A 53646-nucleotide genomic window follows, 5' to 3' on the forward strand; every position below is an offset into this window, starting at 1 on the left:
CTTCTTCCAGAAGCACGGCTACCGCACCGACGTCGAGGACGAGCGCTGGATCGCCAAGGTCTGGAAGGACGAGAAACACTTCTTCGACGTCATCTTCGCCATGTCGAACGGCACGATCGCCGTGTCCGACAGCTGGTTCAGCGAGGATCGGATCACCGTCTATGGCCATCAGGTCCAGATCACCCCGCCCACGGCCCTGATCCTGTCCAAGGTCTTCATCCAGGACCGCTATCGCTATGACGGCGCCGACGTGAACCACGTCATCCTGAAACAGTCCGACGCCATCGACTGGAAGAGCCTGCTGGATCAGATGGACCTCTATTGGGAGGTTCTGGCCGCCCATCTGCTGAACTTCCGCTTCGCCTATCCGACCGAGCGTGACCGGGTCCCGCGCTGGCTGATGGAAGAGCTGGTCGAACGGCTGACGGCCCAGATCGACCTGCCGGCGCCGCGCGTGAAGGTCTGTCGCGGTCGCCTGTTCAGCCCGCGCGACTATGTCGCCGATGTCGCCGAATGGGGCTTTGGCGACGTGGTCGGCAAGGGGCTGGAAGAGCGCCACGACCCCGTCAACCTGGGCCACTGAAAGGGAGAGCCGCCATGACTGATGCTGCGCCGGACCCGCAGACCACCCAGCCCGGCCTGGAGCCCGGCCCCGCCAGGAAGATGCGCGTCGCCGCCGTCGGCGACCTGCATGTGGGCGAAGCCACCGAGCACAGCTATCGCGACCTGTTCGAACGGGTGTCGGACGACGCGGACGTGCTGTGCCTGTGCGGCGACCTGACCAACTACGGCAAGACGCCCGAGGTCGAGCGGCTGCTGGAAGACCTGAAGCTGTGCAAGATTCCGATGGTCGGGGTGCTGGGCAATCACGAACACGAGTGCGGCCAGCCTGAGCATGTGACCAGGATGCTGACCGACGCCGGGGTCAGGATGCTGACCGGCGAAGCCTATGAGATCGACGGCGTCGGCTTTGCGGGCGGCAAGGGGTTCGTCGGCGGTTTCGGTCGCTACATGCTCAGCTCGTTCGGCGAGGCCTCGGTCAAGCGGTTCGTGCAAGAGGCGGTCGAGGACGCCAACCAGATCGAGAATTCGATCCGCATGCTGCGCACCGAACGCTCGGTGGTGCTGCTTCACTATGCCCCCGTCGTCGAGACGGTGATGGGCGAACCGCCCGAAATCCACGCCTTCCTGGGCTCGTCGCGCTTGGCCGAGACCATCGACCGCTATGACAACGTCAGCCTGGTCGTGCACGGCCACGCCCATCGCGGCGGGCCGGAGGGGCGCACCAACAAGGGGGTGCCGGTCTATAATGTCGCCCTACCGGTGCTGCGGACCTTGGGCGACACCCCTTATCGGGTCTTTGAAATCTGATCCGGGTGTAGGAGTGTGCCGTCCAAGGCGGATACTTGAGCCTTATCTCTGGTCGCGCAGCGGCCTGTTTCGGAGTTTCCCATGCGTCTTCTGTCTTCCGTCGCGGCCGTCGCCGCCCTGGCCCTGACCACCCCGGCCTTCGCCGCCGGCCAGACGCCTGCGCCCCAGGCGGCGCCCGCTCCCGCCGCCACCCCTGCGCCGACCGAAGAGACGGAGAGCCCGGAAGCGGCCGCCTTCGAAGCCAAGGGCGAAGCCTTCGGCGAGAAGATGGAGGCCATGTCCAACGAAATGCAGGCCGCGGCCGCCCAAACGGACAAGGCCAAGGCCAAGACGGATCTCGACGCTCTCCAGGTGCGCTATCAGCCTGAAGCCGACGCCTTCGCCCAAGAGCTTCAGGCCTTCGCCGTGACCCAGGGCGCGCCCGCCGATCAGATGGCCGCCGTTGCGGCGCAGATCCAGGGCATCCCCGCCAAGGTTCGCACCCAAGTCGAGCAGGCCGCCGCCGCGCCGGCCGCCCCAGCCCCAGCCCCCGCCCAACCGCAGTAAGCCGCGCCTTACCGCGATTTCACTTGAGACGGGGCGGCGCAGGGTCGAGTTTGCGCGGGTCATTCAACGGGAGCCCTCCCATGATCCGCCTGCTCAGCCTGACCGCCGCCCTGGCGCTCCTGCCCCTGTCCTCCGCCCTGGCCCAGGACGCGGCGCCCGCACCTGAATCCGCCGAAGCCCGGCTGGAAACCGCCGCCTCCGCCTTCGAGGCGCGCATGGAAGCGTTCGGCGAACGCGCCGAGGCCATCTCCGAAGACAAAAGTCTGAGCGAAAGCGTGCGCGGCCAACGCGTCGCCGCCCTGTGGGCCGAATATGCGCCGGACGTGGCCGCCTTCACCGCCGAGGCGACCAAACACGCATCCGAGATCGCCGCCCAGGCGCTGAAGGACATCGACGTCGACGCCCTGGTCGCCGACGCCATGAACGACCCCGAGGTCAAACAGGCGATGGAAGAGGGCGTGCATAAGGGCGTCGTCACCGCCAACGGCATCGCCCAGAACAGCGCCTGGACCAATCCGACCCCCGAGCAGATGGAAACCTATAGCCTGGTCGCCCAGTACGCTCTGGATCAAGCCGCCGACGCCGTCGTCGAGGACGAGATGGCGGCCGAGGTTCCCGAAGCGCCGGAGCCGCCCGAAGCCCCGGAACGTCCGACGGCGTAACTCCGCCCTCTCCTCCCCACTTGAGGGGAGGGTGACCGCGAAGCGGTGGAGGGGCTCTTGAAGTCCCGCTGGCGCCGGTGGTGCGTCAAAGAACCCCTCCATCACGGCGCTGAAGACGCGCCGCGCCACCTCCCCATGGAAATGGGGAAGAGACGGAGGTCCTTGACCGCGCCGACCTAAGCAGCGACATCGCGCCGCATGTCCGCCCTGCCCGTCGATCCGCACCTCTATTCGACCTTCCTAGGCGTGATGGCGGTGATGGCGATCACGCCTGGCCCGGCCAATCTGTTCGCGGTCGCCGCAGGGGTCGAGAAGGGCCGCGCCTCGGCCCTGGTCGGGGTGGTCGGGATGAATGCGGCGACCCTGGTGTGGTTCGGCGCGGCGGCCCTGGGTCTGGGCGCCCTGGTCAAGGCCTTCCCCGCCGCCTTCAAGGTCATCGCCGTCCTGGGCGCCCTGTATGTCGCCTGGCTGGGGATCAAGGCCCTACGCGGCGCCTTCGCAACCGCCGCCCAGCCTGACCACGTCGTCGTCAAGAAGGGGCGCAGCGCCCTGATCGATGGGTTCGCCGTCCAGATCGCCAACCCCAAGGCCATCCTGTTCTTCACCGCCGTCCTGCCGCCGTTCGTGGACGTGAACCGGCCGGTCGCGCCGCAGCTGGCCCTGTTCGCTATCGCCGTGATCGGCATGGATATGATGTCGATGAGCGCCTACGCCCTGTCCGGCGCCGCCCTGTCGCGTCGCATGCAGCAGCCCCGGTTCAAGCGCGGATTCGGGATCTTCGTCGGCGCCCTTTTGCTGACCGCTTCGGTCCTGATCGCTCTGCGCATCTAGACGCGACCGCGCTTCGTCCTAGATTGAGGGGGAACGCCGCCATTCATGCTCCGTTCAGCCGTCAGCGCGCCCGAATGGGCGATCAAGGAGTTTGATTTCATGAAAGCCCTTCCACTGAAGACCCTGGCGATGACGGTCGCCGCCGGCCTCGCGCTGGCGGCCTGCGCCACCGCCACCCCCTATCAGCCCGCCGGCTTCAACGGCCAGCGCGGCGGCTATGCCGAGCAACGCCTGGAGAACGACCGATTCCGCGTCAGCTTCTCGGGCAACTCGCTGACCTCGCGCGAGCAGGTCGAGCAGTCGCTGCTGCTGCGTTCGGCCGAACTGACCGTCGAGAGCGGCTATGACTGGTTCGCCACAGTCAACCGCGCCACCGACCGCGACACCCGCTTTGTCGGCACGCCCGACCCGTTCTATGCGGGCTACAACCGCTTCTACAGCCCCTACTGGGGTCCGTCGTGGCGCTACTATCGCGGCGGCTTCTGGAGCCCGTGGGACCGTTACGGCCCGTGGGGCGCCAACGACTTCGACGTGCGTCAGGTCGATCGGTTCGAGGCCAATGCCGAGATCGTGCTGGGACGCGGACCCAAGCCCGCCGGCGACCCCAACGCCTTCGACGCCCGCGAGGTGATCCAGAACCTGGGCCCGCAGGTCACGCGACCGGCGGCGTAAACGCGTCGTCTCCTCCCTGTTCGCGCAGCGAATGGGGAGGGGGACCGCCGGCGAAGCCGGTGGTGGAGGGGCTCTTGAAGTCCCACCGACGCCTGTAATGTGGTTCAGAACCCCTCCGTCACGACGCGAAGACGCGCCGCGCCACCTCCCCATCGCTCCGCGATAGGGAGGAGACATTCAAAACATTAGCCCACCCGCGGCGACTTCAGCCGGCGCTTGTTGGAGTGGGTGGCCGGCGCCGTGCCCAGGGCCTCGGGCACCTCGCCCTTGAAGTAATACCGCTGCCACGCCTCCTTGGCCGCGTCGGGATCGCCGCCGGCGAGACGCTGGTTGAAGTCGGTGCGGGCGCGATTCCAGGCCTCGAACTGGCCCTTCATCACCGGGTTGGACTCCAGGGTGCGGATGATCGGCTGGAACTGCTCGACCTTCTTGTGCTCGATCAGATTGATGAAGCAGAAGGGCTCGCCCTTCTCGAAGGTGATCCGGCCCGGCCGGGTGAAGATCCAATTCATCGTGAAGGGGAAGGGCAGCCAGTCCGTCTCGATCAGGCCGACCAGCGGCTGGATTCCGTCCTTCACATGGTTGGGCGACCCCGAGCACATCATCCCCCAGCCCGGCGGCGTGCGGAACAGATATTGCGGGTGCATGGTCAGGACGCCGCGCGAGAAGTGCGAGGTGACGAAATGGTCCAGATCGTGCTGGGGCCGGTCCGGCGTAATGACGATGTCTTCCTGACGCGGGCCGCCGTTCCATTCGGCCGAGAAGCCGAACGGACACAGGATCTCCCACCCCGTGGTGTTGGCCATGTTCAGCGGCAGGCACCGATAGGGGTGGCGGCTGATGAAGGCGTCCATCCAGTTGCGCGACTGGCGGCCGGGCACCAGATCCGGCGGCCGAGCCGTCATCGGATAGCATTCCAGTTCCAGCGGGCGTGTCTTGACGGTATCGACCATGGACAGTTCCTAACGCCCGAAACCCGACGGCTCAACCATGACTGACGAACCCGCTTTCGACCGCGAGACATTGACCGTCTGGCTGACCGCGAACGGCGTGGATCACGTCACCCACGACCACCCGGCCGTCTTCCGCGTCGAGGAGGGGCTGGACCTCAAGGCCGACCTGCCCGGCGCCCACACCAAGAACCTGTTCCTGAAGGATCACAAAGGCCGCCTCTGGCTGATCTCGGCCCGCCAGGACACGGTCATCGATCTGAAGCTCGCGGCCGCCGCCATGGGCTCAGGCCGGCTGTCGTTCGGAAACGAGACGCTGATGTTCGACACCCTGGGCGTCCGCCCCGGCTCTGTCACGGCGCTGGGCCTGATCAACGACATCGACCGCCGCGTCACCTTCGTCCTGGACCGCCGCCTGTGGGACGCCGACATCGTCAACTTCCACCCCCTGACCAATACGGCGACGACGGCGCTGGATCAGACGGCGTTCCGGCGGGTGCTGACCTTGCTGGGACGAGAGCCGGTGGTCGTGGATTTTGGGGCGTTCGGCTGACCAAGGGCGGAACGTCGTGGCCTTTGCGACGGGCCGGGCGATCAGTTTGCGATGGAGCCTATTCCGATTTCGACCAATTGCGGATTAGCTGCTGGACAACTCCCCTTGAAGTTGCCGCTTCGTCAATCTACGGGCAACATGTATTTTTTGAGATGAGACCTACCCTTGCTCGCTGCCCTTCTTGTCACTTCGATACTGGCGCAAACCCAGCCGCCGCCGCCATCCACGCAATGTTTGCATGAGGTCGCGGCTATCAATCGCGAGCATTTCAACTCCAACAACTCAGTGCTGGTCGATCTTTTCACGGACAAGTTCGTGAAGATCTGGACCAGCGCAACAGTGGCCCGTGATTCCGAGGCGGAGGCCGTTGGAAGGGGTCGCGAGTTGCTGAGAAAATTGCGAGATGACGAGTCGAATGGCGTCGCTCCGCCCGGATCATATGCATCGGCTCGCAGCATGATGTTGCGGGATATAGAGGCTGCCAGCCGCAACGGTCTCACCCTGCTTCACAGGCTCGCACCTGCATGCCCATGGCCGGCGCCTAGCGCGCCAATTGCGGAGCGTCTGGGCTGAAGGGACGAAGGATGACGAAGGGCGTCAATGTCCGCCTTCCCACCCCTGACGACATCTTCCGCAGTCGCTTGACGCTTGGCGTCGCCGCCCCATCTTGTGATGAACGGAGGCCGGTTCACTTCCCGCAAACGGAGGATTTCAGACAATTCAGACGAATTAGACTCTGTTTTTCGGCGGCCCAAGTCTGAAATCCCGGCGCGACCCTATCGCCGCTTGATGCCGACGCATCCCGACGCCATCTGAACCGTTGACCCTGACCGACCCTGCACGGACTTCGCCCATGACACTGCTCGATCCGACCCTGACCCCCGGCCACTCCGGCGAAGACCTGATCAAGGAAGGCACCGACGCCTCCTTCATGACCGACGTGATCGAGGCGTCGAAGCATCAGCCGGTCATCGTGGATTTCTGGGCCACCTGGTGCGGGCCGTGCCGGACCCTGGGCCCGGCGCTGGAGAAGAATGTGCGCGCCGCCAAGGGGGCGGTGAAGATGGTCAAGATCGATGTGGACGCCAATCCGGCCTATGCGGGCCAGCTGCGGGTTCAGTCGATCCCCACCGTCTACGCCTTCGTCGACGGTCAGCCGGTGGACGGCTTCCAGGGCGCGATTCCCGACAGCCAGATCAAGGCCTTCATCGACAAGCTGACCGGGGGCGCGGGAGGCTCGACCGAGACGGCGCAACTGCTGGAGCTGGGCGAGGAATCTCTGGGTCTGAACGACTTCGGCGGCGCGGCCCAGGCCTTCGCCCACGTCCTGTCGATCGAGCCCGAGAACGAAAAGGCCATCGCCGGCATGGCGCGGGTCTATCTGGCGGGCGGCGACCATGAGCAGGCGCTGCAGACCATCGCCATGGCTCCGCAGGACTCCAAGGAGCCGACGGTCCAGAGCGTACGCGCCCAACTGGCCCTGGCGGCGAAAGCCCCGTCAGGCGCTTCGGCCGAGCTGGAGGCCAAGGTCGCAGCCGATCCGAACGATCACCAGGCCCGGTTCGACCTCGCCGAGGCCCAGAGCGCGGCCGGCGATTTCCAGGGCGCGGTCGACAATCTGCTGCACATCATCAAGGCCGACCGCGAGTGGAACGAACAGGCGGCGCGCAAGCAGCTGCTGGTCATCTTCGAAGCGGCGGGCGTCAGTTCCGACGTGGCCAAGGACGGGCGGCGCCGGCTGTCGTCCATCCTGTTTTCGTAGGTTGGAGTCCATGCCTCAGGGCTATGTTCGAGCGCTCGACCTGCCGCAGGTGATCCCGGTGTTCCCGCTGGGCGGGACCATCCTGCTGCCGCGCGGGCAACTGCCGCTGAACATCTTCGAGCCGCGCTATCTGAACATGGTGGACGACGCCATGGCCGGGGATCGGATCATCGGCCTGGTCCAGCCCAATGGCGGAACCCCTGCCCTGCCCAGCCTGTCGCCGATCGGCTGCGCCGGGCGGATCACCAGCTTCGCCGAAACCTCGGACGGGCGCTATCTGATCACCCTGACCGGAGTATCGCGGTTCCGCATCGCCGCCGAGATGCCGTCCAAGGCGCCCTATCGCCAGATCCGCGCCGCCTTCGAGGCCTATGAATCCGATCTGGTCTCTCCGCCCGAAGAGCCGGATTTCGACCGCGAGGCCTTTCTGGACGCCCTGCGCGCCTACATGGCCCACCGCCTGCTGGACATCGACTGGGAGACGGCCGAGAGCGCACCGATGGAGGCCCTGGTCAACAGCCTGTCGATGGCCCTGCCGTTCGAGCCGGCCGAGAAACAGGCGCTGCTGGAGGCCATGGGCCTGATGCCCCGCGCCGAGGCCCTGACCGCCCTGCTGCGCATCGACGCCGCCGACGCCGGTGACGACGCCGCGCCGTCCATGCAATAAGCGGCCACGCTTTCAGGAAACCGCCATGAGTGACGCCTTCAATACGCCTGTGTCCGTCGATCCCCGCCTGCTTGAGGTGCTGGTCTGTCCGGTCACGCGCGGCAAGCTGACCTATGACCGCGACGCGGGCGAGCTGATCTCGGCCGGCGCCAAGCTGGCCTATCCGATCCGCGAGGGCGTGCCGATCATGCTGGCCGAGGAAGCGCGTCAGCTGGACTAGATTTCTCGCCTACCTCCCCTCGTCATCCTCGCCCCTGTGGCGAGGGTCCATACTCTCGGTTCATGTCGTGACCCCCGGTTCCGACGGAGCGTATGGATACTCGGGACAAGCCCGAGGATGACGGGTTGAGAAGATCAACTTCACCCGTGCCACCCGCGTCGAGGATCTGTTCATGCTCAAAGTCGCCATCCAGATGGACCCGATCGAGGCCGTCGACATCGCCGGGGACACCAGCTTCCTGATGGCCGAGACGGCCCAGGCGCGCGGCCACAAACTGTGGGTCTACGACTTCCGCACCCTGGCGCTGGAGGAGGGCCGCCTCTACTGCCGCGCCCGGCCGATCACCGTGCGGCGCGAGGTCGGAAACCACGTCGATTTCGGCGACTGGGTGAAGCTGGACCTGGCCGAGGACGTGGACGTGATCCTGATGCGTCAGGATCCGCCCTTCGACATGGCCTATGTCACCGCCACCTATCTGCTGGAGACGGTGCACCCCCGGACCCTGGTGGTCAACGACCCGGCCCAGGTGCGCTCGGCGCCCGAGAAGCTGATGGTCACCGCCTTCCCCGGGCTTCAGCCGCCGACCCTGATCTCGGCCGACCCGGTCGCCCTGACCGCCTTCCATCAGAAGCACGGCGAAGTGGTGCTGAAGCCCCTGCACGGCAACGGCGGCTCGGGCGTGATCAAGCTGCGCGCCGACGACCCCAATCTGGACGCCCTGATCGAGATCCACGCCGCCGGCAGCCGTGATCCGCTGGTGATCCAGAAATTCATCCCGGCCGTGTCCAAGGGCGACAAGCGGATCATCCTGATCGACGGCGAGCCCGTCGGCGCCATCAACCGCGTCCCTGCGGCCGGCGCCGTCCGCTCCAACCTGCACGTCGGCGGCACCGCCATGCCGGTCGAACTGACCCCGCGCGATCTGGAGATCTGCGCCGCCATCGGCCCGACCCTGAAGGAACGCGGCCTGATCTTCGTCGGCATCGACGTGATCGGCGACTATCTGACCGAGATCAACGTCACCTCCCCCACCGGCGCCCAGCAGCTGAAGACCTTCACCGGCATCGACGCCACGGCCCTGATGTGGGACGTGATCGAAAGGAAACGCGCCGACGCTGCGGCGTAACGGGAGGGAAAACTGATGAGACGACTTCAACCGGCGCCGGCCGCCCTGGCCGTCGGCCTGACGTTCTGTGCATCGGCAGCCCTGGCGCAGGAGGCGCCGCGCCGGCCGTCCGTGGAGACCTTGGAGCGGATCATCGAAACCCGCACGCCAGAGATTCGCGTCGCGGCGCCGGACCACGACCGCATCACCGCCCGCCGCATCGACATCGTGGATGAGGACGGGACGATCCGCATGACCCTGTCGGGCCAGACGCCCGCCCCGATCATCGACGGCATCCAGTACAAGCGCGCCTTCAACGTGTCCGGCCTGATCCTCTATGACGAGAACGGCAGCGAGCGCGGCGGCTTCGGTACGGCCGACGTGGACGGCGGCATGGCCGTGCTGGCCCTGGATCATCCCGCGATGGACGCCATCGGCTGGCGCGTCTCGCCCGACGGCGCGGTCAGCTTCTCGATCAATCAGGCCCCGCCGCTGGTCCGCGAGCCGGCCCTGGGCGACCGGCTGGTCCCGGGCGTCGAGACGCCGACGCGTATCCGGATGGTCGTGGCCGCAGATGGGACGCCGGCCATCGCCCTGAACGACAAGGCGGACCGGACCCGCCTGCGCCTGACGGTGACGGACGAAGGCTACGGAGCGATCGAGTTCCTCAATGCCCAGGGCCAGGTGATCCATACCCTGGCCCCCGAGGCCGATCTGCCCTGACACCTCTTGCCGCCGAACGCAGTTCGTGGTTTGTTCCTTTGATTGCAAAGGGAGGCCGTCATGGTTGCGAGGGTTGTCACGGTCGCCTTTGACGGGGTGGAGGCCCGGCGCGTAGACGTCGAGGTCCAGCTGGTCGGTCAGAACCGGGAGACGGTCTTCACCATCGTCGGCCTGCCGGACAAGGCGGTGGCCGAAAGCCGCGAACGGGTGCGCGGCGCCTTTTCCGGCATCGGCCTGGCTCTGCCGGCGGCGCGGATCATCGCCAATCTCGCGCCCGCCGACCTGCCCAAGGAGGGCAGCCATTTCGACCTGCCCATCGCCCTCGCCTTGATGGCGGCCATGGGGGTGATCGCGCCGGACGCCTTGGACGGCTGGGCCGCCATCGGGGAACTGGGGCTGGATGGACAGATCGCGCGGGTCGGCGGCGCCCTGCCGGCCGCCGTCGCCGCCGACGCCATGGGCCTGGGTTTGATCTGTCCCGAGGCGACGGGACCGGAGGCGGCCTGGGCCGGCGGCGCGCGCATCCTGGCGCCGCGCTCGCTGATCGGTCTGGTCAATCACTTCAAGGGAACCCAGGTGCTGCGCGCGCCCGAGCCCGGCCCGCTGGCCAGCGGCAAGGCCGTGCCCGACCTGCGCGAGGTCAAGGGCCAGGAAAGCGCCAAGCGCGCGCTGGAGATCGCGGCGGCCGGCGGCCACAACCTGCTGTTCATCGGCCCGCCGGGATCGGGCAAGTCGATGATGGCGCAACGCCTGCCCGGCCTTCTGCCGCCCCTGACCTCGCAGGAACTGCTGGAGACCTCAATGGTCTGGTCGGTCGCCGGCCTGATCGAACGCGGCGCCCTGACACGGGATCGACCGTTCAGAAGCCCGCACCATTCGGCGTCGATGGCGGCCCTGACGGGCGGCGGTCACCGCGCCAAGCCCGGTGAAGCCTCCCTCGCGCACAACGGCGTGCTGTTCCTTGACGAACTGCCGGAATACAGCGCCCAGGCCCTGGATTCGCTCCGGGCCCCGCTGGAGACCGGCGAGATCGTCGTCGCCCGCGCCAACGCCCACATCCGCTATCCGGCGCGGTTCCAGCTGGTGGCGGCGATGAATCCCTGCCGCTGCGGCATGGGCGGGGCCGGACGCGGCGCCTGCGGCAAGGCTCCGCGTTGCCAGCGCGACTATCAGAACCGCGTTTCCGGCCCGATGTTCGACCGGATCGACCTGACGGTAGAGACGCCGCCGGTGACCGCCGCCGACATGGCCCTGCCGCCGCCCGCCGAGGGCACGGCCGAGGCCCGGGCGCGCGTGGCCACCGCCCGCGCCATGCAGGAGGACCGAGTGCGCGAGGCGGGGCTGGATCCGGCCCAGGGTTTGAACGCCCGCGCATCCGGCGACACCCTGGACCGGTTCGCCACGCCCGACGAAGCGGGGCGCATGCTGCTGATGCGGGCGGGCGAGGCCGGGGGGCTGACGGCGCGCGGCTGGACCCGCACATTGCGCCTGGCGCGCACCATCGCCGATCTGGACGGCTGCACCGGCGTGCTGCGCCGCCACATCGCCGAGGCCCTGATCTATCGCCGCAACACCGTCGGCGCCGAGGCCGATTTCGATCGGCGCGTGGCGTCCCGAAGCGACGCAGCGTTTGGAATGCGCGAAGACGACGGCAAACAAGCGCCCTTCCTTCATTCGTGACGGCCGCGAGATGGAGGGATCCTTAACCCGCAGCCGTTAGGGTCCGCACGAACGGGGAAGCGACCATGGCGCGACGCACGGCGACGAAGCGGATCGAGGATCAGGCGATGCCGCCTGCGGATCCCGCCCAGCAGTTCCTGCGGCTGATGAGCCACGAGATGCGCACGCCGCTGAACGGCGTCATCGGCATGATCAACCTCTTGCAGCGAACCCGGCTGGACGGCGCCCAGCGCGCCTATGCCGAAAACGCGCGCCAGTCGGCGGAACATCTGCTGGGTCTGGTCAACGACCTGTTGGACTATGCGCGGCTGGAGGCCGGGGCGCTGGAGTTCGACCTGGCCCCCGTCGATCTAGAGGGGCTGGTGCGCGGTGTCGCCGAACTGCTCAGCCCTCGCGCCCACGATAAGGGCCTGGAGATCGTCTGGTCGGTCGCCGCCGACGCGCCCGATGTCCTGGCCGACGAGGGTCGGCTGCGCCAGGTTCTGTTCAATCTCGCCGGCAATGCCGTGAAGTTCACCGAGGCCGGCGGCGTGCGGATCACGGTCGAACGCGCCGGCGGCAGCGCGGCCCGCCCGCGCTTGGCCTTTCTGGTGGACGACACCGGGCCGGGCGTCGCGCCCGAGGCCCGCGCGCGCATCTTCGAGGAGTTCGGCCACGCCGATTCCTCCGACGCCGTGCGACATGACGGCGCCGGCCTGGGGCTGGCGGTCGTGCGCAAACTGGCCGCCGCCATGGAGGGCTCGGTTCGCGTGGAGGATCGGCCCGACGGCGCCGCATCCGGCAGGGGCGCCCGCTTCCGCTTCGAGGCCGCCTTCGCCGCCGTCGCCGTGGCGCGGGACAAGCCGCTGCGCAACCACACGGTCGCGGTGCGCTCGCCCGACCCCTTCGTCCTGTCCGCCGCCAGCGCCCAGATCGAGGCCTCTGGCGGCACGATCGCCGACCAGGCGCCGGTGACCCTGGTCGACCACGCCTGCGCCTCGGCGGGAAGTCTGGCCGCCCTGCCCGCCGCCGGTCGCGGCATCGTCCTGCTGAAACCATCCGAGCGCGACCTGATCGCCCGCTATCGATCCGCCGGCTTCCACGGCTATCTGATCAAGCCGCTGCGCCGCGCCTCCCTGGCCGAGCGGGTCCTGGCGGCCATCGGCGCCGAGACGGGCGACAGAAGCGCCGCCCCCATCGCAGCCCATGTCGAGGACGACCGCGTCTCGCCCGTTCAGTTCGCCGGCATTCGCGTGCTGCTTGCCGAGGACAACCCCGTCGGCGCGCTTCTGGCCCGCACCCTGCTGCGCCGCGAAGGCTGCACCGTCGAGACCGCCGCCACCGGCGAGGAAGCCGTCGCGGCCCTGAAGCGCGCGCGCTACGACGTGGTCTTCATGGACATGCGGATGCCGGGCATGGACGGCCCCGCCGCCGCCCGCGCCATCCGCGCCGGCGGCGACACGACGCCCATCCTGGCCCTGACAGCCAACGCCTTCGCCGAGGACCGCCGCGCCTGTCTGGAGGCCGGCATGGACGACCATATCGTCAAGCCGCTGGACGCCGACGCCCTGCGCGCCGCCCTGGCCCGCTGGACGAAGCGCGACATCCGCGCCAAGGTCGGCTGAGTTACAGGCGCCCGCGTTTCCGGCCGCCGCGCCGGAGCCGTGCATGACCGACCAAGCCACCCCCGCAGAGACCACGCCCAAAAAGGCGGCCGGAGCAACTGATGTCCTGAAGGCGCTGGGGCGCGGACGCGTACTAATCACCCTGCTGATCGGCCTAGGCTCAGGCTTACCCTTCATGCTGGTCGGCAACACCCTCGGCATGTGGCTGCGTGAGGGCGGGACGGAGTTGGCGGCGATCGGCTTCATCTCCTGGGTGGGCCTGGCGTATTCGCTGAAATTCCTGTGGGCGCCGGTGATTGACAGGGTCGATGTGCCATTGCTGGGCCGGCTAGGACGGCGTCGAGGCTGGCTGTTGTTGTCCCAGATCGCCGTCGGCCTTTCGTTGATCGCCATGGCCCTGATCGGGCCGGAAGGCGGCTTGACCCTTTTGGGTGCGGCGGCCTTGGCGACAGCCTTCTCGGCCGCGACACAGGATATCGTCGCCGATGCCTGGCGGATCGAGAGCGCCGAGAGCGACGAGGATCAGGGTCTGCTGACCTCGGCTTTCCAGCTCGGTTATCGCGCGGCGATACTGGCCGGCAACGCGCTGATCCTCTTCGTCGCCTCCGGCATCGGCTGGAATGGCGCCTACGGCCTGTATGGCGCGGCTATGGGGATCGCCGTCATCGCGACCCTGTTCGCAAAGGAGCCGGTGGATCGCCGGACCTTGGAGCAGGTCACGGGACAGGTGTCGCTGCTCTCACCCCGCGGCCTTTTCGACGCAATTGTCGGCCCGTTTGTCACCTTCCTGAAAACTCACGGTGGGGCGGCGATCCTGATGTTGGCGGCGATCAGCCTTTATCGTCTGCCGGACTTCGTCATGGGGCCGATGATTGGCCCCTTCTACACCGACCTGGGGCTGGCCAAGGAAACCGTCGGCGCCATGCGCCTGAGCGTCGGGCTTGTCGCGTCGTTGCTAGGCATCGCTGCAGGGGGTCTGTTCTCGGTCCGGTTTGGCTTCGGCAAAACCCTGCTGCTGGGCGCCCTGATCGGACCGATGTCGAACCTTGGCTATACGGTCATGGCGGTCGTCGGCCTGTCGACCCCGGTATTCGGCGGCGTTCTGTTCGTGGAAAACTTCTCCGAAGGTTTCGCCGGCGCGGCTCTTGTCGCTTACATGGCCAGCCTGACCAGCATCGGCTATACGGCGACGCAATATGCCCTGTTGAGTTCGTTCTACGCTCTGCTCGGCAAATTCCTGAAAGGTTTGTCGGGCGTCGCCGTTGAAGGGCTGGAGCAAGGACGCCCTCTCATGGAAGCCTATGCTCTGTTCTTCGCCGCGACGGCTGCAGTCGGTGTGCCTGCAGTCTTGCTGTGCTGGATTCTTTTGCGCCGACAGAGACCGCAGGCGGAGACTTCGGCGACGCCATAGCCTTCATCGTCGCCGCGACCGAGGGCCAGCCGTCCTGAAGCCTCACCGTTTCAGGAAGCCGCCGATCATGTCGCCCAAACCGCCAGCAAGCCCGCCCGGCAGCTTGCCCAGCAGGTCGTCGGCGCCGTCGATCTGACCGCCGGGGGTCAGGCGGTCGATGGCCTCGGGCAGCAGGCCCGCCAGGGTCTCGCCGGCCTGCTGGGGCGAGACGCCCATCTTTGCTGCGATGTCGGCGATGGGGCCGTGGCCGAGGACGGCTGTGATCTGCTCGGGCGAGATATTGGCGTTGGGACCCGTGCCGACCCACGAGCCGATCACGTCGCCCAGGCCTGCCTGGCCGAACTTCTCCGCCAATCCGCCGACGCCGCCCTGACCCTTGAGCAGGTCGCTCAACCCGCCTGCGGCGTCGTCGCCCAGGCCTTTCACCACATTGTCGAGAAAACCCATCGTCCGTCTCCTGTCTGACGTCGCACCGTAACACCGTCGTGCGACGGATACGAGAAAGGCCCGCCGGGATCCGACGGGCCTTTGCAGCGTCAGCTTTCGCCGAAGCTTAGTTCTTGGCGTCGTTCGCGCCGGTGGTGACGGCCGAACCGGCGGCCGAGACATCACGGCCGGCGCCGGCGATGGTGTTGCAGGCCGACACGGCCAGGGCGGCGGCGACGATGGTCAGAGTGATGATCTTGCGCATGGTGTGAACCCCTTGTTGGTATGGTCAAGCTCCGTGCAAACGCCGACCTTGAACTTGGGTTGCATCAAGCGACGCCGTATTGAAATTTCGTCCGAAAGTGTCGGATCGCCGCAACGCCTGCGCCATTGGCGGCTTGCGTCCGGCGCACGCGCGCCCGAAGGTGAGCCCCTGTTTCACGAGGGGTTGTCCATGCGTCGTCTTCTGATCTCGTCCGCCGCCATGATGGCGGTGCTGTCCGCCGCGCCCGCCGTAGCCCAAACGCCGGCGACCACACCGACGGGGGCGCCGGCAGCCGAGGCCCAGAGCGAGGACGCGCGGCTGAACGCCTTCTTCGAAGACGCCTTCCAGGCGCGCATCGCGCTAAGCCCGCAGCAGATGACCTCGCTGGGGATCAAGACCGATTACGACAAACTGGACGATGTGTCGGACGCCGCGGCCGACCGGGCCTTGGCCCTGCAGGAGGCGCAACTGGCGCAGATGAAGGCCGGCTTCGATCCCGAGAAGCTGGGGCCTCAGGCGCGGTTGTCGTGGCGGATGTTCGAATACGGCGTCCAGCAGGCGCGGCTGTCGAACCAGTGGCGCGACTGGGGCTTTCAGTTCGCCGCCAACGGCAATCCGACCACCAGCCTGCCGGTCTTCCTGATCAACAACCACCGCGTCGCCAGCGTTTCGGACGCCGAGGCCTATGTCGCCCGCCTGCGCGCCGCCGAGGGGCAGATGGATCAGGTCGCCGACGAACTGCGCCAGCGTGCGGCGGCCGGCGTGGTCTCGCCCCGCTTCGTCTTCGAACCCTCGATCGCCAACACCCGCAACGTCATTTCCGGCGCCCCGTTCGACGACGGGGCGGACAACGCGGTCTGGGCCGACTTCAACAAGAAAGTCGCGGCGCTGGAGACCGATCAAGCCACCAGGGACCGGCTGCTGTCCGAAGGCCGCGCCGCCCTGACCGGCCCCTACAAGGCCGGGTTCGACACGGTGCTGACGGCCCTGGCCGAGGTGCAGCCCCAGGCCGACAGCGACGCGGGCGTGTGGCGACTGCCGCAGGGCGAGGCCTATTACAACGCCCGCCTCCAGCTCTCGACCACCACCGACCTGACCGCCGACCAGATCCACCAGACCGGCTTGGACGAGGTCGCCCGCATCCAGGCCGAGATGGAAGTCATCAAGGCCCAGGTCGGCTTCACCGGCACGCTGCAGGAGTTCTTTGCTTTCCTGAAGACCGATCCGCGCTTCCAGTATCCGAACACGCCGGAGGGCAAGGAACAGTATCTGACCGACGCGCGCGGCTTCATCGCCCAGGTGATGGCGTCGGCCCCGCAGTGGTTTTCGACCCTGCCCAAGGCGGCGCTGGAGGTGCGGGCGGTGGAGCCGTTCCGCGAGGCGACGGCGTCGATCGCCTTCTATAACTCGCCGGCGCCGGACGGGTCGCGGCCCGGCATCTATTACGTCAACCTGTCGGACATGACCCAGGTGCTGAAGCCCCAGATCGAGGGCATCAGCTATCACGAGGGCGCGCCCGGCCACCATTTCCAGATCGCCTATGCCCAGGAAATCGAGGGCCTGCCGCGTTTCCGCCGCTTCGGCGGCTACGGCGCCTACGCCGAGGGCTGGGGCCTGTATGCCGAGCAACTGGGCAAGGAGATGGGCTTCTATCAGGACCCCTATTCCGACTTCGGCCGGCTCTCGACCGAGCTGTGGCGGGCCGTGCGTCTGGTGACCGACACCGGCCTGCACGCCAAGCGCTGGAGCCGCGAACAGGCGATGGACTATTTCCGTCAGAACTCGCTGTTGTCAGAGCGGGACATCGAAAAGGAAGTCGAGCGCTACATCACCAATCCCGGACAGGCGACCAGCTACAAGATCGGCGAGCTGAAGATCGAGGAACTGCGCGACCGGGCCAAGGCGGCGCTTGGCGACCGGTTCGACATCAAGGACTTCCACGCCGTGGTCCTGGGCTCCGGCTCGGTGCCGCTGGACGTGCTGGAAGACCAGGTGGACGGCTGGATCGCGGCGGGTGGCGGGGCGCCGACGGCGTAACGCGCCCTTCTCACATTGGGAGAAGGTGGCTCGAAGAGCCGGATGAGCGTCGGCCGATGGGCCAGGTCGCACCGTTCGACCCTCACCCTTTCGCGCAAGAACGACGCCGGAGGCGTCGTGCGCTCAAGCCCTCTCCCAACGGGAGAGGGAGGCATGGGTGCGCTTTTCGTGTATGAGCCGCCGCCATGCCCTTCACCGCGACCGTCCTGACCATGTTTCCCGAGGCCTTTCCCGGCCCGCTCGGCGTGTCGCTGATCGGCACGGCGTGGCGTGAGAAGGGCTTGTGGAGCCTGGAAACGGTTGACATTCGCGCCTTTTCCACAGATACGCGCGGCTTCCTGGACGACACCCCTGCGGGTGGCGGCCCGGGAGCTGTGCTTAAGGCGGACGTGGTGGCTCGGGCGGTGGATAGCCTGCCGGGACCGAAACGGCCGCTTTTGTACATGAGCGCCCGGGGTCGGCCCCTGACCCAGGCGCGCGTCAAGGAATGGGCCAAGGCGGACGGGATCGTCGTGCTGTGCGGTCGTTTCGAGGGGGTGGACCAGCGGGTGCTCGATGCACGCGGGTTCGAGGAGGTCTCGGTCGGAGACGCGGTGCTCGCCGGCGGCGAGGCGGCGGCGATGGTCGCGATCGAGGCGTGCGTAAGACTGATCCCTGGAGTGCTCGGCTCAGGCGACAGCCTGTCGTCCGAAAGCTTCGAGGATGGGCTTCTGGAACACCCGCAGTACACGCGACCGCGGACGTTCGAGGGGCTTGAGATACCCGAGGTGTTGGTGTCGGGCGACCACAAGAAGGTCGCCAAATGGCGCGAGGCGCAGCGGGAAGAGACCACGCGGGAGCGGCGACCAGACCTCTGGGAAGCGCATCTCGCCAAATCACAGCTAAAGGGCGCAAAGCCCGAGGAGAAATGACATGAACATCGTTCAACAGCTGAACGCCGAAGAAAAAGCCCGCGTTCTGGGCGAACGCACCATCCCGGTCTTCCAACCCGGCGACACCCTGCGCGTCAATGTGAAGATCAAGGAAGGCGAGCGCGAGCGCGTCCAGGCCTTCGAAGGCGTCTGCATCGCCCGTGACGGCGGCGGCATCAGCGAAACCTTCACGGTCCGCAAGATCTCGTTCGGCGAAGGCGTCGAGCGTAAATTCCCCATTCTGTCGCCGAACATCGAGTCGATCGAAGTGAAGCGCCGCGGCGTCGTTCGTCGCGCCAAGCTCTATTACCTGCGCGATCGTCGCGGCAAGTCGGCCCGTATCGCCGAACGCCAGACGGTCCGTCCCGTCAAGGGCGCCGTGGTTCCGGAAACCGGTTCGGCCGCCAAGGGCGACGAAGCCTAGTTTCAGATACGACACTGAGATGACGAAGGCCCCGGCGGAAACGCCGGGGCCTTTTTCTATTCCGCCTTCACAAGGCTATTGTGGGTAGAGCGGGTTGTCCGCGTCGCGCTGGCCTTCCAAACTATGCTTCAGCGCCTCCATCTGCTCATGCTCGGTCTTCACCGCCGCATAGGCCCGCCGGATCGTTTCGCGCGTGGTGGCGGAAATGCCGGTGTCCTCAAGCGCCTTTTCGTATTTGCCGGCGATGAAGCCTTCGCCGCTGTTGATCGAGCCGACGACGGAGTCGTCATTACGCATCAAGGCGTGTTTCACGTCCAGGAAGGCGCGGTGGGCCTTAGCCAGGATCGAGCCGTCGGATTCGGGATCGCCGCCCAGGCCGCGCACGGCGGCGGACAGGTCTTCGACGACCTGCTGGCGTTCGGCGCTGCGGCGCTGGAACAGGGTGCGATAGTGGGGGTCCTGGGTCTGTTCGGCGGCTTCGCGATAGCCGTCGGCGCTGTCAAGCGTGGTTTCGATCAGGCCGTTCAGAACCTTGATGTCGTGGGCGTTGGGATTGCTCATCTCGTCCATTCCTTCCGCTGTTGCGGTCGAACGGCGAAATGGTCGGGCGCGGCGAAGGTTGCCGCCTGCGACATCAAAGTTTGGTGCGAAGGGACCACAGCTCGGGGAAGCAGCGCTTGGTCAGGGTCGAGGCCAGATAGGCCGCCCCCTCGGTGCCGCCGGTTCCACGCCGCCGGCCGATGATACGCTCGACCGTGACGACATGCTTGTGGCGCCAGGTCAGCAAGGCGTCGTCCAGATCGACCAGCTTCTCGGCCAACTGATACAGCACCCACCAGCGCTCGGTGTCGCGATAGACCTCCAGCCAGGCCGCCTCGACGGCTTCCGAAGGCTCATAGGGCTGGGTCACGTCGCGGTTCAGCACCTCGGCGGGCACCGGCAGACCGGCCTTGGCCATCTGGGCCAGGGCGTCATCATACAGGCTGGGGGCGGCGATGGCGGCCTGGAGGGCGGCCAGGGCTTCGGGGCGATCCTCGTGGAACTTCAGGAAGCTGGCGTCCTTCAGGCCCAGCATTGCCTCGAAACGACGAAACTGGTCGCTCTGGAAGCCCGAGGAGGAACCGAGCGACCCCCGGAACCGCAGATAGTCGGCCGGTGTCATGGTCGACAGGATGTCCCAGCTGTGGGTCATCACCGCTTGGATGCGCGAGACACGCGCCAGGCTCTTGTAGGCAGGCACCAGATCGCCAGCGCGCACCAGCCGCTGGGCCAGGGCCGTCTCGTGCAGGATCTGCTTGAGCCACAGTTCCTTGGTCTGGTGGATGACGACGAACAGCATTTCGTCGTGCTGGTCCGACAGCGGATGCTGGGTCGAAAGCAGGTCGTCCAACGCCAGATAACCGGCGTAGGTGATGTCGCTGGATTGGGTCATGCCCGCCTATCGCCCGCGATGGCGGGCAGCGCAAGGCGGCTTAGTGCTGGCTCTAATGCTGGCCTTGGGCCGAGACGTTCGAGGCGATCTGACGGCCGGCGTCGAAGGCGTCGCGCGCGCCTTTGTAGATGAAGCCGTAGGTCGGATAGACCGTAGTGCCGAGATCGTTGATCGGATTGTACCAGACCTTGACCTGGGACCAGTCGTTGGAGGGCGAGACGTCGACGACGGTGACGTTCTCCTCGACCTTGCCGCGGCTACCGCCCCAGTTGGCGTGGGTCACGCGGACCACGCGGTCGGTCAGGATGTCGGAAACGACGGCGACGTGGCCCCGGCTCATGCGGCCCTCGGGACGGAAGACCAGGACAGAGCCGGTTTCAGGCGCGCGGCCGGTGCGGAAGCCGGCGGAGGCCTGACGCCACCAGGTCCAGGCGTCGCCGAAGATGTTGATGCCCGAGAACATGCGCGCGAAGGTCACGCACTGCCAATACGGCTCGTCAGCCTTCGCACTGGAGGGAACCGCGCCCAATGCAAAAAAACCGAGGGTCGCCGCAACCGCGGCGGCTTTGAGCCGTTTCGTCATGCTTAGGGGTATCCCGACCCGTCTTTGGGACGCCCTTTAGGCCACGGGTTCACGCTCGGTAGCAAGTTGTTTCGGCGTAGCGCCGGACTTCAGACTGTTTGCCGAAGTCTTATCGCCCCGCTTGCCCATGCCGCGCAAAGCCTTGCGAGCCGGGTGTTCGACGAGGTGATACGAGACGGCGGCCACGACCGGCAGCAGGGCCAAAATCGCCAACCACACGAAAATTTGAAGCTGCTTGTCGGGCGCATCCGTCAGCTTGGCGGCGAGACCGACAGCCAGAAGCTTCCACGGCACGCAGACCATATAGACCGAATAGCTGATCTCGCCGAGGTAGACGGCGGGCTTCGACGCCAGCCAACCGGCGCGTTCGTTCGGCAGCGACGCCAGCGACAGGATCAGGGCGCCGGCCAGCAGAACCGTGATCCCGTCCCACAGGCCAAGCGCCGCGCTAAGCACCATCAGGCCAAACGAGACGGCGGCGCACCGCCACGGCGCCTTCAACGGCGCGCGTCGATAGACGAGGTAGAGGGCGCACCCCAGGGCGAAGCACGGCACGATCCGCAGCGCGCCCCAACGGATCGTCGCCTCGGTCAGGGCGAAGCCGGCCCACTGCTCGAACACGAAATAGAGAATGGTCAAGAAGGCCGCCGCGCCGACGACGGCTGCGATCGGACGATGCCGCGCGCGCCAGAAGACGAAGGCGAACAGGGGGAAGCAGAGATAGGCGAACCATTCCGCCGAGATCGACCAGGACGGATGGTTCCAGCCCGCCACCGGCGCCAGGCCCCAGGCGTGGACCATGAACAGGTTGGCGGGCAGCGACGCCCAGCTCAGCACATTGCCGTCCACGCTCATGCCCGCGAACAGGGCGGCGGCGGCCAGCACCCCTACCCCGATCAGGGTCGCGATGTGCAGAGGATAGACCCGCGCCACCCGCGCCCACAGGAAACTTTTATACGAGAACGACTTCTCGCCCGCGGCCTGCAGATAGACGTGGCTGAGGATGAAGCCGGACAGGACGAAGAACAGTTCGACCCCCAGATACCCCTTGGCCACCAGCCCGGACTGACCCGCCCCGGCCAGGTTTTCCCAGAAGGAATAGACAGCCACCCACATCGCCGCGCCGAAGCGTAGGGCGGTGATGGGGCGAAGATCGGCGGGAGTCTGAACGGGGGTCATGGTCTCACCTTGGCACGTCAGCCTTTTCGAACCGTGAAGGCCCGCAAGGGTCGTGCCTTCAGCGCATCGCCGCCAGCGCATGGTCCGCGATCACGGTGTCGGCCAGGCCGTGCGGGTTGCGCACGTTGTAGTTCTCGGTCGTCACCACCACGACAGCGTCGAGGTCCGGCACGATCACCACCTTGTTGCCGCCCGTGCCCGCCATCGCCCAGGCCGGATGCGGCGTCCCCCCGACCTGGTAGGTCGGCAGCCAGACCAGATAGCCGTAGTCGCCCCTTTCCGGAGACACCGTCGAATGCGGGCTGACCATGGCGCGCGCGAAAGCCTCGGGCAGGACCTGGCGTCCGTCCCATCGCCCGTGGTTCAGCAGCAGTTGCCCCAGCGCCAGCAGGTCGCGGCTGCGCAGGCCCAGGCCGCCGCCGCCCTGGGCCAGACCCGTCGGCGACATCTGCCATTGCTCTCCCTCGACCCCCAGCGGGCCGAACAGGGCCTCGCGCGCGAAGTCCTGAAGCGGCTCGGCCGTCGCCTTCTGCACCACGGCGCCCAGGGTGGTCACGCCCGCGGTGCAATAGCTGAAGGCCCGGCCATAGGGCTGGTCCGCAGGCTTGGGTATCCAGGCGGGAAAGCCCCGAAGCGGCAGGTCCATGGCGAACTTCACCCAGTCCTCGATCAGATACATCCGCTCCTCATTGCCGCGCGAAAACGAATTGTCGTCGTCACATTCCAGCAGGGAGCTCATGGTCAGCAGGTCCTCGACCGTGATCGCCGCCTTGCGCGGGTCGGGATTGTCGAACGGGCCGTGGTCCGCGACGAAGGGCATGACCGGGGCGTCCACGCTCGCAATGTCGCCGCGCCCGACGGCGGCGCCGACCAGCATGGCGGTGACCGTCTTGGTCACCGAACGGGTGTTGCGCCGGCTCTCGCGCCCGGCTTCGTCGAAATAGGCTTCGTGCACCAGCCGGCCGTGGCGGGCGATCAGGACGCTGGTGATCTTCTGGAAGGTTCCGGCGCGGACGGCGTCGTCCATGGCCGCCAGCCCCTCGGCCGAAACCGCCTGGGTTTCGGGCGCGGCCACCGGCCAGTTCGGCTCGGCCATCACGGGTGCGGAGACAAGCGCGAGCCCGAGGGTCGCGAGAAGCAGATGACGCATGACGATCCTTGAGGGGGGAGAAGACGACGCCCCTGTCCCACGTCGGCTAAGGGGCGTCTTGAACAGGTGAAACCGGCGGGCAGGCTTCAGGCGAACAGGACGCGATAGCGGGCGGGCGTCAGGCCGTAGAGGGCGCCGAACTCGCGCGTCATATGGCTCTGGTCGGCATAGCCCGCGCCCAGGGCCAGTTCGGCCAGATCGCGCCCGCGCGCCATCAGGGCCGCCGCCCGGTCCGCCCGCGCCCGGCGAATGGCGACGGCGGGCGAACAGCCGAAGTGCCGGCGATAGCGGCGCGCCAGGGAGACGGGATGCACCCCGACCAGGCGGGCGACGGTCGCCACCTCCAGCCCCGGCCGGTCGGCGAGGTCGTGCAGCACCTCATGGGCGCGCAGCAACCACTCCGGCGCCGGATCCTCGTCCAGCTCCCCCGGCGACAGGACCGCCGCCGCCAGGTCCAGCGTCAGGCCCTCCATCACGACCGCGTCACCGGCCGCAAACCGCCCGGCCACCCCGACCAGCCGTCGCGCCGCGCCCTCGGCCCGCACTCCCCGAAGACGCAAAGGATCGCGGCGCCCGACCCCCTTGGGCGGATCGAAGCTGATCGACAGAAAGCGACCGCCCGCCACGTCGAAACAGTCGCGGTGTTCGACGCCCGGCGGGTTCCACACCAGGGCGCCGGGGCCGAAGGCGGCATCCCTTGGCGTCAGGGGATCATGGGCCAGGCTGCGGTATCCGCCGTCCAGGGCCAGAACGAAATGGGCGTCGTCATGGGCGTGCAGCTCCACGCCCTCGGGCGGCCGGCTGGCGACCCACAGGCCGACGCGAAAGCCCCCGGCCTCCACCGTCCGCGAAGCCGCGCCGAAGAAGTCGCCGGACGACAGATGTGGCCTGGCCATGAAACGATCCCCGCGCGGCGTTTGCGGCCACGCTTGGCATCATGCGCAGGAACCGCGCAAAGAAAAAGGCCCGGAACCTGGGTTCCGGGCCTTTGTCCTTCGGTGCTCGCGACCCCGGACCTAGTCCAGGGTGCGCTTGATCTCTTCGACCGTGAAGCACTCGATGTAGTCGCCTTCCTTGATGTCTTGGAAGCCCTGGAACTGCATGCCGCACTCCTGGCCCGCCGTGACTTCGTTGACCTCGTCCTTGAAGCGTTTGAGCGTGTTGAGCACGCCCAGCTCCAGAACCACCACGTCGTCGCGGACGATACGGACGCGAGCGCCCTTGCGGACCACGCCTTCCGACACCCGGCAACCGGCGATCTTGCCGATCTTGGAGATGTCGAACACCTGCAGGACGGCGGCGTTGCCCAGGAAGGTTTCCCGTTGCAGCGGCGCCAGCATGCCGGACAGCACGCCCTTAATGTCGTCGAGCAGGTCGTAGATGATCGAATAGTAGCGGATCTCGACGCCCTCGCGGTCGGCCAGATCACGCGCCTGTTTCGACGCACGGACGTTGAAGCCCAGGATCGGCGCGCCGGCCGATTTGGCCAGGTTGACGTCGCTCTCGGTGATGCCGCCGGCGCCGGAATAGACCGTGCGGGCGCGCACCTCGTCGGTGCTCATCTTGTCCAGCGAGCTGACGATGGCTTCGGCCGAACCCTGCACGTCCGCCTTGATGACGACCGGCAGTTCCGAGACCTTCTTGGACTGCAGACGAGACATCATGTCGACCAGCGACACCGAACCGCCCGAGACCTGGGCCTTCTCGCGCTTCACCCGCTGGCGGTATTCGGTCAGCTCGCGAGCGCGGGCTTCGGATTCCACCACGGCGAAGACGTCGCCCGGAGACGGCGCCTCGTCCAGGCCGAGGATCTCGACGGGGACGGAGGGACCGGCGTCGGTCAGTTGCTCGTTGCGCTCGTTCAGCAGGGCGCGAACCTTGCCCCACGAGCTGCCGGCCACAACGATGTCGCCGCGCTTCAGCGTGCCGCGCTTGACCAGGACGGTGCCGACCGGGCCACGTCCCTTGTCCAGCTTGGCCTCGATGACCACGCCCTCGGCCGAACGATCGGCGCTGGCGCGCAGGTCCATGACCTCGGCCTGGACCAGGATGGCCCCAAGCAGGCCGTCGAGGTTCATCCGCTCCTTGGCCGAGACCTCGATGATCTGGGTCTCGCCGCCCAGGCTTTCGGCGATGACTTCGTGCTGCAGGAGTTCGTTGACGACCTTCTGCGAAGTCGCGCCGGGCTTGTCCATCTTGTTGACCGCCACGATCAGGGGCGCATTGGCGGCCTTGGCGTGCTGGATGGCTTCGATCGTCTGCGGCATGACGCCGTCGTCGGCCGCAACCACCAGAACCACGATGTCGGTCACATTGGCGCCGCGCGCCCGCATGGCCGAGAAGGCGGCGTGGCCCGGGGTGTCCAGGAAGGTGACCTTCTGGCCGTCTTCCAGACGCACCTGATAGGCGCCGATGTGCTGGGTGATGCCGCCGGCTTCGCCGCCGGCGACGTCGGTCGTGCGCAGGGCGTCCAGCAGCGAGGTCTTGCCGTGGTCGACGTGGCCCATGATGGCCACGACGGGCGCCCGGACATCGTCCGCTTCGGCGTCGTCCGCATCGCCCAGGAAGCCGAACTCGATGTCGGACTCCGAGACGCGCTTGACGGCCATGCCGAACTCTTCGGCCACCAGTTCGGCGGTGTCGGAATCGATCACGTCGTTGATCTTCATCATCAGGCCCTGCTTCATCAGGAACTTGATGATGTCGACGCCGCGCACGGCCATCCGGTTGGACAGCTCCTGAACGGTGATGACGTCGGGGATGACCACTTCGCGCGGACGGTTCGGCGCGTCGGTCGAGCCGCCCTTACGCTTTTCCTTCTCGCGTTCGCGGGCGCGGCGGACCGAGGCCAGCGAGCGCATCCGCTCGGCGGCGTCGCCGTCGCCGACCACGGACTGGATGGTCATGCGGCCTTCGCGGCGCTTCGGCTCGCCGCGCGTGCGGCTGACCGCCTTGCCGGCGTCGGAGAAGCGCTTCTCGCGATCGTCGTCGCGACCGACCGGACGGCCGAAGCCGGCGCCGGGCGCACGGGCTGGACGCAGGACATTGGCCTCGGCCGGGGGTGCGTTCGGGGTCGGACGGCCGCCAGGGCCGGTGCGCGCGCCGCCGGGACGGGCGGCGCCGGGGGCCGGACGCGGGTTCAGGGCCGAATAGCGAACGGGCTCGGCCGGCTTGGCGCCTTGCGGACGACCTGCGCCGCCGGGGGCCGGACGTGCGCCTTGCGGGCGGTCGGTCTGCGGACGATCCGAATAGGCGCGGTCTCCGCCGCCCATGGCCTGTTCACGGGCCGAACGGCCGCCGAAGGCGGGACGCTCGGGCGCGGCGCGCTGAGGATTGCCGGGCTTGGGCACGCGCTGGCCGAAGTTCACGACCGGGCGAGCCGGAGCGGCCGGACGGGCCGGGGCGGCCGGAGCCGGCGTGGCGGCGGCGGCGGTCGGTGCAGGCGTTGGAGCCGGCGTCGGGGCGACCGGTGCGGCGGCGACGGGCGCAGCCGGCTTGGGCGCAGGCTTGACCGGCTGAGGCGCGGCTGCGGTCAGCTTGGAGGCCTCGGCGCGGGCGGCTTCGGCAGCGGCCTGGGCGGCGGCGGCTTCGTCGCGTGCGGCCTGGGCGGCGCGTTCGGTGGCGGCGGCCTGGTCGCGAGCGGCGGCGTCAGCCGCGGCCTTGGCGGCGGCGGCGGCGTCAGCCTTGGCGGCGTTGGCCTGTGTCGCCATGGCGATGGCGCGACGGCGCGCTTCCTGCTCCTCGGGCGACAGGGCGCCGCCGGCGGGCTGCGGCGAACGCTGACCTTGCGGACGCGGCGCCTGAGAGGCCTGTTGCGGACGTGCGACATCGAAGCCCTGCGGACGTTGCGGTCCGCCGGCGCCCGCACGGCGTTTGGTCTCGACCACCACCGTCTTGGATCGGCCATGGCTGAAGCTCTGTTTCACGGTCCCGGTCGGGACCGATCCCACAACGCGCGGCTTCAGGCTCAGCGGAGCACGCGGCCCCGTCTGGGACGGCGCGCCGCCCGTGTTGCCCTGGCCTTCGTTGGTCTTGTCGTTTTCGTCGCTCATCCGGTCGCTTTACTCGGGGCGGAAAGGCCCGCCGTCCTCATCTAATACCCATGAACGACCGTGAGCCCGTCTCCGCCCTTGGAGACAGGCCTTCGGCCGCCAAAATCCTAACTCGCCCCTGAAGGGTTTGCTCCCGCCGGTCCGTCCTCGACACTGGAAACATTCCAGTGAGGGGGGCGAAGCGGCCGAAATCCAGCCAGTCGTTCGACCTCTATGGTCCACCGATCGGCGCGTCCGCCCGCAAGCAGGACGGCGTGTATCGCATTTTCCAGCCCAAGGGCCAAACTCAAATCGTCCACAGTGAACGCGCCGCAGACTTTCGCGGTCTGATGGCGGGCCAGGGCGAGGATTTTTCCACGCCCGTCGGCCGAGCCGTCGGCGGCTTCCACCACCCAGGCGGCCTTGCCCGAACGGATGTTCGCGGCGGATTTCTCGAAGCCAGAGATAAGCACGCCTTCGCGCCGGGCAAGACCCAGCTGGTCGAGACAGCGCCTGACAAGCAGCCGTTCGACGACATCGGCGAGGTCAGCCGGAGCGGTCAGCTTGGTTTTCGCGGCGCGGGTGAAGCCGTTCTTTTTGACCGCCGTCTCGATCGAGGCGCGGCTGGCTTCGACCCACAGGCCGCGTCCGGGCAGTTTCCTGCCCAGGTCGGGAACCACCTGGCCATCGGGCCCGGCGACGAAACGGATCAGGCGAGACTCGTCCATGACCTCGTGAGTGACGAGGTCCCGGCGTTCCCTATCGATCGTTGCGTCGCGCAAGCTCATATGTGGCCAGGTCTCCCATCACGCGTTCGACGGTTCGGAGCCGTCCTCGGCGAGGACCCCCGTTTCGTCGGATGCATCGTCGGAAGCGCCGGCGTCGGCAGGCGCATCGCCGAACACCTGGTCCGGATCATATTCGCCCTCGGCGAACTCGCCGTCTTCAAACTCTTCCGGCTCGGGCTGCGGCAGTTCCGAAGCGTCGATCCAGCCGGCGGCCACACGAGCCTGCAGGATCAGCAGTTCGGCCTCTTCCTGGGCCAGGTTGAAGCTCTCCAGCACGCCAGGCACCTTCACCCGTTCGCCGTTCTTCACTTCGTAGCCGCCGCGGATTTCGTCGGTGGCCAGGTCGGCCAGATCCTCGACCGTCTTCACGCCGCCTTCGCCCAGGGCGACGGCGATGGGCAGGGTCACGCCCGGCACCTGAAGCACGCCGTCCTCGACGCCCAGTTCGACGCGCTTGGCGTCCAGCTCGGCGGCCTTCTTGTCCAGGAACTCACGGGCGCGGGCCTGCAGTTCCTCGGCGGTTTCCTCGTCGAAGCCTTCGATCTCGGAGACTTCGTAAGGGTCGGCATAGGCCAGATCTTCCACCGTGGCGAAGCCTTCGGTGACCAGCAGCTGGGCGATGACTTCGTCCACGTCCAGGGCTTCCTGGAACAGGCCGGTGCGCTCGCTGAACTCGCGCTGGCGACGCTCGGAGTCCTGAGCCTCGGTGATGATGTCGATCTGCCAGCCGGTCAGCTGGCTGGCCAGGCGCACGTTCTGGCCGCGACGGCCGATGGCCAGCGACAGCTGTTCGTCAGGCACGACCACTTCCACGCGGCCGGCTTCTTCATCGAGCACGACCTTGGAGACTTCAGCCGGCGCCAGGGCGTTGACGATGAAGGTGGGCTCGTCCGGGTTCCACTGGATGATGTCGATCTTCTCGCCCTGAAGTTCGGCGACGACCGCCTGAACGCGCGAGCCGCGCATGCCGACGCAGGCGCCGACGGGGTCGATGGAGCTGTCGTTCGACAGGACGGCCATCTTGGCGCGCGAGCCGCTGTCACGCGCAGCGGCGCGGATCTCGATCACGCCGTCATAGACTTCCGGCACTTCCTGGGCGAACAGCTTGGCCATGAAGCCGGGGTGGGCGCGCGACAGCATGACCTGCGGGCCCTTGGCCTCGGGCCGGACGTCGTAGATGTAGGTGCGGATCCGGTCGCCGATGTTGAACACTTCGCGCGGGATGGACTGGTCGCGGCGCATGACGCCCTCGCCCCGGCCCAGATCGACGATGGTGTTGCCGTATTCGACGCGCTTGACCGTGCCGTTGACGATCTCGCCGACGCGATCCTTGAACTCTTCGTACTGGTTGGCGCGCTCGGCCTCGCGGACCTTGCCGGTCACGACCTGGCGGGCCATCTGGGTCTGGACGCGGCCGAACTCGAACGGCGGCAGGGTCTCGACATATTCCTTGCCGACCTCGGCCTCAGGATCGCGCTTCAGGGCGTCCTTCAGGCGCACCATGGCGCTGTCGTTGAACTCTTCCAGCTCGTCTTCCGGCTGCCAGTCGTCCTCGACGATGGTGACGTGACGGGTCAGGGCCAGTTCGCCGGTCTTGTGGTCGATCTTGGCGCGGATGTCGTGATGGGCGCCGTAACGCGACTTGGCGCCCTTCTGGATCGCCTCCTCGATCGCCTCGATGACGATCTCGCGCTCGATGTTCTTCTCTTGCGCGACCGCATTGGCGATCTGCAGCAGTTCGAGGCGGTTGGCGGAAATACCGGTGACGGCCATCAGGCGTTGTCCTCAGAAGGGGTCGTGGTGTCGGTTGTTGCGTCTTCGGCTTCCCCTTCGGGCAGGCCGTCGTCTTCGGGTTCGCCGCGCGCGGCGCGAATGGCGGCGCCCCGTTTCATCAGGGCGTCGGTCAGGACCAGTTTTGCATCGCTCAACCAGTCGAAGGGGATCAGGGCGGTTTCTTCCTCGCCGTCCAGGTCGATCAGGACGTTGCCGTCCTCATAGCCGGCCAGCACGCCCTTGAACCGCTTGCGGCCCTCGATCATCCGGTCCGTCTCCAGCCGCGCCTCCTCGCCCTCGAACAGGTCGAAGTCGATGGGACGGGTCAGGGGCCGGTCGATGCCGGGCGACGAGACCTCCAGCATATATTCGCCGGCGATGGGGTCGGCGGCGTCGAACACCTCCGACACGGCGCGGCTCAGCTTGGCGCACTGTTCGACCGAGATGTCGTGGTCGGACGGGCGCTCGGCCATGACCTGCAGGCGCTGGCGCTTGGAGCCGGTCATCAGGCGGACGCGCACGACTTCCAGTCCGAGCGACTCCGCGATGGGGTCGATCAGCTCCAGCAGTTGGCGATCCTGGGCGGTTCTTGCGCGCAAGCGACGAATATCCAAAACAAAAGCGGCGGTCCGTCCGGGCCGCCGCTTGGAACGACGCCGTTGGACGCCGGTCTAACGATGTGAGGGGCCATATAGGCTGTTCACGATCGCTTGTCAGCCCCTTTCAGCGGCAGAGGCTTCGTCGCCGCACGATACAGGCTTGCTGCGACAGCTCCGGCAGCGACGATGCTGAACACGATGGAGCCCGACGCCACGACCGGAGCCGGCGGCCTGTCGCCCGTTCCGACAAAGGGGCCGATCCATAGCGTCGGCTCTCGAATGTCAAACGCAAGGCCCATCACTAGGAACACGACGACATAGGCCAGGGCCGAGCCCGCGCCTGCGAGGCTCCAAAGCCATGCGGACGACTTCGACAGCAAGGCCGTCGCGGCCATGCACCCCAGCGAACCGAAGACAAACGCCGGGATCGCGCCGTAAGCGACCGCGAACACGAAGGCCAAGGGATTAAACAAGGCGCCGGGCACGGGAATGGTGGAGCTCATCAGGTGAAATCCGCAGACCGCAGATAGGACCCCGAAAAGCAGCAGCGAGAACGCCGGCGCAAACAGCGCCAGCAGGATCAGAAGCAGAATATTTATCCGTCCGTCTCGCTTGCCGGCCTGTTTCACAATCCGCCCCTATGCCAGCGCGAGTTGCCCCAGATAATCCATCTTGCCCAGCGGCACGCCTTCCTTGCGCAGGATGGCGTAGGCGGTCGTGAGGTGGAAGTGGAAGTTGGGCAGGACGAAGCTGGTCAGATAGCCGGCGCCGTCGAAGTGCAGCTCGCGGTTCGGCGTCTTCACGACGATCGGCCGGGTCTCGGCGCCGACGAAGGCGGCGGGATCCACGCTTTCGATGAAGGCGATCGTGCGGGCGATGCGGTCCTTCAGCTCGGCGAAGGTCGTCTCGGTGTCGGCCATCGACGGATTGTCCACGCCGCCCAGCCGCGCGACGGCGCCCTTGGCCGAGTCCGACGCCAACTGGACCTGCGACGCCAGCGGCCGCATGTCCTCATGGAGACGCGCCTGGACCAGGGCGGCTTCGTCGAAGCCCTCCGCCGACGCCTTGTCCAGCCAGCCCGACAGATTGGTCAGGCCGCGCACGAAGATCGGCGAGGCGGCGTCGTAGATCGAGAAGGTCATTCAATGGCTCCGGTTGGCGCCATAGCTGGGCGGCGCGCCATCCAAACGCCAGCCCTCGCCGACCGCTTAGGTCAAAACTCTTCCCAACCGTCCTCAGCCGCCATGGCCGCGACGCGTGGCGCGGCGCCGCCCCGGCCGACCGTCTTCAGCGCGGCGACGAGGTGGGGCGAGCGGGGCGCGGCGGCGGGCGTCGGCGCCCTGTGCGCGACCGGAGCCGGCGCGACGGTCGAACCGACGCGGAACTGGGCGACTGAGGCCTGCAGGCTTTCGGCCTCCTGGGCCAGCGAATGGCTGGCGGCGGTCGATTCCTCCACCATCGCAGCATTCTGTTGCGTGACCTGGTCCATCTGGTTCACGGCGGTGTTGACCTGGGCCAGGCCGACGGCCTGCTCCTGGGCCGAGGCGGCGATTTCGGACACCAGGCCGTCGATCTCGGCGACCCGGTCCACGATCCGTTGCAGGGCCTCGCCGGTCTGCCCGACGAGTTTGACGCCCGATCCGACCTGGGTGGTCGAGGTCGAGATCAGGGTCTTGATCTCCTTGGCCGCTTCCGCAGACCGTTGCGCCAGGGCCCGCACCTCCGAGGCCACGACCGCAAAGCCACGACCCGCCTCGCCCGCACGGGCGGCTTCGACCCCGGCGTTCAGGGCCAGCAGATTGGTCTGGAAGGCGATCTCGTCGATCACGCCGATGATCTGGCTGATCTGCGACGACGAACCTTCGATGGCCTGCATGGCCGACACCGCGTCGCGGACGATGACGCCCGAGGTCTCGGCGTCGCCCTTGGCGGCCTGGACCACGTCGGAGGCCTGACGCGCGCCGGACGCCGTCTTGTTCACCGTGGCGGTGATTTCGTCGAGCGCAGCGGCCGTCTCTTCCAGACCCGCCGCCTGCTGCTCGGTGCGGCGCGACAGGTCGTCGGCGGCCTGCGAAATCTCTCCGGCGCCCGAGCGGATGCCCGAGATATTGGCCACCACCACCGACACGGCCTGCTGCAGCTGGGCGATGGCGGCGTTGAAGTCGGTCTTCAGCTGCGCCGCCTTGGGCGCGAACTCGGCCTCGATCCGATAGGTCAGGTCGCCGTCGGCCATGGCCGACAGACCCTGGCCCAGGGCGGTGATGGTGACGCGGTCCTCTTCGGCCTCGCGCGCCTTTTCGGCCTCGCGGGCGGCGCGTTCCTGTTCGCTCATCGAGCGTTGCGACAGGGCCTCGGCCTCCAGCCGGTCCTTTTCGATGGCGGCGTCGCGGAAGATGGCCAGGGCGGCGGCCATCTGGCCGATCTCGTCGCCGCGCGCCACGCCGGGAATTTCCGTGGTCTTGTCGCCATCGGCCAAGCCGCGCATGCGCCGCCCCAGGGCCACCACCGGCCTGGACACCGAGCGTCCGATGAACCAGCCGGTCGCCCCGATCGCCAGCGCAACCGCCAGCGCCATGGCGCCCAGCGTCATGGCCGCCTTGCCGACGGCGGCGGCGATCTGATCGGTATAGACGCCCGAGCCGATGACCCAGCCCCAGGGGGCGAAACCCTTCACATAGGAGATCTTGGGCGAGGCCTCTTCCTGGTTCGGCTTGGCCCATTGATAGTCGACGAAGCCTTCGCCCTTCTGCTGAACGACGCTGACGAACTCTTTGAACATCAGCACGCCGTCAGCGTCCTTGTTCTCGCTCAGATCCGTGCCGTTCAGGGCCGGCTTCATCGGGTGCATCACCATGGTGGGATGCATGTCGTTGATCCAGAAATAGTCGTCGTTGCCGTAGCGCATGGCGCCGACGGCGGCCTTGGCGGCGTCCTGGGCCTGGACGCGGGAAAGGCGACCCGCCTGTTCCTCAGCCTGATAGTGGGCCACGACGCTGTAGGCGATCTCGACCGAGGCCTTGGTGCGATCGGCGATGTCCGAGCGCATGGCGGCGTCCAGCCGCATCAGCGACAGACCCGTGATGACCAGAAGCCCCGCCATGGTCACCAGGGCGAGCACATTGATCCGCCCGCCGATCGTCAACGCCTTCATATGCCCCGTCCCCAAATCTCATCGTTTGGGACACTACTAACGAGGTTCGTTAAATATCCGCGAAAGCGCCGGGTGCGTAAGACTACGCAACCCCTGCGTCATTTCGTCCTTCGAAACTCCAGGAAGACCGGAACGGTGTCGCCCAGCTTTTTTTCCTCATAGCGGGTGACGACGTGGTCGGCCGGCGGGACGAACCAGTCCTGGTCCGCCGCCCCGATCCGCTCCAGCCCCGGCGTGCGGTTCAGCCGCTCCAGCGCCCATTCCGCATAGTCCAGCCAGTCGGTGACGAACCGCAGCGTCCCGCCCGGTTTCAGGATGCGGGCGAAGGCCTGGGCCGTATCGTCCTGCAGCAGTCGGCGCTTGTTGTGGCGCGCCTTGTGCCAGGGATCGGGAAACAGGATCAGCACCCGGTCCACCGAGGCGTCGGGCAGGACGTCGACCAGGTCGCGGGCGTCGTCGGCATGGATGCGGACATTCTTCAGCCCGCCTTCCTCGACGTGACGCAGGGCCGAGGCGACGCCGTTGAGGAAGGGCTCACAGCCGATCACCAGGGCGTCCGGCCGTGTCGCCGCCTGGGCCGCCATATGTTCCCCCCCGCCGAAGCCGATCTCCAGCCACACCTCGGCGGCGTCGGACATCATCGTTTTCGGGTCCAGCGGACCGGCCTTGGGATCGGGCACGGCGATGGTCGGCAGCAGGCTGTCCATCAGCGCCGCCTGACGCGGCTTGATCGGCCGCGCCTTGATCCGGCCGAACGACCGCAGCGGGCGGTCGAGATGGGGGTTTTCGTCGTCGTTCATGCGCGTGCCGTTACCGGTCAGGGACTGGCGCGTCCAGACCATCCGCTCTCACCTCCCCGTTCGCGAAGGTGAATGGGGAGGACAGGTCGCGCCAGCGACCAGGAGGGGGCGACCCCTCCCTATCCCCGCGTTCTCGCTGACGCACCCCAGCCCCAGGCGCTCGCCGTAAGAAACTCCCCGTCCGCCACCGTCTCGCCCCCTCCTGACCGCTTCGCGGTCTGTCCTCCCAAAGAACATCGAAATCTTTTGACGCCTCCGCCGGATGACCCTCCTATGACGGTCGCAAGACACGTCGGGCTGTCGTGTCGTCGGGAAAAGGGGATCTGATGATCGGACATCATCTGCGGGGCGTCAGCCTCGCGGCCATGGGCTGCGCTGTGCTCGGCCTGTCGGCCTGCGCCACCACGGGCGCGGACTCGGAGGCCGCTGCGCCGTCCAAGGACAAGACTCTGGCCGCCGGCCTGGATCCTGCGACCACGCTGAACCCCTATCCGTCCACCTATCAACCGTTGCCGCGCGAGAATTTCGCCGTGGTCGGCGCGACCGTCCTGACCGGCGCGGACCGCAAGATCGAAAACGGCGTGGTCGTGGTCGCGGACGGCAAGATCGCCGCCGTCGGCGACGCCTCGACCCCCGTCCCCGCCGGCTATCGGGTGATCCAGGCGCGCGGCCGCTATGTCACCCCCGGGATCATCGACGTCCACAGCCACCTGGGCGTCTATCCGTCGCCCGGCGTCAGCGGCATGAGCGACGGCAACGAGGCGACCAGCCCGAACACCGCCCAGGTCTGGGCCGAGCATTCGCTGTGGCCCCAGGACCCGGGCTTCAACACCGCCCGCGCCGGCGGCGTCACCACGCTTCACATCCTGCCCGGCTCGGCCAATCTGTTCGGCGGCCGGGGCGTCACCATTCGCAACACGCCGTCGATCACCATGCAGGGCATGAAGTTCCCGGACGCCCCCTATACGGTCAAGATGGCCTGCGGCGAGAACCCCTCGCGCGTCTATGGCGGCCGTAACCAGAGCCCGGCGACCGGCATGGGCAATATGGCCGGCTACCGCGCCGCCTTCATCGCCGCGCGCGACTACAAGGCCAAGTGGGACAAGTGGCGCGAGGACGGCGAGGGCGCGGCCCCGACCCGCAACCTGCAGAACGAGACCCTGGTCGGGGTGCTGGACGGGTCGATCCTGATCCAGAACCACTGCTACCGCGCCGACGAGATGGCGCTGATGATCGATATGGCCAAGGAGTTCGGCTACCGCATCACCACCTTCCACCACGCCACCGAGGCCTACAAGCTGGCCCCGCAACTGGCCGCCAACGGCATCTGCGCGGCCATGTGGACCGGCTGGTGGGGCTTCAAAATGGAGGCCCTGGACGCCATCGAGGAGAACGCCGCCCTGGTGGACGCGCCCCAGGGCTCGTGCGCCGTCATCCATTCCGACGACGCCGAACTGACTCAACGGTTGAACCAGGAGGCCGCCGCCGCCCTGTCGGCCGGTCGCCGCGCCGGGCTGAACATTTCGGAAGAACACGCCATCGGCTGGATCACCTCCAACGCCGCCAAGGCCATCGGCATCGCCGACCAGACCGGCTCGCTAGAGGCCGGCAAGCGCGCCGATGTGGTGATCTGGAGCGCCGATCCCTTCTCGATCTACGCCCGCGCCGACCAGGTCTTCATCGACGGCGCCCTGACCTTCGACCGGACCAACCCCGCCTATCAGCCGACCAGCGATTTCGAGCTGGGCCAGCCGGGCTATGGCCTGACCGCCGCCAACGTCGCCGAAGGAGCCCGCTGATGCGTCTCTCGCACCTGATCGCCGGCGCCGCCCTGGCGCTGTCTCTCGCCGCTCCCGCTGTTGCACAGGAGACGGTCGCCATCGTCGGCGGCCGCATCCTGACCGGAACCTCCGTCATCGAGAACGGGACGGTCGTCCTGCGCGACGGCAAGATCGTCTCGGTCGGAACGGCTGCGGCCCCCTCCGGCGCTCGCGTCATCGACGCGACCGGCAAGACGGTCGCCCCCGGCTTCGTCGCCGTCGATTCCGGCTTGGCCGGCACCGAGGTCAGCTCGATCAGCGGCACCAATGAACTGCGCAACAGCGCCAACACCCTCAGCGCCGCCTTCGACATCTCCTACGGCCTGGACCCCTGGTCCTTCACCCTGCCGGTCGCGCGCCTGGGCGGTATCACCCGCGCCATCGTCGTGCCCCAGCATCCCGGCTCGTCCGGCGGCCATGTCCATGAGGACGAGACGGCCGGCGCCGGCGACGGCGGCTATCAGACGCCGGGCCTGTTCGCAGGCCAGGCGGCGATCATAAATCTGGGCCAAGGAACGGACATTCTGGTCAAGCCGCGCGTGGCCATGGTCGCCCCGTTCGGCGAGGCGGGCGCCGGCATCGCCGGCGGCGCGCGCGGCGCCCAGTTCGTCCTGTTCAAGGAGACCCTGTCGGAGGTTCGCCTCTACGCCCGCAACAAATCGGCTTACGAACGGGCCGGCCTGCGCGATCTCAGCCTGTCGCGCGCGGACCTGGAGGCCCTGATCCCGGTCGCCAACGGCTCCATGCCCCTGATCGTCAGCGTCCACCGGGCGTCGGACATCCAGCAGGTGCTGCGTCTGGCGCGCGAGGAAGGGATCAAGCTGATCCTGGACGGCGCCGAGGAAGGCTGGCTGGTCGCCGGCGAGATCGCCGCGGCGGGCGTGCCCGTCCTGCTGAACCCCATCTCCAACCTGCCCGCCGATTTCGAGATGCGGGCGGCGCGGATGGAGAATGCGGCGGCCCTGAACGCGGCCGGCGTGGTCATCGCCATCAAGGGCAACGAGGGCTCGACCCACCGCGCCCGCGAGGCCCGCTACAACGCCGGCAACGCCGTCTCGCACGGCCTGCCTTACGGCGCCGCCATCGCCGCCCTGACGGTCAATCCGGCGAAGATCTTCGGCATGGCCGGACAGTTCGGCCAGATCGCGCCGGGCGCCGCCGCCGACGTGGTGGTCTGGTCCGGCGACCCGCTGGAGCCGCTCAGCCAGCCCTCGGCCGTCTTCATCGACGGCGTCGAACAACCCCTGACCAGCCGCGCCCTGCTGCTGCGCGACCGCTACCGCCAGCAGACGCCGATGCCGCCGGCCTATCGCAACTGAGGACCCCTTCGGTCTGAACGGAAAGGGCGGGGCCTCGCGGTCCCGCCCTTTTTCATTTGCGCCGTCCGCGCTAGGTCACGCCCATGCCCACGGTTCTCTACATCGACGCCGACGCCTGCCCGGTGAAGGAGGAGGTCTATCGCGTCGCGCGGCGCTATGGGCTGAAGACCTATGTGGTCTCCAACACCTGGATGCAGGTCCCGCGCGAGATCCTGATCGAACAGGTAGTGGTGGACGCCGGCCCTGACATCGCCGACGACTGGATCGCCGAACGGGCGGGCGTGGGCGATGTGGTCATCACAGCCGACATCCCTCTGGCCGACCGCTGCCTGAAGTCGGGCGCCCAGGCGCTGAAGTCGAACGGCCAGCCCTTCACCCCGGACTCCATCGGCTCGGCCCTGGCCGGGCGTATGGTGGGCGAGCATCTGCGGTCGATGGGGGTGGCCACCTCGGGCCCGCCGCCGTTTTCGGCCGCCGACCGGTCGCGTTTCCTGCAGGCTCTGGATCAGGCCGTGGTCAAGGCGCGCAGGGCCGCTCCATGACGACGATCCCCGAGGACGAGCTGGAGTTCCACTTCTACCGCGCCGGCGGACCGGGCGGCCAGAACGTCAACAAGGTCTCGACCGCCGTCCAGATGCGGTTCGACGTCAAGAACTCCCCCAGCCTGACCGAGCCGGTCAAGGAACGGCTGATGAAGCTGGCGGGCAGTCGCCTGACGCTGGAGGGGGTCATCCTGATCACCGCCGTCCGCCACCGCACCCAGGAACGCAACCGGGCCGACGCCATGGAACGACTGCAAGCGATGGTGGACGAGGCCTCGATCCGGCCGGCCTATCGCGTGCCGACCCGCCCGACCAAGGCGTCCAAGGAACGCCGGCTGAAGGCCAAGACCACGCGGTCCACGATCAAGTCGGGCCGAGGAAAACCCCGTCAGGACGACTGAGGCAGACTCCGCGCCCGTCATAAATATTCGCCCGCCGGCCTACACCGCACGCCTAGCCATGAAGACCTGCACGGTGGCGCCCTTCTACGCGGCGGCGCGTCTGTATCACCAGACCGACCCATCCCGGACGACGATGCGCCGCCCGCGACGGAGACCTGAGCCGTCAGCTCTCGGCTGGGCGGAACAGCAGGGCGGCGATCTTGTCTTCGGCGTCGAAGCCGATCATCCATTCGGTGACCTGGTTGTCGAAGGTGACCTTGAACATCTGGGCCTCGCCTTCCTGCCTGACGTACTGGACGGTCTTGATCGCGCCGAAGCCCTTGATCAGCGGAATGACCTGGGCCTCCTGCTGGCGGATCTGGGTTCCCAGACCGGTCGTGAAGTCCGCATAGTCGAACCCGGTCCCCTGGGCCGCAGCGATCACGGCGCGCAAGGCCTCTTCCGAACGGGCGATGTCGGGCGCCTGGGCCGCGCCGGTCGGCGCGGGTGCAGGAGCAGGGCGGGCCTGGGTCGTCGCCGACTGCGCGGGCCGATCAAAGGCGTTGGGTACGGCGCCGGCGGCGGCCTGGGCGAAGGCGGGAACGGGCGCCAGCAGCAAGGCTGCCGCCAGGGTGGTCTTCATCAGGGTCGGCTTCATAGCGAAAGCTCCGGTCAGGACAGATAGGGCCAGAGCGAGAGGCCCAGGGCCGTCAGGGCCGCGAGAACCGCGACCGTGACTGAAGCCGTCAGCCAAGCCGGAGTTCCCGACTTTTCGATGACCACCGCCGCCGGACGCGGCGGCTCCTGCACCAGGCGCGAGATGGCGCGGGCGGCCGCAATCATTTCGTTCAGGGCGTCGCGGGCCTGGGCCTGCGGCCCCAGCTCGCGCCGTATCCAGCGTTCGACCACCGGCTGGGCGGCCTTCCACAGGTCGTGGTCGGGTTGAAGCCGGCGCGCCACCCCCTCGACCGAGACCATAGTCTTCTGCAGCAGGATCAGCTCGGGCCTCAGCCGCATGTCGAACAGGGCGGTGATCTCGAACAGCTGCCCCAGCAGCCGGCCCATCGACACCTGGCTGGCCGCTCGGCCGATGACCGGCTCGCCTACCGCCCGCAGGGCCTGAGCGAAGGTCTCGACCGAATGATGGGCGGGCACATAGCCGGCCTCGAAATGGACGCGGGCGATCCGGTCATAGTCGCGGCTTATGAAGCCCCACAGGATCTCGGCCAGATAGCGCCGCTCGGCCGGACCCAGCCGCCCGACGATGCCGAAGTCGATGGCCGTCAGATGGGCTGGAGCGCTGGCGAACAGATTGCCCTCGTGCAGGTCGGCGTGGAAGACCCCGTGGTCCAGGGCCTGGACCAGGAAGGCGCGCACCACATTGTCGGCCAGCAGATCGGTGTCCAGGCCGGGCAGGTCCGCCAAGGACGGATCGGTCATGGGCACACCCTGCGCCCACTCCAGCGTCAGCACCCGCTTGCCCACCCCGTCCCAGATGACGGCCGGGGCGGACATATAGCCGTCCTTGGCCATGACATCGGCCATTTCACTGGCGGCGGCAGCTTCCAGCCGCATATCCAGCTCAAGATCCATGGAGTTGGCGATGGTCTCGACGAAGGCCTGGGGCTCCAGCCGGCGCGACAGGGGAACCAGCCGCCAGACCAGGGCGGCGCCCAGCCGCATGGCGTCCAGCCCGTCGGCGACCCGGCGCTCGACCCCCGGCCTCAGCACCTTGACCGCCACGGCCCGGCCGTCGGCCAGGGTCGCCCGGTGCGCCTGCGCCAGGGAGGCGGCGGCGACCGGCGGGCTGAGGTCGGTGAACAGGCTCTCGACCGATCGGCCCAGCGATTTCTCGATCTCGCGCCGCGCATCCTCCAGAGGAAAGGGCGGCAGGGCGTCCTTCAAACGGCCCAGGTCGCGCGCGAACTGCAGACCGAAGATGTCGGCGCGCGTCGCAAGGACCTGACCCAGTTTGATCGCCACCGGCCCCAGATGTTCGAACGCCTTGCCCAGCCTCTGACCCGGCCGGCCCTGACGCCCGTCTCGGCCGGACAGCATCTGCACCGCCCGGGCGAAGGGTCGGGCCCAGACAGGCAGCAGGGGGTTGGCCTCGCGCGGGATCAGCGCATCATGCCGCGCCAGAACCCACAGCCAGCCCAGCAGGCGCAGAAAGGCCGCCACGGGATTGTGCACCGCGACGGTGGCGGGCGGCGGCGGGGCCGTGCGATACACTCGGGTCAGATCGCCCACCCGTGATGGATGGCGGCGATCCCGCCCGACAGATTGGTCACCGAGACGCGTTTGAACCCGGCGTCCTCGATCAGGCCCTTGAAGGCCATCTGGTCGGGGAAGCGGCGGATGCTTTCGACCAGATACTGATAGCTGTCGCGATCCTTGGCCACCCAGCCGCCAATGCGCGGAATGGCGTGGAAGGACCAGGCGTCATAGACCTTGCGGATCGGGCTGGTCGTCGGGCGCGAGAACTCCAGGCACAGGAACCGGCCACCCGGCTTCAGCACACGACGCGCCTCCGACAAGGCCTTGTCGATATGGGCCACGTTGCGGATGCCGAAACTGATCGAATAGGCGTCGACTGAGGCGTCGGGCAGCGGCAGGTTCATCGCGTCGCCGACCGACCAGCTCATCTCCGGCTCGCCGCCCTTGTGAACCCCGGCGAGGATCATCTCGGCGTTGTAGTCCAGCACGATGACATTGGCGTCTTCGCCGCCGCGCCGTTCCTGGGCCGCGCGCGCCATCTTGGAATAGCGCCGCGCCATGTCGCCGGTGCCGCCCGCCACGTCCAGAATGGTCTCGCCCGGACGGGGGTTCAGCTTGGCGGCGGCCATGTCCTTCCAGATGCGGTGGACGCCGACGCTCATCAGGTCGTTCATCACGTCGTAGCTGGAGGCGACGGAATCGAAGACCCCGCGCACCATCTTGACCTTCTCGCGCGCGTCCACGTCGCGGAAGCCGAAGGAGGAACGGTCACCCTGGGAATGCGGGCCGTGAGAGGAGGCGTCGGTCATGGTCACCGTCTAGCGCGTCGCCGCGCCGCCGTCACCCGATCACACGCCGGATCAGGCCGCTTCCGGCTGCGGCAATTTCAGATCCTTGGTCACTTCACGCATCAGGCCGTAACAACCGCACGACGCCTTCTCCAGGCCGTCCCGGTCCAGCACCTTGACCCAGCCGCGCCCTCGCTGGATCAGGCTCTTGCCCTCCAGCACCGTCCCGACCTCGGACACGGTGGCTCGTCGCACCCCGAGCATGCCGGCGATATCGGCCTGGGTCAGGTCGATCCGGTCGTCCTCGGCCCGGTCGTGCAGCATCAGCAGCCAGCGCGCCAGCCGCTCGTCTAGCCGGTGCTGGGCGTTGCAGGCGGCGGCCTGCTGGACCTGAGCCATCAGCCCCTCTGTAAAGCGAGACAGGGCTAGGCGCAGGCTCTCGCTTTCGTCCAATGCCTCGCCGAACACTTCGGCCGAGCAATAGGCGGCGACGCCGTCGCGCTGGGAAATGGCCCGGCTGGCGGCGCGGGCGTTGAACGGGCCGCAGGTGACGCCGATCAGACCTTCACGGCCAATGGCGGCGGTCTCGACCATCTTGTCGTCGGGCAGGATGGTCATCAGCGACACCACCCCCTTGAGCGGAAACCAGACCCGATCGACCGCCTCGCCGGCGTCGTACAGCATCTGTCCACGCGCGATCTCACCCTGCTTCAGATGAGGTTCGATCCGCTTGCGGTCGGCCGCGTCCAGCGCGGCGATCCAGAGATTGTCCATCTTAACCCCGCTGACGACCGGACGACGCCTTGCGGCGCATCCACACGGCCTGAGAACGCGGAAGCTTGACCATGCGTTCCGCCGTGGGGTTTTCGATCCTGAACGCCGGCTTGCCGCAACACGCGGGGCGCGTTACGCCGAAAGAAAAGAGGAAGCCCCCATGACCGAAGCCCGTCTTGACGTAGCGGAAACACTGAAGATCCTTCCCTCATGGCGCGCCTTCGACGGCGAGCGCTCGGCCATCGTGCGGACGCTGAAGTTCGCCGACTTCAACGCCGCCTTCGGCTTCATGACCCGCGTCGCCCTGATGGCCGACAAGATGGACCACCACCCGGAATGGTCCAACGTCTATGACCGGGTCGAGGTGCTGCTGACCACCCACGACGCCGACGGCGTGACCGACAAGGACGTGACCCTGGCACGCTTCATCGACGCGGCCGCCGCCGACATGGGCGTCAAGTCGTGAGCGCCCCCCGCACCGGCCGCGTCGCCGGCAAGACCGTCCTGATCACCGGCGCCGCCGGCGGCCTGGGTGAGGCCATGGCCTTCATGCTGGCGCGCGAGGGCGCCCGCGTCGCCGTCACCGACATCGACGGCGAGCGCGCCAACCTGCTGGCCGCCCGGATCAATGCCGAACGACCCGGCGTCGCCTTCGCCTACGCCCACGACGTGGCCAGCGAGGCCGATTGGGAGCGGGTCGTCACCGCCGCCGTCGCCGACCTGGGCGGTCTTTCGGTGTTGGTCAACAACGCCGGCGTCGGCGGCCCCCTGGCCTTCGTCGAACAGGACACGGTCGACAACTGGCAGCGTCAGTACGAGATCAATCTCCGTTCGATCATGCTGGGCGCCAAACACGCGATGCCGCACCTGCGCGCCGCCGCCCCCGCCTCGATCATCAATATCTCGTCCATCGCCGGCCTTGTCGCCGCACCCGGCATGGGCGCCTACAACGCCACCAAGGCCGCCGTCTGGATGTACACCAAGACACTGGCGCTCGAAGCCGCCAAGGCCGACTGGAACGTGCGCTGCAACTCGGTCCACCCCGTCTTCATCAAGACCCCGATCCTGGATCCCTTCATCGCCATGGCCGGCGGGGACGAGGACAAGGCCCACGAACGTCTGGCGCGCGGCATTCCGCTGAAGCGGATCGGGGAGCCCGACGACGTCGCCTATTGCGTCCTCTACCTGGCTTCCGACGAGTCGAAGTTCGTCACGGGTTCCGAGTTCAAGATCGACGGCGGCATGACGGCGCAGTAGGGCGCGCGCGCCCTACGGCTTTCCTTCCCGGGCCTAACGCGCTTCGCGCTGCTTGAGGCCGCTGGCTTTACCTTGAGGCGCCGCCTGAAGCTGATGATCCCGTCCTTGTCGCTTATTCGGGATTGAGGCCGCGCGCGCCTTGCTGTAATCCGCCCCTTCCGGCGTCACGCCGCATGCGCACCCGTAGCTCAGCTGGATAGAGTACTGCCCTCCGAAGGCAGGGGTCACAGGTTCGAATCCTGTCGGGTGCGCCATCTTCCTCAATCAAATCAATCAACTGACACCCCCTCCCCTGCCCATGGCTGGCGTCCATATGGGAACATTGGGTGAAGATTGACCGGGTCCGGGACACAAAGTCCCGGAATAGTCCCGGAGCATGTTCCCTGTTCGTTCCGAATTCGCTTGCAGAGTCGGTCGTCAGAATTTTACGAGGGCTTGGTCGGTGGCGCGACGGAGGACAGAATGTCGGAACCCCTCTCGCTCTCAGAGCGCATGCAGCTGATCGCTGAACTGGACGGCAACCCGCCGCCGCACCCCAGCCTGCCGGCGACGCAGGGGCCGGGATCGAACGTCGCCTATGTGTCCAAGGAAGAGAACGACCGCCTGGTCGGCGCAGCTCTCGCGCTGGGCATGGGACAGTTTGCCAAGATGACGGCCGACGAAACGCACATGCTGGCGGCGCGCCTCTCTCGACGATGACCGACGCGCCCTACCTGTCTGGCGTCTCAGGCCGGATGATCGACCTGCCCCATCGCGGCAATCAACTGGTCGTTCAGTGCAAGGAGTGCGGCAGAACGATCCATATCTCGGGCCGCGACATCGTCACCCGGTTCACGAAATGGCTGCCTGCCCAGGTCAGCGAATGGGCCGCGACGCTTCATTGCAGCACGTGCCAGTCCCGACACGTCATGGTCTATTCGAAGCGAGACCCAGGCGGCGAGGGTTTCGATGTGTCGACTGCGGAGCCGGGCCAGATCATCTGGGCGCGACGTCTGAACGCGTGGCTGAATGAGGTCGGTTCTGACGTTTGGGAGTATCGCCGCTCCATCACCGGCATGTGCGCTGATGAGAATCTGGAGAAGGCGGGCATCAGGCCAGTTTCGAGGCCAGAAGCGACAGGCGGCCCTACCTAGGAGAGGAAGACCGCCCGTCGCACGGGGTGACGCAGTTGCCGGGCCGTCACCCCTCTGGCCGGCTCCGACGCCACAACCATGGAAGGCCATTGCAGTTCCCAGTGTCCGAGAGACGACAAAGCCGCCGCCTACGAGAGGACGGCGGTTCGGGTTCGGGAAATTAATAAACGAGGTTGGCTCGAAGCTTCACCAGGGTCCGACGCACTGTTGGAACCTCAGGTGCCAGTAATGGGTTGCCGAAGTTTATAGGGAGACCCATTCCATGAGATATCTTGCCATAGCCAGTGTCGCGTCGATTGCCCTACTCGCGGCGTGTAGCCAGGGCGGCGACAGCGCGGGCCAGAACGCCGGCGAAGCCGTCAACGCCACCCAGGACGCCACAGCGGGCGTCGTGGGCCAAACGTCTGCCATGACCATGGGGGCCAACACAGTCGACGGCTTCGTCACCAACTTGGGCATTGGAAACATGTACGAGTTGGAAGCTGCCAAAGTGGCGGCGACCAAAGCAAAGAATGCCGACGTCAAGGCCTTGGCCGCTATGATTACCAAGGACCACACTGATGCTGGCCAGAAGCTGCAGACCGCAGCCGCTGCTGCTGAGCCCGATGTCGAGATCCCGACCGCGCTGGACGAGCGTCGGAAGGGCATGGTCGACAATCTCAACGCCGCGACCCCAGACGACTTCGACAAGGTCTATCTGACGCAGCAGGTCGCGGCTCATAACGAGACTCTGACTCTTCTGAATGGTTTTTCTGACAACACCGATGCCCCTGGGCTGGCGACCCTGGCTCGGGAGCTGATCGCGCCGGTCACCATGCACCGCGACCGCGCTCAGACGCTGCTTGACGCGATGAACTAAGACCGAATGACTGAACGAGAAGGCCGCCGTCCTAAGACAGGGCGGCGGCCAAGTTAAGCAGGAACGAAACCGATCTTCGAAATCGGTCTCGACTCCACAATCGCCGTACATCGTGTCAGGTTCCGATCCGGGAGGATTGAGCCATGGGAACACGGAAGACCCTCATCAAATCGCAAGCTGGCGTGCAGCTGCAGCGAATCGAACATCTGGCGGGACAACAAAGGGTCGTGCAGTCGTCGTGGCGGCTGTCCACGCTGCGGGCGAACCAGCCGCGGTCATTCGCTGACGAGACGGCGGCCGAGGACGCCTTTGACGTCGAGGTCATCGCCTCGCTCACCGACCCCATCATCATCGACATGCAGCGGCGCGGGCTGATCGATTGAGGACCACGCATGACGAAGAATGATCTTAAGGCATGGCTGCCGCTCGGAGCCGGCGTTGGCGCCGGGGTCGCCATTGGCGCGGCAACAGACAATATGGGGGTCTGGCTAGCCATCGGCGTTGCGGTCGGAATGGGTATGACGACGGCCTTCTGGCGAAATCGCAGCGACACCTGATGTGCAACCTCTATCGCCAGCGCTCCGGCCCTCAGGCCATCCTGGACATGGCCAAGGCCATGCGCTCGACGGCCGGCAACCTGGCGCCCGGCGACATCTACCCCGATTATCCCGCGCCGATCGTGCGCTGGGAGGGCGATGATCGGATCCTCGCTTCCGCGCGCTGGGGCATGCCGTCGTCCAAGAAAGCGATCTTCGACAACGCCACCAAGCGCGCGGACAAGCTGCGAGCCAAGGGCGGCGAGGTAGATTTCCAGAAGATCCTGGAATTCGAACCCGACAGCGGCACCACGAACGTCCGCAACACCAGCTCCAGCCATTGGCGCCCGCACCTGTCGCCGGCGCAGCGGTGTCTGGTGCCGTTCACGGCGTTCAGCGAACCCGGCCGGGATGCGGCGGGCGAGTACCGTCCGATCTGGTTCAAGCTGGCGGGCGAAGATCCCGAACCCCTGGCCTTCTTCGCCGGGATCCACCTCCAGGCCCACACCGGCGTCCGCAAGATCAAGACAGGCATGGAGACGATCGACGTCTTCGCCTTCCTGACGACCGAGCCGAACGCTGAGGTCGGAGCGGTTCACCCTAAGGCCATGCCTGTGATCCTCACAGAGCCCGACGAGATCGAGATGTGGATGTCGGCGCCGTGGGAGATCGCCAGAGAGCTGCAGCGACCGCTTGCAGACGGCGCTCTGGAGGTGATCCAGCAGCCGAAGCCTGACTGATGGGCGAATCGATTCTTCCCCTGACCAAGGAAGACGTGGCTCAGCGGGCCTTGGATGCTGCGATCGATCTCCACCTTAACGGCGGCGATCCAGTCGCCGTCCATATCTTGGTGTTCTCCGCGATCCATGTCCTGCGTGGGGTAGCCGTGACGAAAAACATCACGACCCCCTACATCGCCCACCATGACGCACCGGGCATGGGGAAGGCGTTCCGCGATCGGTTCGACGAGTCATACCTGTTTATGAAGCACGCCATGCGCGACCCGGACGACGTTCTCGCGAACTTCATGCCGTCGGCAAACTTCCTTGTGCTCGCCGTCGCTGCCGGCGAATTTGCGGCTGTGTTTCAGCGAGAGACCAAGGGCATGTCAGCTTTCAAAAACTGGCTTCAAGCCGAACATCCCAGCTTGTCGTTCTGGTAAGGCCGCCACCCTGAAGGATGACGGCCCCGCTGGTCACTTGCGGCGATAGGGCAGCGTCGGACGCTTCATCATTCCAGCTTTCGGCTTGGATGGATCGGGAAGCAACTTCTGAAGATAAGGCAGAGCCGCCGCATCGCGGGTCTTGAAGTAGTCGGCCGCCCGCTCGGGAATCCAAACCGTATCGACATATTCGAGGAAGATCGGGAGCATCGACATGGGATACTGGCGCACCTCACCTTCCCATTGGGCGGTCTTGTGCATGTAGTAGGAGAACGACGTCGAGATCGTCGGATGGTGCTTCTTTAGCCAGTCGCTGAAGCAGCGACCAACGCTCCCGTCCATACGGATTTCGGTCCCATCCGGCGCCTTGTCGGCCATGGTGTGGCCTGACTGCTCAAGGCGCCCCCAAACGCGGATTACAAGCTCGTTCAGGACGGAGAAGTGCCCCTGCTCAATGCGATCCCAATTTTCGTTGTAGCGCTTAATGAACGCCGGAACTCGGCCGCCGTAGGTGCCGGTCTTGCGGATCGACGGCAGCACCTCCGACGTGACCCATTTTTTGAACTTTTTGGCCCCTTCCTTACGGCTGGTCAGGATGAGGCTGTAGAGGCCGCTTTCGTTGATGATCGTGAGCTTCTGAGGCCCGCCAAGGGTATCTACAGTAATGATACCCTTTTCGTCGTCATCGAGACGGCTAGCGGCCTGGGGCACGTTTGCGATCTCCAACGCCTGGCACACGTCAGACAGGACGAACCATGGATCGCCGTCTCGGTTGATCGTTCGAAAGTTGATGCGGTCTTCGGTTTCAAAAACCTTCAAGGCGTATTGCATATCAAACAGTCCTAAAGCGCCGGCACGAAGCCGAACGACGTAAGGATCGGTTGACGAATTCACCGTAGAGGTGCTTACCTCTCATCGAAGAGATGGCGAACTCGCTGCCGGATGATCCAAACCCCGACAGTATCGTCAAGCCAGAGGCCGTTGGCGTTCCCGCGCCGACGGCTTTTGCAATTCCGATCAACTCCACCATACGGCGCACATGCCTAATGACCCGTCAATGGACTTGACCGTCGATTAGTGGGCGAATCAGTCGGACAAGTCGTGCGGGCCTGGGGAGCACGCCAATTACTGACCGGAATTCAGTGGAGGGCTGCAAGACATAACGATATGCTTATGTCGTTATTCAACGCCGCAAAAGCGAAAGGCCCGCCACCCTTTCGGATGACGGGCCTCGATAATCGGCTGTTGAAAACCCGGCGAGGTGATCGACACCGCATCCGAAGCGCTATCTACCGGCGCCCATGAAGCAGCTGACGCCAAACGAATGGGCAAAGGTTCGGGAACGGATCACCACTCTGAGCCTGCCAGATCGAGGGCCGGTCGTTCGCGCGCAGTGGATCGCCTGGCTGTCTGGCCAGCCGGGGCAGGGCTGGTTTTACCCGATGGTCGACAACTTCCATTTCGGATCGAAAGCCGACGCAGATGCCTTCCGGCATTGGATGATGGCGAACGCGTAATCCCGGCGCCGGGGATTGGATTGCCGACGAGGGTGACGATCAATGCAATCGTCGGCATGGGTGCAAAAAGCAGAAGGCCCGCCACCCTCTCGGATGACGGGCTTGGTTTCGAGAACCTGACCTTAGCGGTCGGTAGACGGAACCGCAGATCCGGCTGCGTCGCCAACGTTGTCAGCGGCGTTGCCGACGCTCTCTGCCGCACCAGCGATCGCGTTGGATTCGACCGCTTCGTTGTTGCTCATGTTGAGCAGGAAATAACCAATCACGACAACCGCCAGCAGGCCGATGATGAGCGCAACCATGCCGCCCATGCCGCTGCCGCGACGCGTTTCGACTGCAGCTCCGTTCGTCGTAGTAGTACGCTCTACGGTGCCGTCGGTGCGGCGAACTTCATGTTCAGTAGCCATCGAAAAGATCCTCCCTATGAAGCCGATTGAACAGGTGCAGGTCGGGAAAGTTCCGCTGAGTGCCTGCACGAGGGCCGTGGAGGGAGGCTTGAAACGACAAAAGGCCCGCCCTCCGGAGAGAGCGGGCCTCGATAGTAACTAGGTGCTGCTTAAATGCCGCCTGATCGGACAATGACTAGGGCAATCAGGGCCAGGCAGACGACCGCAGCAGCCGCAATCGCTAGCCCAGAGATTTTGAACGCGCCCTTGCTCACCTCGTCGGGCGCGTCTTCGTAACCGATGGGGGTATCGCGTGGGGGCTTCTTATCCATAACCAACCAACGCGCCCGCAACTGAAGCGGTTCGCTGTCCGGCCGAATTATTGAGGGACTAGCCCGGCCGGGGCGGCACGGCCGGCGGGCGGCGACACTCATCCAGCGCGGCCGTCTTCACCTCATCTCGCGCGATGCGCTGCACACGGCCGGCGAGCAGCAGGACGGTGCGGGCGAAGATGTCCGGCGCCATAGCGATGGCCTCGGGCGTGTCCACATAGGCTGGCTCAGGGCCGATGTCGGGGTCGCAAGGGATGGCCACCGGCACCTTCACCTCGACGATCTGGACCACGGGTTCGGGCGTAACCTTCGGCGTGGAGTTGCAGCTGGCCAGCAGCAGGGCGGACAGGATCAGGACGCGTTTCATCGGACTTGCTCCAGGATAAGCCGGTCGGCCGCTTCGCAGCGGGTTTCGCCGGAGCGGGGTGTTTCAAGCAGCAGCTGCTGCGCACGCTGCTGAGCGGCACGGGCACGGGCCTGGGCCGCATCGACGGCGGCCTGTGCCCGATCGGCGGCGGCGTCGCTCGCGGCCTTCAGATCATCGACGGCCTGGTTCTGCCGGGCCAGCGCGGACTGTGCGCCGGCAAGGTTGGCGCCGCACATGGTCAGGCGGTCCTTGTAGCCGATGTTCGGGGCGTTGATGTCCGACCACAGGCCATTGGCCCGCTGCTCTTCGCGGACCATGTCTCGGTGCGTCACACCCCATTGGTAGGAGGCGGCGACGGCCAAGGGGATGAAGACGGCGCAGCCGATGCATGCCGCCACCGTCAGGCGCGACGGGAAGAGATCTCGGATCTTCATTATGCCACCTCGAAGTGAGGGCTGTCGGTTTCACCGCGTTCGCGCGGATTGCCGTCCTGATCCCAGTCCGCGCCCCATCGGATCTTGACGCCCAGATCCTTGGCCGAGGCGAACATGGCGTCGGCGATGGCGTCGAACTTCGCCGGCGTATTCCAGTCAACGGGGAAAGGGCACAGGTCGACGGCATGGCCGAAACCGTCCGACATGATCCGGTGATTGGATCCGAGCGGGTTGCTCAGCCAGGTCACCTTCGCCAGGGTCGGCTTGGCGTACTTTTCGGGGACCCCAGCGGCGCGACACTGGGCGGCCGTGCGGCCCTTGCCCCAGTATTCCCACATGGTCTCTTTCGAGCGCACCCCCTCAAGGACCATGAAGTCCTGTTTGGTTCGCTCGATCGCGCCCTGGACAACGCGCGCGAGCTGGGGCTGAACGCCCTTAAGGCGCGCAAGCGATTGCGCACCCAAGCGGTACTTGGACATTTTGGTCTCCAGGTTGTGAGGATTGGAATTCGCGGCTAAGCCGCAGCCGTCGCGGCTCGTGCCCGAACTGCGTCAGGCGGCCTGGCTGGGCGAGGACATCATCGGCCGGGCCGCATCAGCGATGGGGGTTGCAATGGATGACGGGACGCTGGAGCGGCGCGCAATGGGTGCGGAGCAGCTAGTCGCCGCCAAGATCACCGAGTTCGGGGCGCACCTGACGGCAGGCGACCGAGCCGCTGCCGAGCGCGCACGAACCGAAGCTCTTGCCGCCTTAGAGATTCACCTTGACCTGACCGATCAGCTGATCACCCAGACGTTCGCGTAGGCCTCGCTCAGCGGGTCGATGTAGGTGTGTTCGGGCGATTGGTTGGAAACGGATGCGTGTAGATTGCGCTCTGTCGAAAGCCTAACCCGCCTTAGGCTATTTTGGGACAGAGCAAATGCACGCTGTGGCAGCCGTCCACGAAGGACCAGAAGAGCTCATCGATATTCTGGGGGACATCCTCGGTGAGAAACCCGCCGGTGTCGGGCTGGTCGGGCTGGCTGGCCCAAATAGCATTATCCAATGGATCGCCAAGAAAGAGACATGGATCGCGCTGGGCATGTTTCTGGCCGCTGAGGCCGGAAGCACCATTACGGAGAACGTCACCAATCGGCTCACTGATGCAGCGATAGAGCGACTGGTTGCCTACGTTCGCGATCGACAGACCGAAGGCTTCGATGTTGAACTTCGTACAAGCCCCACTCCCGAACAACCTTTCGACGATGCCGGTCCATATGACCGCGGCGCGTATGTCAGCATAAGTAACCTCCCGGAAAAGGGGGGTGGCGACGTCATCCGCCGCCACATCGCACTAATGGCTCTCCACGCTGACAGAATCGAAGCAGGCGATGTCGAAGACATCCTCGACATCCGGCCGGGAGATGATGGTCACATGCTGCGGTACTTCAAGGTAGACGACGCCTCAACCTCTTAGGTCACGACGGCGGGGCTTGGAAAGCCGCGCGACCCGGCGAGGGAGATCGCGTGACGATCGGACACTTACGTCACGCGTGAGGCAGCGAGAATGCGAGCCTCGGAGGGCATCGCTCATCAACGCTTCAGCGCCTTGGCCGCCTTGCCCTCACGAGGGGGTGAGGGACTTCAAACGGCCGCTTCCGGCCTGCGACTGGCGGACATAATGGAGGAGTAGAACTTACCGAATGGGATAATCAGACGCTGAACAGCCGCCACCAATCCGGTCTGGGCACGGTAGAAGCGCCAAGCGAGCCCATGTTGGCCCTCAAGGTCGTGGCGCGCACCGATTTCCAAAATCCGGCGGAACGACCAACTCAGCAACAAGATAGCGACCAGAAGCACTAGTCCGTACAGCAGGCTTCCCACCGGACTCAAAGTGAACTTGGGAGCCGTTATGAGCAACATGTTGCCGAAGGAGAACGTGAACAGGCTGGACGACCCAATAAAGACCACGCCCTTGCCAAACGTGGCTCCTCGACGGTCGTAGAGCTCTAAGGCCACCCACGCGGCTGCCGTCATCGCGAAAGTGCCCAATGCGAAATACGTTGGATGATTATGATTGCGAAGCGACATGTCAGATATAGCACGGACCGTGGCGTAAGGATCTTGCCAGGTCCAGAGCGCAACCGAGATGCCGCCAGATACGATCAGCATCAACAATAGGCTTCGTCGCGCCTGTCGCGGTTCTCCCGGCGCACTGCTGAGCAACTTTTCAGCGAGTTGCCCAATCAGCATTCCGATGAAGACGAAGAAGAACCCGTGCAACAGCGAGGGGCCGCCGGCACCCGGCGCTCCGCCGTATAGGAACGAGGCTGGGAAACTAAGATAGTCTTTCCCGAACACCGGAGGGGGCAAGGGCAGATTAGACATCAGCGGATATGAAAGATGCGGCAGCAGCGAAACCGCTATCAACATGGCCAGACCTAAGCGATAGCGGGTCGCGATGAAAATCGCCGCCGGCGCCACAAGCAACATCACCGCGTAGAACTTTAGAATATCAACAAACGGGGTGACACCTATCAGAAAGACGCACCTGAGCGCATATCCCGGTGAGAAATCGCCCACTGCGAAACGAACCGCGATGCAGGTCACGTATAGCAGGTAGCACTGCGCCGCTCGGGAGAGGAGTTGACAAACTCCAGCATCGAAATCGCCACTAGCAAATTTTGGCCTGTATGCGATCTGAAGCATAGATCCAAACAGGCCTATAAATAGGGGCGGCGACAGCTGCATGAAGAAGCGCAGGGCCGTCATTGCAGCGTTGTGATTCATCTCGAAGCCGCCAGAGGCGACCAATGAATGGCTGCCCATTGCAGCGATGATCGCGAACGACCGGCAAATGTCGATGCCGATGATCCGTTGGCGCTTCTGCTTCACGCGAGCTCCAGCCCTGAACATCTTAGCGAAAGCGCCTACAGCATATCGATTAGCTGTCAAAGTTTGTAGATGGCGGGCGAGACGCCTTTATGCCGCTTAGTTGCAATCGAACTTAGCTTTAGATACCCCGGAATAACGGTGCTAGGCCGCGCTGGGAATCGGAGACCACATGGCAACCGCCGCCTTCATCGCCCTGCTGATCGGCATCTTTGCTGCCGCCGCCTACGTCGCCACTAGGCCGGCCGAGCCAACCATAGATATCGATCCGGACTGGGACGGCGATCAGGCGGTGTTTGACCTATTAGATAGGCGAAACGTAATCGACAGGGGTCGTGAACCCTTGGACTAGCGGTGCCAGTTGGGAGACCTGGCCCGGCCCAATGATGGCCCATCTCGAAATGGGGCCGTCCAAGTTCAGCGTCCCGGACCCGTTACCGCCGAGGTCCTTATGGTCGAGTGCCGTGTAGGTTCCCAACGTCCGGCCAGGAAATTCTAGGATGCTCCCGCCATTGACGCACAGATAGGTGGTCGTCCCCACCGTCCAGACCAGCACACGATTGTTCTTTTCGAGGTGCTGAGTGACTGATGTTCGCGCGGCACCTGCGGCGGTCGTCACGCTACCGCCCGACCCTTTGGTTTCGCA

The 53646-nt window shown here is 66.4% G+C and carries 62 protein-coding genes and 1 tRNA gene (2 of these 63 running past the window's edge); 35 read left to right on the forward strand and 28 right to left on the reverse strand.

The genetic code is table 11. The features are described from left to right. The 6 genes from ACP69V_RS15355 to ACP69V_RS15380 all read left to right on the forward strand — a co-directional run. Positions 1–583, forward strand: partial view of a hypothetical protein gene (locus ACP69V_RS15355; RefSeq protein ID WP_426024618.1) — the 3' portion only. 206 nt of this gene lie to the left of the window's left edge; only the last 583 of its 789 coding nucleotides appear in the window; its start codon lies beyond the left edge, outside the window; it ends in the stop codon at positions 581–583. Positions 584–597: 14 nt separating this feature from the next. Further along, positions 598–1371, forward strand: coding sequence for a metallophosphoesterase family protein (locus tag ACP69V_RS15360; RefSeq protein ID WP_426024619.1), 774 nt, complete (start codon positions 598–600; stop codon positions 1369–1371). 81 nt (positions 1372–1452) lie between these two features. Continuing rightward, positions 1453–1917 carry a translation initiation factor IF-2 gene (locus ACP69V_RS15365; RefSeq protein WP_426024620.1) on the forward strand — a complete coding sequence of 155 codons (465 nt, stop codon included), beginning with the start codon at positions 1453–1455 and terminating at the stop codon, positions 1915–1917. Positions 1918–1997: 80 nt separating this feature from the next. Continuing rightward, positions 1998–2579 (forward strand): hypothetical protein, encoded by a 582-nt coding sequence (locus tag ACP69V_RS15370; RefSeq protein WP_426024621.1) that lies wholly within the window; start codon positions 1998–2000, stop codon positions 2577–2579. 198 nt (positions 2580–2777) lie between these two features. Next, entirely contained in the window at positions 2778–3410 is a 633-nt protein-coding gene (locus tag ACP69V_RS15375) for a LysE family translocator (RefSeq protein WP_426024622.1), read from the forward strand. Between the two features lie 99 nt (positions 3411–3509). After that, complete coding sequence (locus tag ACP69V_RS15380; RefSeq protein ID WP_426024623.1) at positions 3510–4082, forward strand: CC0125/CC1285 family lipoprotein; 573 nt, start codon at positions 3510–3512, stop codon at positions 4080–4082. Between the two features lie 185 nt (positions 4083–4267). Here ACP69V_RS15380 and ACP69V_RS15385 read toward each other — a convergent pair whose 3' ends face one another. Then, positions 4268–5035: a DUF6065 family protein gene (locus ACP69V_RS15385; protein WP_425981497.1), complete on the reverse strand. Its 768-nt coding sequence runs from the start codon at positions 5033–5035 to the stop codon at positions 4268–4270. Positions 5036–5072: 37 nt separating this feature from the next. Between ACP69V_RS15385 and ACP69V_RS15390 the strand changes: the two genes are divergently transcribed. From ACP69V_RS15390 to ACP69V_RS15430, 9 genes are all read left to right on the forward strand, one after another. Further along, a complete protein-coding gene (locus tag ACP69V_RS15390; protein ID WP_426024624.1) occupies positions 5073–5585 on the forward strand; it encodes a prolyl-tRNA synthetase associated domain-containing protein in 513 nt (170 codons plus the stop codon). Positions 5586–6438: 853 nt separating this feature from the next. Then, positions 6439–7347 carry a tetratricopeptide repeat protein gene (locus ACP69V_RS15395; protein ID WP_426024625.1) on the forward strand — a complete coding sequence of 303 codons (909 nt, stop codon included), beginning with the start codon at positions 6439–6441 and terminating at the stop codon, positions 7345–7347. 10 nt (positions 7348–7357) lie between these two features. Then, positions 7358–8014 (forward strand): LON peptidase substrate-binding domain-containing protein, encoded by a 657-nt coding sequence (locus tag ACP69V_RS15400; protein ID WP_135194399.1) that lies wholly within the window; start codon positions 7358–7360, stop codon positions 8012–8014. 25 nt (positions 8015–8039) lie between these two features. After that, positions 8040–8234, forward strand: coding sequence for a Trm112 family protein (locus ACP69V_RS15405; RefSeq protein ID WP_271164955.1), 195 nt, complete (start codon positions 8040–8042; stop codon positions 8232–8234). Positions 8235–8406: 172 nt separating this feature from the next. After that, the gene (gshB, locus tag ACP69V_RS15410; protein ID WP_426024626.1) at positions 8407–9360 is read left to right on the forward strand and encodes a glutathione synthase; all 954 of its coding nucleotides are present in this window, start codon (positions 8407–8409) and stop codon (positions 9358–9360) included. Positions 9361–9375: 15 nt separating this feature from the next. Continuing rightward, the gene (locus ACP69V_RS15415) at positions 9376–10062 is read left to right on the forward strand and encodes a hypothetical protein (RefSeq protein WP_426024627.1); all 687 of its coding nucleotides are present in this window, start codon (positions 9376–9378) and stop codon (positions 10060–10062) included. 60 nt (positions 10063–10122) lie between these two features. Beyond that, the gene (locus tag ACP69V_RS15420) at positions 10123–11742 is read left to right on the forward strand and encodes a YifB family Mg chelatase-like AAA ATPase (RefSeq protein WP_426024628.1); all 1620 of its coding nucleotides are present in this window, start codon (positions 10123–10125) and stop codon (positions 11740–11742) included. A gap of 65 nt (positions 11743–11807) precedes the next feature. Further along, positions 11808–13346, forward strand: a complete 1539-nt coding sequence (locus ACP69V_RS15425; protein ID WP_426024629.1) for a response regulator — start codon at positions 11808–11810, stop codon at positions 13344–13346. 43 nt (positions 13347–13389) lie between these two features. Next, positions 13390–14757, forward strand: coding sequence for an AmpG family muropeptide MFS transporter (locus tag ACP69V_RS15430; protein ID WP_426020690.1), 1368 nt, complete (start codon positions 13390–13392; stop codon positions 14755–14757). Positions 14758–14799: 42 nt separating this feature from the next. Here the strand turns inward: ACP69V_RS15430 and ACP69V_RS15435 are convergent, their stop codons facing one another. After that, a complete protein-coding gene (locus ACP69V_RS15435) occupies positions 14800–15204 on the reverse strand; it encodes a YidB family protein (protein ID WP_426024630.1) in 405 nt (134 codons plus the stop codon). A 106-nt stretch (positions 15205–15310) separates the two neighbouring features. Further along, on the reverse strand, positions 15311–15448 hold the full coding sequence (locus ACP69V_RS15440; protein ID WP_055754663.1) for an entericidin A/B family lipoprotein: 138 nt from the start codon (positions 15446–15448) through the stop codon (positions 15311–15313). Positions 15449–15637: 189 nt separating this feature from the next. Here ACP69V_RS15440 and ACP69V_RS15445 point away from each other — a divergent pair, with 189 nt between their 5' ends. The 3 genes from ACP69V_RS15445 to rplS all read left to right on the forward strand — a co-directional run bounded on the left by ACP69V_RS15445 (position 15638) and on the right by rplS (position 18820). Further along, a complete protein-coding gene (locus ACP69V_RS15445; RefSeq protein WP_426024631.1) occupies positions 15638–17485 on the forward strand; it encodes a DUF885 domain-containing protein in 1848 nt (615 codons plus the stop codon). 185 nt (positions 17486–17670) lie between these two features. Beyond that, positions 17671–18396, forward strand: a complete 726-nt coding sequence (gene trmD, locus ACP69V_RS15450) for a tRNA (guanosine(37)-N1)-methyltransferase TrmD (protein WP_426024632.1) — start codon at positions 17671–17673, stop codon at positions 18394–18396. A 1-nt stretch (position 18397) separates the two neighbouring features. Then, the gene (gene rplS, locus ACP69V_RS15455) at positions 18398–18820 is read left to right on the forward strand and encodes a 50S ribosomal protein L19 (protein ID WP_346497788.1); all 423 of its coding nucleotides are present in this window, start codon (positions 18398–18400) and stop codon (positions 18818–18820) included. Between the two features lie 75 nt (positions 18821–18895). On the opposite strand, the gene ACP69V_RS15460 is transcribed toward rplS, so the two are convergent. The 14 genes from ACP69V_RS15460 to trmB form a co-directional block, all read right to left on the reverse strand. Then, positions 18896–19381: a PA2169 family four-helix-bundle protein gene (locus tag ACP69V_RS15460; RefSeq protein ID WP_426024633.1), complete on the reverse strand. Its 486-nt coding sequence runs from the start codon at positions 19379–19381 to the stop codon at positions 18896–18898. Between the two features lie 73 nt (positions 19382–19454). Continuing rightward, on the reverse strand, positions 19455–20252 hold the full coding sequence (locus ACP69V_RS15465; RefSeq protein WP_135194388.1) for a tryptophan 2,3-dioxygenase: 798 nt from the start codon (positions 20250–20252) through the stop codon (positions 19455–19457). Between the two features lie 52 nt (positions 20253–20304). Next, on the reverse strand, positions 20305–20835 hold the full coding sequence (locus ACP69V_RS15470; protein WP_135194387.1) for a CHAP domain-containing protein: 531 nt from the start codon (positions 20833–20835) through the stop codon (positions 20305–20307). A gap of 36 nt (positions 20836–20871) precedes the next feature. Next, positions 20872–22014, reverse strand: a complete 1143-nt coding sequence (locus tag ACP69V_RS15475) for an acyltransferase family protein (protein WP_426024634.1) — start codon at positions 22012–22014, stop codon at positions 20872–20874. 58 nt (positions 22015–22072) lie between these two features. Then, a complete protein-coding gene (locus ACP69V_RS15480; RefSeq protein ID WP_426024635.1) occupies positions 22073–23164 on the reverse strand; it encodes a serine hydrolase domain-containing protein in 1092 nt (363 codons plus the stop codon). Between the two features lie 86 nt (positions 23165–23250). Beyond that, complete coding sequence (locus ACP69V_RS15485) at positions 23251–24060, reverse strand: helix-turn-helix domain-containing protein (protein WP_426024636.1); 810 nt, start codon at positions 24058–24060, stop codon at positions 23251–23253. Positions 24061–24180: 120 nt separating this feature from the next. After that, a complete protein-coding gene (infB, locus tag ACP69V_RS15490) occupies positions 24181–27216 on the reverse strand; it encodes a translation initiation factor IF-2 (RefSeq protein ID WP_426024637.1) in 3036 nt (1011 codons plus the stop codon). A 107-nt stretch (positions 27217–27323) separates the two neighbouring features. Further along, positions 27324–27983 (reverse strand): RNA-binding protein, encoded by a 660-nt coding sequence (locus ACP69V_RS15495; RefSeq protein ID WP_346497374.1) that lies wholly within the window; start codon positions 27981–27983, stop codon positions 27324–27326. An 18-nt stretch (positions 27984–28001) separates the two neighbouring features. After that, positions 28002–29756: a transcription termination factor NusA gene (gene nusA, locus ACP69V_RS15500; RefSeq protein ID WP_426024638.1), complete on the reverse strand. Its 1755-nt coding sequence runs from the start codon at positions 29754–29756 to the stop codon at positions 28002–28004. Then, complete coding sequence (gene rimP / locus ACP69V_RS15505; protein ID WP_426024639.1) at positions 29756–30355, reverse strand: ribosome maturation factor RimP; 600 nt, start codon at positions 30353–30355, stop codon at positions 29756–29758. The genes nusA and rimP overlap by 1 nt, the downstream gene beginning before the upstream one ends. A gap of 101 nt (positions 30356–30456) precedes the next feature. Continuing rightward, complete coding sequence (locus ACP69V_RS15510; protein ID WP_426024640.1) at positions 30457–30984, reverse strand: hypothetical protein; 528 nt, start codon at positions 30982–30984, stop codon at positions 30457–30459. Between the two features lie 9 nt (positions 30985–30993). Next, the gene (locus ACP69V_RS15515) at positions 30994–31497 is read right to left on the reverse strand and encodes a DUF1993 domain-containing protein (protein WP_426024641.1); all 504 of its coding nucleotides are present in this window, start codon (positions 31495–31497) and stop codon (positions 30994–30996) included. A 71-nt stretch (positions 31498–31568) separates the two neighbouring features. Beyond that, positions 31569–33506 carry a methyl-accepting chemotaxis protein gene (locus ACP69V_RS15520; protein ID WP_426024642.1) on the reverse strand — a complete coding sequence of 646 codons (1938 nt, stop codon included), beginning with the start codon at positions 33504–33506 and terminating at the stop codon, positions 31569–31571. Positions 33507–33604: 98 nt separating this feature from the next. Beyond that, positions 33605–34306 (reverse strand): tRNA (guanosine(46)-N7)-methyltransferase TrmB, encoded by a 702-nt coding sequence (trmB, locus tag ACP69V_RS15525; RefSeq protein WP_426024643.1) that lies wholly within the window; start codon positions 34304–34306, stop codon positions 33605–33607. A 326-nt stretch (positions 34307–34632) separates the two neighbouring features. Here trmB and ACP69V_RS15530 point away from each other — a divergent pair, with 326 nt between their 5' ends. The 4 genes from ACP69V_RS15530 (at position 34633) to arfB (ending at position 38388) form a co-directional block, all read left to right on the forward strand. Beyond that, on the forward strand, positions 34633–36105 hold the full coding sequence (locus tag ACP69V_RS15530; protein WP_426024644.1) for an amidohydrolase: 1473 nt from the start codon (positions 34633–34635) through the stop codon (positions 36103–36105). Further along, a complete protein-coding gene (locus ACP69V_RS15535; protein ID WP_426024645.1) occupies positions 36105–37445 on the forward strand; it encodes an amidohydrolase family protein in 1341 nt (446 codons plus the stop codon). Before ACP69V_RS15530 ends, ACP69V_RS15535 begins: the two co-directional genes overlap by 1 nt. A gap of 83 nt (positions 37446–37528) precedes the next feature. After that, entirely contained in the window at positions 37529–37987 is a 459-nt protein-coding gene (locus ACP69V_RS15540) for a YaiI/YqxD family protein (protein WP_426024646.1), read from the forward strand. Next, positions 37984–38388, forward strand: coding sequence for an alternative ribosome rescue aminoacyl-tRNA hydrolase ArfB (gene arfB, locus ACP69V_RS15545; protein WP_426024647.1), 405 nt, complete (start codon positions 37984–37986; stop codon positions 38386–38388). Before ACP69V_RS15540 ends, arfB begins: the two co-directional genes overlap by 4 nt. Before the next feature lie 163 nt (positions 38389–38551). Here arfB and ACP69V_RS15550 read toward each other — a convergent pair whose 3' ends face one another. The 4 genes from ACP69V_RS15550 to ACP69V_RS15565 are packed head-to-tail and all read right to left on the reverse strand — an operon-like array spanning position 38552 to position 42146. Further along, the gene (locus ACP69V_RS15550) at positions 38552–39025 is read right to left on the reverse strand and encodes a hypothetical protein (RefSeq protein WP_426024648.1); all 474 of its coding nucleotides are present in this window, start codon (positions 39023–39025) and stop codon (positions 38552–38554) included. 14 nt (positions 39026–39039) lie between these two features. Then, positions 39040–40617 carry a 2-polyprenylphenol 6-hydroxylase gene (ubiB, locus tag ACP69V_RS15555; protein WP_426024649.1) on the reverse strand — a complete coding sequence of 526 codons (1578 nt, stop codon included), beginning with the start codon at positions 40615–40617 and terminating at the stop codon, positions 39040–39042. Continuing rightward, positions 40605–41393 carry a bifunctional demethylmenaquinone methyltransferase/2-methoxy-6-polyprenyl-1,4-benzoquinol methylase UbiE gene (gene ubiE / locus ACP69V_RS15560; protein ID WP_426024650.1) on the reverse strand — a complete coding sequence of 263 codons (789 nt, stop codon included), beginning with the start codon at positions 41391–41393 and terminating at the stop codon, positions 40605–40607. The genes ubiB and ubiE overlap by 13 nt, the downstream gene beginning before the upstream one ends. A 51-nt stretch (positions 41394–41444) precedes the next feature. Beyond that, positions 41445–42146: a Crp/Fnr family transcriptional regulator gene (locus ACP69V_RS15565; protein WP_426024651.1), complete on the reverse strand. Its 702-nt coding sequence runs from the start codon at positions 42144–42146 to the stop codon at positions 41445–41447. 160 nt (positions 42147–42306) lie between these two features. On the opposite strand from ACP69V_RS15565, the gene ACP69V_RS15570 reads away from it, so the two are divergent. The 10 genes from ACP69V_RS15570 (at position 42307) to ACP69V_RS15615 (ending at position 47093) form a co-directional block, all read left to right on the forward strand. Beyond that, positions 42307–42612, forward strand: a complete 306-nt coding sequence (locus tag ACP69V_RS15570) for a 4a-hydroxytetrahydrobiopterin dehydratase (RefSeq protein WP_426024652.1) — start codon at positions 42307–42309, stop codon at positions 42610–42612. Further along, positions 42609–43403, forward strand: a complete 795-nt coding sequence (locus ACP69V_RS15575) for an SDR family oxidoreductase (protein ID WP_426024653.1) — start codon at positions 42609–42611, stop codon at positions 43401–43403. The genes ACP69V_RS15570 and ACP69V_RS15575 overlap by 4 nt, the downstream gene beginning before the upstream one ends. A 177-nt stretch (positions 43404–43580) precedes the next feature. Then, a tRNA-Arg gene (locus tag ACP69V_RS15580) sits at positions 43581–43657 on the forward strand. A gap of 208 nt (positions 43658–43865) precedes the next feature. Continuing rightward, positions 43866–44102, forward strand: coding sequence for a hypothetical protein (locus tag ACP69V_RS15585; RefSeq protein ID WP_426024654.1), 237 nt, complete (start codon positions 43866–43868; stop codon positions 44100–44102). Further along, on the forward strand, positions 44099–44536 hold the full coding sequence (locus tag ACP69V_RS15590) for a hypothetical protein (protein WP_426024655.1): 438 nt from the start codon (positions 44099–44101) through the stop codon (positions 44534–44536). Before ACP69V_RS15585 ends, ACP69V_RS15590 begins: the two co-directional genes overlap by 4 nt. Positions 44537–44798: 262 nt before the next feature. Further along, positions 44799–45395, forward strand: coding sequence for a DUF4142 domain-containing protein (locus ACP69V_RS15595; protein ID WP_426024656.1), 597 nt, complete (start codon positions 44799–44801; stop codon positions 45393–45395). 143 nt (positions 45396–45538) lie between these two features. Further along, positions 45539–45778 (forward strand): hypothetical protein, encoded by a 240-nt coding sequence (locus ACP69V_RS15600; RefSeq protein ID WP_426024657.1) that lies wholly within the window; start codon positions 45539–45541, stop codon positions 45776–45778. Between the two features lie 9 nt (positions 45779–45787). Then, on the forward strand, positions 45788–45952 hold the full coding sequence (locus tag ACP69V_RS15605) for a hypothetical protein (protein WP_426024658.1): 165 nt from the start codon (positions 45788–45790) through the stop codon (positions 45950–45952). After that, the gene (locus ACP69V_RS15610) at positions 45952–46671 is read left to right on the forward strand and encodes an SOS response-associated peptidase family protein (protein WP_426024659.1); all 720 of its coding nucleotides are present in this window, start codon (positions 45952–45954) and stop codon (positions 46669–46671) included. Before ACP69V_RS15605 ends, ACP69V_RS15610 begins: the two co-directional genes overlap by 1 nt. Continuing rightward, entirely contained in the window at positions 46671–47093 is a 423-nt protein-coding gene (locus ACP69V_RS15615) for a hypothetical protein (RefSeq protein WP_426024660.1), read from the forward strand. The genes ACP69V_RS15610 and ACP69V_RS15615 overlap by 1 nt, the downstream gene beginning before the upstream one ends. A gap of 33 nt (positions 47094–47126) precedes the next feature. Here ACP69V_RS15615 and ACP69V_RS15620 read toward each other — a convergent pair whose 3' ends face one another. After that, on the reverse strand, positions 47127–47924 hold the full coding sequence (locus ACP69V_RS15620; RefSeq protein ID WP_426024661.1) for a BRO-N domain-containing protein: 798 nt from the start codon (positions 47922–47924) through the stop codon (positions 47127–47129). A 470-nt stretch (positions 47925–48394) separates the two neighbouring features. On the opposite strand from ACP69V_RS15620, the gene ACP69V_RS15625 reads away from it, so the two are divergent. Next, positions 48395–48610, forward strand: a complete 216-nt coding sequence (locus tag ACP69V_RS15625) for a hypothetical protein (protein ID WP_426024662.1) — start codon at positions 48395–48397, stop codon at positions 48608–48610. A 122-nt stretch (positions 48611–48732) separates the two neighbouring features. Here ACP69V_RS15625 and ACP69V_RS15630 read toward each other — a convergent pair whose 3' ends face one another. The 4 genes from ACP69V_RS15630 to ACP69V_RS15645 form a co-directional block, all read right to left on the reverse strand. Beyond that, the gene (locus ACP69V_RS15630) at positions 48733–49017 is read right to left on the reverse strand and encodes a hypothetical protein (RefSeq protein ID WP_426024663.1); all 285 of its coding nucleotides are present in this window, start codon (positions 49015–49017) and stop codon (positions 48733–48735) included. A 369-nt stretch (positions 49018–49386) separates the two neighbouring features. After that, positions 49387–49695, reverse strand: coding sequence for a hypothetical protein (locus ACP69V_RS15635; protein WP_426024664.1), 309 nt, complete (start codon positions 49693–49695; stop codon positions 49387–49389). Further along, positions 49692–50129, reverse strand: coding sequence for a hypothetical protein (locus ACP69V_RS15640; protein WP_426024665.1), 438 nt, complete (start codon positions 50127–50129; stop codon positions 49692–49694). The genes ACP69V_RS15635 and ACP69V_RS15640 overlap by 4 nt, the downstream gene beginning before the upstream one ends. Continuing rightward, entirely contained in the window at positions 50129–50608 is a 480-nt protein-coding gene (locus tag ACP69V_RS15645) for a hypothetical protein (protein WP_426024666.1), read from the reverse strand. Before ACP69V_RS15645 ends, ACP69V_RS15640 begins: the two co-directional genes overlap by 1 nt. Before the next feature lie 22 nt (positions 50609–50630). Between ACP69V_RS15645 and ACP69V_RS15650 the strand changes: the two genes are divergently transcribed. Both ACP69V_RS15650 and ACP69V_RS15655 read left to right on the forward strand, forming a co-directional pair. Further along, a complete protein-coding gene (locus ACP69V_RS15650) occupies positions 50631–50933 on the forward strand; it encodes a hypothetical protein (RefSeq protein ID WP_426024667.1) in 303 nt (100 codons plus the stop codon). 115 nt (positions 50934–51048) lie between these two features. Then, on the forward strand, positions 51049–51585 hold the full coding sequence (locus ACP69V_RS15655; protein ID WP_426024668.1) for a hypothetical protein: 537 nt from the start codon (positions 51049–51051) through the stop codon (positions 51583–51585). Between the two features lie 167 nt (positions 51586–51752). On the opposite strand, the gene ACP69V_RS15660 is transcribed toward ACP69V_RS15655, so the two are convergent. Together ACP69V_RS15660 and ACP69V_RS15665 are read right to left on the reverse strand one after the other, a co-directional pair. Beyond that, positions 51753–53003: a hypothetical protein gene (locus tag ACP69V_RS15660; protein ID WP_426024669.1), complete on the reverse strand. Its 1251-nt coding sequence runs from the start codon at positions 53001–53003 to the stop codon at positions 51753–51755. A 301-nt stretch (positions 53004–53304) separates the two neighbouring features. After that, positions 53305–53646, reverse strand: the 3' end of a protein-coding gene (locus ACP69V_RS15665) for a hypothetical protein (protein ID WP_426024670.1). Its footprint extends 906 nt past the window's final position; only the last 342 of its 1248 coding nucleotides appear in the window; the start codon falls outside the window, past its right edge; the stop codon is at positions 53305–53307.

Source organism: Brevundimonas sp. PWP3-1b1, assembly GCF_049896065.1.
Taxonomy (GTDB): Bacteria; Pseudomonadota; Alphaproteobacteria; order Caulobacterales; family Caulobacteraceae; genus Brevundimonas; species Brevundimonas intermedia_B.

Coding starts and splice junctions, on each gene's coding strand:
- ACP69V_RS15360 (WP_426024619.1), top strand. CDS start 598: ATGACTGATGCTGCGCCGGACCCGCAGACCACCCAGCCCGGCCTGGAG.
- ACP69V_RS15365 (WP_426024620.1), top strand. CDS start 1,453: ATGCGTCTTCTGTCTTCCGTCGCGGCCGTCGCCGCCCTGGCCCTGACC.
- ACP69V_RS15370 (WP_426024621.1), top strand. CDS start 1,998: ATGATCCGCCTGCTCAGCCTGACCGCCGCCCTGGCGCTCCTGCCCCTG.
- ACP69V_RS15375 (WP_426024622.1), top strand. CDS start 2,778: ATGTCCGCCCTGCCCGTCGATCCGCACCTCTATTCGACCTTCCTAGGC.
- ACP69V_RS15380 (WP_426024623.1), top strand. CDS start 3,510: ATGAAAGCCCTTCCACTGAAGACCCTGGCGATGACGGTCGCCGCCGGC.
- ACP69V_RS15385 (WP_425981497.1), bottom strand. CDS start 5,035: ATGGTCGATACCGTCAAGACACGCCCGCTGGAACTGGAATGCTATCCG.
- ACP69V_RS15390 (WP_426024624.1), top strand. CDS start 5,073: ATGACTGACGAACCCGCTTTCGACCGCGAGACATTGACCGTCTGGCTG.
- ACP69V_RS15395 (WP_426024625.1), top strand. CDS start 6,439: ATGACACTGCTCGATCCGACCCTGACCCCCGGCCACTCCGGCGAAGAC.
- ACP69V_RS15400 (WP_135194399.1), top strand. CDS start 7,358: ATGCCTCAGGGCTATGTTCGAGCGCTCGACCTGCCGCAGGTGATCCCG.
- ACP69V_RS15405 (WP_271164955.1), top strand. CDS start 8,040: ATGAGTGACGCCTTCAATACGCCTGTGTCCGTCGATCCCCGCCTGCTT.
- gshB (WP_426024626.1), top strand. CDS start 8,407: ATGCTCAAAGTCGCCATCCAGATGGACCCGATCGAGGCCGTCGACATC.
- ACP69V_RS15415 (WP_426024627.1), top strand. CDS start 9,376: ATGAGACGACTTCAACCGGCGCCGGCCGCCCTGGCCGTCGGCCTGACG.
- ACP69V_RS15420 (WP_426024628.1), top strand. CDS start 10,123: ATGGTTGCGAGGGTTGTCACGGTCGCCTTTGACGGGGTGGAGGCCCGG.
- ACP69V_RS15425 (WP_426024629.1), top strand. CDS start 11,808: ATGGCGCGACGCACGGCGACGAAGCGGATCGAGGATCAGGCGATGCCG.
- ACP69V_RS15430 (WP_426020690.1), top strand. CDS start 13,390: ATGACCGACCAAGCCACCCCCGCAGAGACCACGCCCAAAAAGGCGGCC.
- ACP69V_RS15435 (WP_426024630.1), bottom strand. CDS start 15,204: ATGGGTTTTCTCGACAATGTGGTGAAAGGCCTGGGCGACGACGCCGCA.
- ACP69V_RS15440 (WP_055754663.1), bottom strand. CDS start 15,448: ATGCGCAAGATCATCACTCTGACCATCGTCGCCGCCGCCCTGGCCGTG.
- ACP69V_RS15445 (WP_426024631.1), top strand. CDS start 15,638: ATGCGTCGTCTTCTGATCTCGTCCGCCGCCATGATGGCGGTGCTGTCC.
- trmD (WP_426024632.1), top strand. CDS start 17,671: ATGCCCTTCACCGCGACCGTCCTGACCATGTTTCCCGAGGCCTTTCCC.
- rplS (WP_346497788.1), top strand. CDS start 18,398: ATGAACATCGTTCAACAGCTGAACGCCGAAGAAAAAGCCCGCGTTCTG.
- ACP69V_RS15460 (WP_426024633.1), bottom strand. CDS start 19,381: ATGAGCAATCCCAACGCCCACGACATCAAGGTTCTGAACGGCCTGATC.
- ACP69V_RS15465 (WP_135194388.1), bottom strand. CDS start 20,252: ATGACCCAATCCAGCGACATCACCTACGCCGGTTATCTGGCGTTGGAC.
- ACP69V_RS15470 (WP_135194387.1), bottom strand. CDS start 20,835: ATGACGAAACGGCTCAAAGCCGCCGCGGTTGCGGCGACCCTCGGTTTT.
- ACP69V_RS15475 (WP_426024634.1), bottom strand. CDS start 22,014: ATGACCCCCGTTCAGACTCCCGCCGATCTTCGCCCCATCACCGCCCTA.
- ACP69V_RS15480 (WP_426024635.1), bottom strand. CDS start 23,164: ATGCGTCATCTGCTTCTCGCGACCCTCGGGCTCGCGCTTGTCTCCGCA.
- ACP69V_RS15485 (WP_426024636.1), bottom strand. CDS start 24,060: ATGGCCAGGCCACATCTGTCGTCCGGCGACTTCTTCGGCGCGGCTTCG.
- infB (WP_426024637.1), bottom strand. CDS start 27,216: ATGAGCGACGAAAACGACAAGACCAACGAAGGCCAGGGCAACACGGGC.
- ACP69V_RS15495 (WP_346497374.1), bottom strand. CDS start 27,983: ATGAGCTTGCGCGACGCAACGATCGATAGGGAACGCCGGGACCTCGTC.
- nusA (WP_426024638.1), bottom strand. CDS start 29,756: ATGGCCGTCACCGGTATTTCCGCCAACCGCCTCGAACTGCTGCAGATC.
- ACP69V_RS15515 (WP_426024641.1), bottom strand. CDS start 31,497: ATGACCTTCTCGATCTACGACGCCGCCTCGCCGATCTTCGTGCGCGGC.
- ACP69V_RS15520 (WP_426024642.1), bottom strand. CDS start 33,506: ATGAAGGCGTTGACGATCGGCGGGCGGATCAATGTGCTCGCCCTGGTG.
- trmB (WP_426024643.1), bottom strand. CDS start 34,306: ATGAACGACGACGAAAACCCCCATCTCGACCGCCCGCTGCGGTCGTTC.
- ACP69V_RS15530 (WP_426024644.1), top strand. CDS start 34,633: ATGATCGGACATCATCTGCGGGGCGTCAGCCTCGCGGCCATGGGCTGC.
- ACP69V_RS15535 (WP_426024645.1), top strand. CDS start 36,105: ATGCGTCTCTCGCACCTGATCGCCGGCGCCGCCCTGGCGCTGTCTCTC.
- ACP69V_RS15540 (WP_426024646.1), top strand. CDS start 37,529: ATGCCCACGGTTCTCTACATCGACGCCGACGCCTGCCCGGTGAAGGAG.
- arfB (WP_426024647.1), top strand. CDS start 37,984: ATGACGACGATCCCCGAGGACGAGCTGGAGTTCCACTTCTACCGCGCC.
- ACP69V_RS15550 (WP_426024648.1), bottom strand. CDS start 39,025: ATGAAGCCGACCCTGATGAAGACCACCCTGGCGGCAGCCTTGCTGCTG.
- ubiE (WP_426024650.1), bottom strand. CDS start 41,393: ATGACCGACGCCTCCTCTCACGGCCCGCATTCCCAGGGTGACCGTTCC.
- ACP69V_RS15565 (WP_426024651.1), bottom strand. CDS start 42,146: ATGGACAATCTCTGGATCGCCGCGCTGGACGCGGCCGACCGCAAGCGG.
- ACP69V_RS15570 (WP_426024652.1), top strand. CDS start 42,307: ATGACCGAAGCCCGTCTTGACGTAGCGGAAACACTGAAGATCCTTCCC.
- ACP69V_RS15585 (WP_426024654.1), top strand. CDS start 43,866: ATGTCGGAACCCCTCTCGCTCTCAGAGCGCATGCAGCTGATCGCTGAA.
- ACP69V_RS15590 (WP_426024655.1), top strand. CDS start 44,099: ATGACCGACGCGCCCTACCTGTCTGGCGTCTCAGGCCGGATGATCGAC.
- ACP69V_RS15595 (WP_426024656.1), top strand. CDS start 44,799: ATGAGATATCTTGCCATAGCCAGTGTCGCGTCGATTGCCCTACTCGCG.
- ACP69V_RS15600 (WP_426024657.1), top strand. CDS start 45,539: ATGGGAACACGGAAGACCCTCATCAAATCGCAAGCTGGCGTGCAGCTG.
- ACP69V_RS15605 (WP_426024658.1), top strand. CDS start 45,788: ATGACGAAGAATGATCTTAAGGCATGGCTGCCGCTCGGAGCCGGCGTT.
- ACP69V_RS15610 (WP_426024659.1), top strand. CDS start 45,952: ATGTGCAACCTCTATCGCCAGCGCTCCGGCCCTCAGGCCATCCTGGAC.
- ACP69V_RS15615 (WP_426024660.1), top strand. CDS start 46,671: ATGGGCGAATCGATTCTTCCCCTGACCAAGGAAGACGTGGCTCAGCGG.
- ACP69V_RS15620 (WP_426024661.1), bottom strand. CDS start 47,924: ATGCAATACGCCTTGAAGGTTTTTGAAACCGAAGACCGCATCAACTTT.
- ACP69V_RS15625 (WP_426024662.1), top strand. CDS start 48,395: ATGAAGCAGCTGACGCCAAACGAATGGGCAAAGGTTCGGGAACGGATC.
- ACP69V_RS15630 (WP_426024663.1), bottom strand. CDS start 49,017: ATGGCTACTGAACATGAAGTTCGCCGCACCGACGGCACCGTAGAGCGT.
- ACP69V_RS15635 (WP_426024664.1), bottom strand. CDS start 49,695: ATGAAACGCGTCCTGATCCTGTCCGCCCTGCTGCTGGCCAGCTGCAAC.
- ACP69V_RS15640 (WP_426024665.1), bottom strand. CDS start 50,129: ATGAAGATCCGAGATCTCTTCCCGTCGCGCCTGACGGTGGCGGCATGC.
- ACP69V_RS15645 (WP_426024666.1), bottom strand. CDS start 50,608: ATGTCCAAGTACCGCTTGGGTGCGCAATCGCTTGCGCGCCTTAAGGGC.
- ACP69V_RS15655 (WP_426024668.1), top strand. CDS start 51,049: ATGCACGCTGTGGCAGCCGTCCACGAAGGACCAGAAGAGCTCATCGAT.